The organism is Gordoniibacillus kamchatkensis, from assembly GCF_000829455.1.
Taxonomy (GTDB): domain Bacteria; phylum Bacillota; class Bacilli; order Paenibacillales; family NBRC-103111; genus Gordoniibacillus; species Gordoniibacillus kamchatkensis.
Window position 1 is genome coordinate 1 of the sequence record NZ_JXAK01000019.1, and the last position, 57,671, is coordinate 57,671.

The 57,671-nt window shown below is 56.0% G+C and carries 56 protein-coding genes and 3 pseudogenes (1 of these 59 running past the window's edge); 51 read left to right on the forward strand and 8 right to left on the reverse strand.

Annotated elements, in window-relative coordinates; all coding sequences use genetic code 11:
• The first annotated feature begins 303 nt into the window (after positions 1–303).
• From SD70_RS12305 to SD70_RS12330, 6 genes are all read left to right on the forward strand, one after another.
• Positions 304–1,332: a phosphotransferase gene (locus tag SD70_RS12305; RefSeq protein WP_041047872.1), complete on the forward strand. Its 1,029-nt coding sequence runs from the start codon at positions 304–306 to the stop codon at positions 1,330–1,332.
• A gap of 5 nt (positions 1,333–1,337) precedes the next feature.
• A complete protein-coding gene (locus SD70_RS12310) occupies positions 1,338–2,492 on the forward strand; it encodes a glycosyltransferase family 4 protein (protein WP_041047873.1) in 1,155 nt (384 codons plus the stop codon).
• 16 nt (positions 2,493–2,508) lie between these two features.
• A complete protein-coding gene (locus tag SD70_RS12315; RefSeq protein ID WP_052487347.1) occupies positions 2,509–3,279 on the forward strand; it encodes a HipA family kinase in 771 nt (256 codons plus the stop codon).
• A gap of 160 nt (positions 3,280–3,439) precedes the next feature.
• The gene (locus tag SD70_RS12320; RefSeq protein ID WP_041047874.1) at positions 3,440–3,919 is read left to right on the forward strand and encodes a DUF6530 family protein; all 480 of its coding nucleotides are present in this window, start codon (positions 3,440–3,442) and stop codon (positions 3,917–3,919) included.
• Positions 3,920–3,967: 48 nt separating this feature from the next.
• Positions 3,968–4,333 (forward strand): GIY-YIG nuclease family protein, encoded by a 366-nt coding sequence (locus tag SD70_RS12325; protein ID WP_041047875.1) that lies wholly within the window; start codon positions 3,968–3,970, stop codon positions 4,331–4,333.
• A 200-nt stretch (positions 4,334–4,533) separates the two neighbouring features.
• A complete protein-coding gene (locus tag SD70_RS12330) occupies positions 4,534–5,418 on the forward strand; it encodes an AraC family transcriptional regulator (protein ID WP_041047876.1) in 885 nt (294 codons plus the stop codon).
• Between the two features lie 74 nt (positions 5,419–5,492).
• Here the strand turns inward: SD70_RS12330 and SD70_RS12335 are convergent, their stop codons facing one another.
• Together SD70_RS12335 and SD70_RS12340 are read right to left on the reverse strand one after the other, a co-directional pair.
• Entirely contained in the window at positions 5,493–6,422 is a 930-nt protein-coding gene (locus SD70_RS12335; RefSeq protein WP_041047877.1) for a formyltransferase family protein, read from the reverse strand.
• A gap of 16 nt (positions 6,423–6,438) precedes the next feature.
• Positions 6,439–7,152, reverse strand: coding sequence for a WbqC family protein (locus SD70_RS12340; RefSeq protein WP_197081017.1), 714 nt, complete (start codon positions 7,150–7,152; stop codon positions 6,439–6,441).
• 511 nt (positions 7,153–7,663) lie between these two features.
• On the opposite strand from SD70_RS12340, the gene SD70_RS33245 reads away from it, so the two are divergent.
• The 19 genes and pseudogenes from SD70_RS33245 to SD70_RS12435 all read left to right on the forward strand — a co-directional run bounded on the left by SD70_RS33245 (position 7,664) and on the right by SD70_RS12435 (position 25,807).
• On the forward strand, positions 7,664–9,637 hold the full coding sequence (locus SD70_RS33245; RefSeq protein ID WP_052487349.1) for an ABC transporter substrate-binding protein: 1,974 nt from the start codon (positions 7,664–7,666) through the stop codon (positions 9,635–9,637).
• Between the two features lie 106 nt (positions 9,638–9,743).
• Positions 9,744–10,742, forward strand: a complete 999-nt coding sequence (locus tag SD70_RS12355; RefSeq protein WP_041047879.1) for an ABC transporter permease — start codon at positions 9,744–9,746, stop codon at positions 10,740–10,742.
• Positions 10,739–10,939, forward strand: a complete 201-nt coding sequence (locus SD70_RS36895; protein ID WP_197081018.1) for a hypothetical protein — start codon at positions 10,739–10,741, stop codon at positions 10,937–10,939. Before SD70_RS12355 ends, SD70_RS36895 begins: the two co-directional genes overlap by 4 nt.
• An 8-nt stretch (positions 10,940–10,947) precedes the next feature.
• Entirely contained in the window at positions 10,948–11,898 is a 951-nt protein-coding gene (locus tag SD70_RS12360) for an ABC transporter permease (protein WP_197081019.1), read from the forward strand.
• An 80-nt stretch (positions 11,899–11,978) separates the two neighbouring features.
• Positions 11,979–13,016 carry an ABC transporter ATP-binding protein gene (locus tag SD70_RS12365; protein WP_041047880.1) on the forward strand — a complete coding sequence of 346 codons (1,038 nt, stop codon included), beginning with the start codon at positions 11,979–11,981 and terminating at the stop codon, positions 13,014–13,016.
• Positions 13,013–14,038, forward strand: coding sequence for an ABC transporter ATP-binding protein (locus SD70_RS12370; RefSeq protein ID WP_041047881.1), 1,026 nt, complete (start codon positions 13,013–13,015; stop codon positions 14,036–14,038). The genes SD70_RS12365 and SD70_RS12370 overlap by 4 nt, the downstream gene beginning before the upstream one ends.
• Positions 14,035–14,430, forward strand: a complete 396-nt coding sequence (locus SD70_RS12375) for a hypothetical protein (RefSeq protein WP_041047882.1) — start codon at positions 14,035–14,037, stop codon at positions 14,428–14,430. Before SD70_RS12370 ends, SD70_RS12375 begins: the two co-directional genes overlap by 4 nt.
• Positions 14,414–14,887, forward strand: a complete 474-nt coding sequence (locus tag SD70_RS12380) for a hypothetical protein (RefSeq protein ID WP_041047883.1) — start codon at positions 14,414–14,416, stop codon at positions 14,885–14,887. Before SD70_RS12375 ends, SD70_RS12380 begins: the two co-directional genes overlap by 17 nt.
• Positions 14,888–14,893: 6 nt before the next feature.
• Complete coding sequence (locus SD70_RS12385) at positions 14,894–15,721, forward strand: sugar phosphate isomerase/epimerase family protein (protein ID WP_041047884.1); 828 nt, start codon at positions 14,894–14,896, stop codon at positions 15,719–15,721.
• A gap of 6 nt (positions 15,722–15,727) precedes the next feature.
• Positions 15,728–16,494, forward strand: a pseudogene (locus SD70_RS12390) (DeoR/GlpR family DNA-binding transcription regulator).
• A 173-nt stretch (positions 16,495–16,667) separates the two neighbouring features.
• On the forward strand, positions 16,668–17,033 hold the full coding sequence (locus SD70_RS12395) for a sensory rhodopsin transducer (protein WP_041047885.1): 366 nt from the start codon (positions 16,668–16,670) through the stop codon (positions 17,031–17,033).
• 13 nt (positions 17,034–17,046) lie between these two features.
• Positions 17,047–17,985, forward strand: a complete 939-nt coding sequence (locus SD70_RS12400; RefSeq protein WP_041047886.1) for an AraC family transcriptional regulator — start codon at positions 17,047–17,049, stop codon at positions 17,983–17,985.
• A gap of 50 nt (positions 17,986–18,035) precedes the next feature.
• On the forward strand, positions 18,036–19,025 hold the full coding sequence (locus SD70_RS12405; RefSeq protein WP_041047887.1) for a Gfo/Idh/MocA family protein: 990 nt from the start codon (positions 18,036–18,038) through the stop codon (positions 19,023–19,025).
• Positions 19,026–19,047: 22 nt separating this feature from the next.
• The gene (locus tag SD70_RS12410; protein ID WP_041047888.1) at positions 19,048–19,848 is read left to right on the forward strand and encodes a sugar phosphate isomerase/epimerase family protein; all 801 of its coding nucleotides are present in this window, start codon (positions 19,048–19,050) and stop codon (positions 19,846–19,848) included.
• Positions 19,849–19,874: 26 nt separating this feature from the next.
• A complete protein-coding gene (locus SD70_RS12415) occupies positions 19,875–21,290 on the forward strand; it encodes a sulfatase (protein ID WP_041047889.1) in 1,416 nt (471 codons plus the stop codon).
• A gap of 109 nt (positions 21,291–21,399) precedes the next feature.
• Positions 21,400–22,395, forward strand: coding sequence for a Gfo/Idh/MocA family protein (locus SD70_RS37955; RefSeq protein WP_041047890.1), 996 nt, complete (start codon positions 21,400–21,402; stop codon positions 22,393–22,395).
• Between the two features lie 50 nt (positions 22,396–22,445).
• Positions 22,446–22,991, forward strand: a complete 546-nt coding sequence (gene cysC, locus SD70_RS37960) for an adenylyl-sulfate kinase (RefSeq protein WP_041047891.1) — start codon at positions 22,446–22,448, stop codon at positions 22,989–22,991.
• Positions 22,988–24,382, forward strand: coding sequence for a sulfatase family protein (locus tag SD70_RS12430; protein WP_052487350.1), 1,395 nt, complete (start codon positions 22,988–22,990; stop codon positions 24,380–24,382). Before cysC ends, SD70_RS12430 begins: the two co-directional genes overlap by 4 nt.
• 15 nt (positions 24,383–24,397) lie before the next feature.
• Complete coding sequence (locus SD70_RS12435; RefSeq protein ID WP_041047892.1) at positions 24,398–25,807, forward strand: sulfatase-like hydrolase/transferase; 1,410 nt, start codon at positions 24,398–24,400, stop codon at positions 25,805–25,807.
• Positions 25,808–26,018: 211 nt separating this feature from the next.
• Here SD70_RS12435 and SD70_RS12440 read toward each other — a convergent pair whose 3' ends face one another.
• From SD70_RS12440 to SD70_RS40325, 4 genes and pseudogenes are all read right to left on the reverse strand, one after another.
• Entirely contained in the window at positions 26,019–26,558 is a 540-nt protein-coding gene (locus tag SD70_RS12440; RefSeq protein ID WP_082053318.1) for a hypothetical protein, read from the reverse strand.
• A complete protein-coding gene (locus tag SD70_RS12445; protein WP_041047894.1) occupies positions 26,462–26,953 on the reverse strand; it encodes a hypothetical protein in 492 nt (163 codons plus the stop codon). The genes SD70_RS12440 and SD70_RS12445 overlap by 97 nt, the downstream gene beginning before the upstream one ends.
• A 124-nt stretch (positions 26,954–27,077) precedes the next feature.
• Positions 27,078–27,521: a helix-turn-helix domain-containing protein gene (locus SD70_RS12450; RefSeq protein ID WP_231571187.1), complete on the reverse strand. Its 444-nt coding sequence runs from the start codon at positions 27,519–27,521 to the stop codon at positions 27,078–27,080.
• A 182-nt stretch (positions 27,522–27,703) separates the two neighbouring features.
• Positions 27,704–28,024, reverse strand: a pseudogene (locus SD70_RS40325) (cupin domain-containing protein); the annotation flags it as partial.
• Between the two features lie 112 nt (positions 28,025–28,136).
• On the opposite strand from SD70_RS40325, the gene SD70_RS12460 reads away from it, so the two are divergent.
• The 16 genes and pseudogenes from SD70_RS12460 to SD70_RS12535 all read left to right on the forward strand — a co-directional run bounded on the left by SD70_RS12460 (position 28,137) and on the right by SD70_RS12535 (position 44,045).
• Positions 28,137–28,949, forward strand: a complete 813-nt coding sequence (locus SD70_RS12460) for a phytanoyl-CoA dioxygenase family protein (protein WP_041047896.1) — start codon at positions 28,137–28,139, stop codon at positions 28,947–28,949.
• Between the two features lie 91 nt (positions 28,950–29,040).
• On the forward strand, positions 29,041–29,967 hold the full coding sequence (locus SD70_RS12465) for a phosphotransferase family protein (RefSeq protein WP_041047897.1): 927 nt from the start codon (positions 29,041–29,043) through the stop codon (positions 29,965–29,967).
• 35 nt (positions 29,968–30,002) lie between these two features.
• Positions 30,003–30,824, forward strand: a complete 822-nt coding sequence (locus tag SD70_RS12470; RefSeq protein WP_041047898.1) for an aminoglycoside adenylyltransferase domain-containing protein — start codon at positions 30,003–30,005, stop codon at positions 30,822–30,824.
• Positions 30,821–32,194 (forward strand): ABC transporter substrate-binding protein, encoded by a 1,374-nt coding sequence (locus SD70_RS12475; protein ID WP_041047899.1) that lies wholly within the window; start codon positions 30,821–30,823, stop codon positions 32,192–32,194. The genes SD70_RS12470 and SD70_RS12475 overlap by 4 nt, the downstream gene beginning before the upstream one ends.
• Entirely contained in the window at positions 32,155–32,754 is a 600-nt protein-coding gene (locus SD70_RS39225; RefSeq protein ID WP_197081022.1) for an ABC transporter substrate-binding protein, read from the forward strand. The genes SD70_RS12475 and SD70_RS39225 overlap by 40 nt, the downstream gene beginning before the upstream one ends.
• Before the next feature lie 250 nt (positions 32,755–33,004).
• On the forward strand, positions 33,005–33,640 hold the full coding sequence (locus SD70_RS12485) for an HAD family hydrolase (protein ID WP_231571188.1): 636 nt from the start codon (positions 33,005–33,007) through the stop codon (positions 33,638–33,640).
• An 83-nt stretch (positions 33,641–33,723) separates the two neighbouring features.
• The gene (locus SD70_RS12490; protein WP_041047901.1) at positions 33,724–34,170 is read left to right on the forward strand and encodes a carboxymuconolactone decarboxylase family protein; all 447 of its coding nucleotides are present in this window, start codon (positions 33,724–33,726) and stop codon (positions 34,168–34,170) included.
• A 25-nt stretch (positions 34,171–34,195) separates the two neighbouring features.
• A complete protein-coding gene (locus SD70_RS12495; protein WP_052487352.1) occupies positions 34,196–35,095 on the forward strand; it encodes an RNA polymerase sigma-70 factor in 900 nt (299 codons plus the stop codon).
• A gap of 323 nt (positions 35,096–35,418) precedes the next feature.
• Positions 35,419–36,285 carry a carbohydrate ABC transporter permease gene (locus tag SD70_RS12500; RefSeq protein ID WP_331436772.1) on the forward strand — a complete coding sequence of 289 codons (867 nt, stop codon included), beginning with the start codon at positions 35,419–35,421 and terminating at the stop codon, positions 36,283–36,285.
• Positions 36,286–36,298: 13 nt separating this feature from the next.
• Positions 36,299–37,165, forward strand: a complete 867-nt coding sequence (locus tag SD70_RS12505; protein ID WP_041047902.1) for a carbohydrate ABC transporter permease — start codon at positions 36,299–36,301, stop codon at positions 37,163–37,165.
• Between the two features lie 126 nt (positions 37,166–37,291).
• The gene (locus tag SD70_RS12510; RefSeq protein ID WP_041047903.1) at positions 37,292–38,671 is read left to right on the forward strand and encodes an ABC transporter substrate-binding protein; all 1,380 of its coding nucleotides are present in this window, start codon (positions 37,292–37,294) and stop codon (positions 38,669–38,671) included.
• Positions 38,672–38,872: 201 nt separating this feature from the next.
• Positions 38,873–40,090, forward strand: coding sequence for an ROK family transcriptional regulator (locus SD70_RS12515; protein WP_231571179.1), 1,218 nt, complete (start codon positions 38,873–38,875; stop codon positions 40,088–40,090).
• A 120-nt stretch (positions 40,091–40,210) separates the two neighbouring features.
• Positions 40,211–41,199, forward strand: a pseudogene (locus tag SD70_RS12520) (Gfo/Idh/MocA family protein).
• 39 nt (positions 41,200–41,238) lie between these two features.
• Positions 41,239–42,219 carry a Gfo/Idh/MocA family protein gene (locus SD70_RS12525; RefSeq protein WP_041047904.1) on the forward strand — a complete coding sequence of 327 codons (981 nt, stop codon included), beginning with the start codon at positions 41,239–41,241 and terminating at the stop codon, positions 42,217–42,219.
• An 18-nt stretch (positions 42,220–42,237) separates the two neighbouring features.
• Positions 42,238–43,062 (forward strand): sugar phosphate isomerase/epimerase family protein, encoded by an 825-nt coding sequence (locus SD70_RS12530; RefSeq protein ID WP_041047905.1) that lies wholly within the window; start codon positions 42,238–42,240, stop codon positions 43,060–43,062.
• A gap of 23 nt (positions 43,063–43,085) precedes the next feature.
• A complete protein-coding gene (locus tag SD70_RS12535; RefSeq protein ID WP_041047906.1) occupies positions 43,086–44,045 on the forward strand; it encodes a Gfo/Idh/MocA family protein in 960 nt (319 codons plus the stop codon).
• Positions 44,046–44,137: 92 nt separating this feature from the next.
• On the opposite strand, the gene SD70_RS12540 is transcribed toward SD70_RS12535, so the two are convergent.
• Positions 44,138–46,510, reverse strand: coding sequence for an HAD family hydrolase (locus SD70_RS12540; protein WP_041047907.1), 2,373 nt, complete (start codon positions 46,508–46,510; stop codon positions 44,138–44,140).
• A 373-nt stretch (positions 46,511–46,883) separates the two neighbouring features.
• Between SD70_RS12540 and SD70_RS12545 the strand changes: the two genes are divergently transcribed.
• The 10 genes from SD70_RS12545 to SD70_RS12590 all read left to right on the forward strand — a co-directional run bounded on the left by SD70_RS12545 (position 46,884) and on the right by SD70_RS12590 (position 57,123).
• Positions 46,884–48,482 (forward strand): response regulator transcription factor, encoded by a 1,599-nt coding sequence (locus SD70_RS12545; RefSeq protein ID WP_041047908.1) that lies wholly within the window; start codon positions 46,884–46,886, stop codon positions 48,480–48,482.
• A 27-nt stretch (positions 48,483–48,509) separates the two neighbouring features.
• Positions 48,510–50,288 (forward strand): cache domain-containing sensor histidine kinase, encoded by a 1,779-nt coding sequence (locus tag SD70_RS12550; protein WP_041047909.1) that lies wholly within the window; start codon positions 48,510–48,512, stop codon positions 50,286–50,288.
• A 185-nt stretch (positions 50,289–50,473) separates the two neighbouring features.
• Positions 50,474–51,886 (forward strand): ABC transporter substrate-binding protein, encoded by a 1,413-nt coding sequence (locus tag SD70_RS12555; RefSeq protein ID WP_041047910.1) that lies wholly within the window; start codon positions 50,474–50,476, stop codon positions 51,884–51,886.
• A 96-nt stretch (positions 51,887–51,982) separates the two neighbouring features.
• A complete protein-coding gene (locus SD70_RS12560; protein WP_231571180.1) occupies positions 51,983–52,936 on the forward strand; it encodes a carbohydrate ABC transporter permease in 954 nt (317 codons plus the stop codon).
• Positions 52,937–52,952: 16 nt separating this feature from the next.
• The gene (locus tag SD70_RS12565) at positions 52,953–53,789 is read left to right on the forward strand and encodes a carbohydrate ABC transporter permease (protein ID WP_041047911.1); all 837 of its coding nucleotides are present in this window, start codon (positions 52,953–52,955) and stop codon (positions 53,787–53,789) included.
• A gap of 18 nt (positions 53,790–53,807) precedes the next feature.
• On the forward strand, positions 53,808–54,770 hold the full coding sequence (locus tag SD70_RS12570; protein WP_041047912.1) for a Gfo/Idh/MocA family protein: 963 nt from the start codon (positions 53,808–53,810) through the stop codon (positions 54,768–54,770).
• 28 nt (positions 54,771–54,798) lie between these two features.
• Positions 54,799–55,668, forward strand: coding sequence for a sugar phosphate isomerase/epimerase family protein (locus SD70_RS12575; protein WP_041047913.1), 870 nt, complete (start codon positions 54,799–54,801; stop codon positions 55,666–55,668).
• Positions 55,669–55,798: 130 nt separating this feature from the next.
• Complete coding sequence (locus SD70_RS12580; protein WP_041047914.1) at positions 55,799–56,383, forward strand: YdeI/OmpD-associated family protein; 585 nt, start codon at positions 55,799–55,801, stop codon at positions 56,381–56,383.
• A gap of 87 nt (positions 56,384–56,470) precedes the next feature.
• Entirely contained in the window at positions 56,471–56,773 is a 303-nt protein-coding gene (locus SD70_RS12585) for a putative quinol monooxygenase (RefSeq protein WP_041047915.1), read from the forward strand.
• 83 nt (positions 56,774–56,856) lie between these two features.
• Positions 56,857–57,123, forward strand: coding sequence for a GIY-YIG nuclease family protein (locus tag SD70_RS12590; RefSeq protein WP_041047916.1), 267 nt, complete (start codon positions 56,857–56,859; stop codon positions 57,121–57,123).
• Between the two features lie 24 nt (positions 57,124–57,147).
• Here the strand turns inward: SD70_RS12590 and SD70_RS33250 are convergent, their stop codons facing one another.
• Positions 57,148–57,671: the 3' portion of an AraC family transcriptional regulator gene (locus tag SD70_RS33250; RefSeq protein WP_052487353.1), read on the reverse strand. The gene runs 355 nt beyond the window's last position; only the last 524 of its 879 coding nucleotides appear in the window; the start codon falls outside the window, past its right edge; the stop codon is at positions 57,148–57,150.

The window sequence follows — 57,671 nt, forward strand, 5'->3', positions numbered from 1 at the left end:
AAGTAACTGCGTGAACTAAGGAACCGCCGTATACCGAACGGTACGTACGGTGGTGTGGGAGGTCGGCTACTCAACTAATGGGTAGCCTCCTACCCGATTTTTTGCGCGATTTTCGCGATTTTCGCGTTGGCGGCTGTTCCTTCGTCCCGATCCTCGCGAGCTTTTGCCCTTTATGTGCATGTACGTAATTTAGGCGGATTTCCATAGCAAAATGCCTCATTCTTTTTTTGCGGGTTAAGCATCTGATATTTTAAACGTGCAGTTTATGAAGAAAACGTAAATCCCCGGAAGAGAGGGCATGCAATGCGAGATAACCGCGAGCTGGTCGAACTTTTGCACAATTTCGGTATGAATCCCGCCGGTATCGAGACGGTCAAGAGGGGGGTATATCGGGTCACAGCCCCGGACGGAGAGCTGTATTGTTTAAAAAGAATGGGCATGCCGACAGCGCAGCTGGTTTGGATGGACAGCGTATTGCTGGCTATGCGCCAAACAGGGTTTCGTTCCGCAGCCTGGCGCGATCCTTCTTCCGCCTACGGCAAAACCCTATACGCGTGTCGATCGGGGCAGTCTGTGCCGTATATATTGACTCCGTGGCTGACCGGAACGGTCCCGTCCTCAAACTCGCTGCAACAATTGTACGCATGCGCGCAGACGCTGGCGAGGTTTCATCGCAGCGGGCAGGCGTTAAACATTGCGCGCAAGGGCAGCGTCGATTGGCTGGGCCAATGGCCGAAGCTGCTCAAAGCCCGGTTCGAATTGATGGAACGCAGCATTCGGAACGTTCAGCGGGGCAAACCGTCCAATCCGTTCGAATCGCTCTTGCAGGAGCATGGCACATGGCTGCTGGAACGGGGGCGGCAAGCGCTGCGTCTCGTCGACAACAAGCGCTATCGGCAGCTTTGCCGAGCCGCGAAACAGTCGAATGCGGTGTTATGCCATGCCGACAGCGGCCCGAACAACTTCGTGCTGACCGGCGACGGACCGGCCTTGATCGACTTCGAATCGATGAGGTACGATTTGCGGATTTTCGATTTGTACCGGCTCATTCGGCTCGCTTCAAAGAAGAACGGCTGGAGCCCGCTGGCCGCGCGCACGATCGTTGACGGGTACACATCGGCTTCGGGTTCCGGTTTGGCCGATGCCGAGCTCGATTTGCTCAAAGCATGGCTGCTTTTTCCGCAAAAAGCTTACCGGGCGATACGCAAGTATGACAGAGCCGACACTGCCTCTCGCCGGCGCCTCAGTAGCAAGCTGACGAAGGGTATCCATGGAGAACAGCCGATCGCCGAATTTCTGGAGCAATTCATCGAATCCCACGGCATGGAGTGATTCCAATGAAACTTTGGGTGATGACAGGCGAATATGCCCCGGTAATTATCGGGGGACTAGGGGTCGTTGCGACGAATCTAACCAAATATTTGGCCGAGTCGGTTTCGGATATTCTCGTCCTTGCCATCTGCCGAACGCCGCACATTGAAATAGAGCGCCAAGACAACGCCAAAATAATCCGTTTTCCCAGAGGCTCGCGATACTTCCTGGCTTCGAAGCAAAAATTTGCCTACAGTCCGATCGCCGGCTGGTTAAAAAAACACGGCTACGAGCGCCCCGATCTGATTCATATCCACAGCGTCGAATTTACCCCGCTCGCCGCATATTATAAAAAAACATATAACGTTCCAGTCGTGTACACGTGCCATTCCCTCGTCCGTCTGGAGAAAAAATCGCCGCTGCGCGAGCGTGTCGCCAAGCGGCAGGAGAGGCTGCTGGAGACGAGCGACCGTATTGTCGTACCGAGCGAGTGGGAGCGCGAGCAAATGGAGGACATTTACCCGTTTGCCCGGGGAAAGGTGGAAGTGATCCACAACGGCGTGCGTATTGCGGAAGCAGCGGAGGTCAGCAGCAGCAGCAGCAAAAGCGAGAAGCGGTTATTGTTCGTCGGAAGGCTCATTCCATCCAAAGGGATTGAAGAACTGCTGCATGCGGTAGCTTTGCTGCGCCGCAAACACCCGGCGATCAGCCTCGACATTGTCGGGACCGGTTCGGAGAGCTATATGGATTTCTTGAAAACGAAGGCGGCTAAGCTCGGAATTGCCCGCCAGGTCCGCTGGCTGGGCTATATGGACCCGGACAAAGTGCAGAAATTGTACAAATCTTACGGTGCGGTCGTCGTACCGAGCCGGCTGGAATCGTTCGGGTTGGTCGCGCTAGAGGCGATGGCTAACGGGGTGCCGCTTGTGTCCACTTGTTCCGGCGGCCTATCGGATTTTGTCAACAAAGATGTGGCGGAAATCATCCCGAAAGTGGAAACGGTCCGAATCGCCGCAGCTGTGAAACGGATGTGGAAAAAGAAAGATTTGACGAGACTGAGGGTGGAAGAAGGCTTGAAAACGGCCGCGAACTTCGAATGGGCGGAAATTTCCAAGCAGTACCAGCAGCTCTTTTCCCAAATTGTAGCGGTGAATGAGGTGGACGAAAGTGACAGGATCTAGGTGGAAGCTTGAGCGTATGTGGAAAGCGAAACCCCAAGGATCCGTCTGGGTTGTGAAAGATGCAGGCGGAAGCCGCGGATATTTCAAATTTGCGGTACCGGAACAGTGGCATTATTCCGGGACGATGGTTGCCAACGAAATCATTGCCGCCGAGTTGGCGCGAAAGGTCGGAATTCCTGTCGTCGTCCTGGAACACGCCGAGCTAGCAGGACCTGACGGCGTCGTACGCCGCGGCATCGTATCGAGGGAAGCCGCGGCGCGGGAAGTGATTACGTGGAAAGACGCAAGCGCCGAAGTGCGGAGCAGGCCCGGCAAATACGTGAAGAACTTGGGTAAGCTGCGGGGGCTCGTCGTATTCGACGCCTGGATTATGAATATGGACAGGGCGACGGGCAAAAATCTGATCCTGTATCGCAACAGTCCGAACGAGAAATATAACTGGTATTTGATCGATCACGGCTTGACGCTGTACGGATCTCCTTATAAATGGGAAAAATATCCGTACGGTTCGGAATATTGGAATCAATTGTGGCGCTATTACCACGTCCCCAAAGGACTGCTGCGGCTTCAATCGTCGGGGGTTAAGCTGGAGCCTATGCTGCGCAAAATCGAAGCTGTCAGCAAAGCGGATATCGTGAGCATCGTCGATGGCGTGCCGGGGCAGTTTTTGCCGGTGGCGCAGCGGGACTTTATCGTAACTATGCTGACGGACCGGCAAAAAGAGCTGCGCGGCATTATCCAGCGGTGGCTCGAGTATAAAGGGACAAAGGAATTCGGGCGCAAATAAGCAACCAACTCCCCATGATCGCATACTAAGCGGTCATGGGGAGTTCTTTTGTTGGCACGGATTGACTTATGGCACAATTTACGATAAGATGAATCAGGTATTTAGTAAATAAGTAATTAAGTAATTTAGTGATTTTATAAAAAAGAAAGAAGGAGCAGCAATGAAAATACCTACTTCCTTGAAGCATAAGCCTGTTGTCGTGTCGGAAAACTACGGGCAGGTTGACGGCCGCTTCGCCGGGAACACCGATGCGAAAGGTCTATCCCTGGGATTGGCCCAATGGAACGATAGAGGAAAAGTCGATATTTCCGCCAAAGTATGGAGATACACGGGGGAAAAATGGTCCAGACAGTCGGAGGAGCTGCCTCTTCATCGCGTGCTCGATTTGTCCATTTTGATTTGCCGGGCGGTGGCGCACTTCCGCGAAGCTTACAGATACGAGCATTTATACGATCCGCAGAAGCCTGTCATCGACCGGATTGGACTGCAAGGGGATGCGATGACCGTGGCGGTGTGCACGGACAACGACAAAATCAATGAAGATATCAAGCTGTTCAGCCAAGCGCTGAGCAATGACGACGAGATGATCTCCGAACGGCTGCGCACGTTGTCGAAAATTTTAAAAGAGATGGGGTACTGATGTATTTTCCGGTCGGCAGCTGAGACGATAGCGAAAGGAGTGGATGAAATGGACAAAAATAAGCGAAAAGAACTTTTGGAGGCATACAAGCAAATTAAAACCTACATGGGCGTAATCCAAATAACCAACAAAGCCAACGGCAAAATTTACGTAGACAGCTACCCCAATCTGAAAAACAAATGGTTGACGCTGCAGATTCAATTGGATATGGGAAAGTTCGCGAATGCCCGGCTGCAACAAGATTGGAAGGCGTTCGGGCGCGAAGCATTCGCCTATGAGGTGCTGGAGCAGAAAGAAACCGACGAAATAACCGACATGCGTTGGGAGCTTAAGCAAATGGAGAAGCCGTGGCTGGAAAAGCTGCAGCCCTACGGTGACAGAGGATATAACAAGCCGCCGAAACCCGTCAATTGATAGGATTGGCGGGTTTCTCGATTTGGAAAATGCAGCAGCGCGGTTTTACGGTGTGGCATATTTGGGGGCATCGCTTTTTTAAAATGTAACTTTGTTCTTATCACACGGTGCCGCCGATTATGTTATTGTAATATTGACAACGCTTCCAAACACGTGCCGGTTCGAGATTTCCACGACCAAAGAGATTGGAGTGTATCGGAATGAAGGTGTATGAAGCGGTCGATTTCATCAATCGTCATGAAAAAATCGCGCTAAGCAAACATGCGAATCATTTGCAGGAGCCGGAGCATACCCACACCTTTTTCGAGCTTGTGTACATTTGGTCCGGTTCGGGCACGCAGCAGGTCAATGCCCAATCTTACGACGTGCAGCGGGGAGATTTGCTGTTCATGAATGTCGGCGACCGCCATTCCTTTCAGGCAGGCCCTGATTTTACTTACATGAACGTGCTGTTTGAACCGGACTTTTTGAGCGAGCAGCTGACCGCAGCGGAGGCCGCGCACAATTTGCTGTCCTTGCAGCTGTTTCAGGAGTTTCATGCCAAGCTGAACAAGCCGATGCCGGTCGTGGCTTTTCGCGGCAAACGGATGGTGGAAATCGAAGAGCTGCTGGAGACGATGTACCGCGAATACGAGGAGAAGCGGAGCGGCTACCGCGCCATGCTGAAAGGCTACGCCACGCTGCTGCTGGCCATGGCGTTCAGGACGATGCAGGATCATTTGCACAGTTCCGGCCTGAACGGCGCCTACCACATGCTCCCGCAGCTGCTCACCTACATCGAGCAGCATTACGACGGCCGCATTACGCTGCAGGACTTGGCCAAGCAAAGCTACTACTCTCCGTATTACATCAGCAAAGTTTTTGTGGAGTGCCTCGGCTTTACGTTTACGGAATACGTGCAGCAAATTCGGCTGCGGGAAGCGAAGCGCAAGCTGCTGGAGACGGCCGACACCGTCGAAGCGATCGGGCGCAGCGTAGGCTACGCCGACAAGACGCAGTTTTTCCGGCTCTTCAAGCAGGCGTTTGGCATGACCCCGCAGCAGCTGCGAAAGATGGGGAGGTCGACGGACTTCCATAGTAAATGATGCCACACTGTCCATATGAACGTAGGCAGCCGCCATTCGAACTGGAAAACCTCAAGCCTTCCTCGATTTCCGGATCACCTATTTCGCGGATGTACATCTTTAGCTGTAGATAGCAAGCCTAAGCCTTCAATGTTTACGGCCGAATCCTGGAACAAGATGTCTCCTACATGCAAGTGCTGTATCTCACCTATTACCTTCTTTAATTTAACAAAGACATTGTCTTTCCTAATCACAATGGTATCGTCATAAATAAATGCAATTTGAAGGTTTTTGTAACCATCGATTTTCGAGAACAGGTAAGCGTTAGTAACGAGCTCTGCATCCAACACTGTAAATTTATGTCCATTATATCTGAAATAAGCTCCTTGTGACTTGAGACCGAACGCTTTAATCCGTCTTACTGTAACCTCGGCATCATCTTTAAAATCAATTATTTTATCTTCATCTTTTCTGGAGTAATAGCTCGTTGACTCGGCTTGATTCCGCTTTTGGGGCGTAAAATTGTTTGCCAACGCCAAATTAAACGCATCAGATTCAGCCATAAACGACAGTTGATAAAGCAACCCCAAATCTATATCCGGCGTCAGATCAATTTCGATTTGTTCAATCGTCTCGCCCGTGTCGATTCCATCATCCATAATATGACACGTGGCACCTGCCTTCTTATTGAATAAGAGGGCTCCGTTAATCGGACTATTCCCTCTTAACTCCGGTAATAGAGAAGGATGGATATTGATAAAAAGTTGACCGGCTTTTTTGATCTTTGAAACGGGCAATATATAGGGGCAACCATTGGAAATCAAAATATCAAAATCGAGCTTGGCCAAATCGTTGATAAATTCTTGTTTGTTGCGCAGAAGCTTGTAATCTATATTCCTTACGGATAACTCCTTGGCCAAAGACGAACTTTGAACACAATAGATTTGTTTGACGTCAAATTCCTTGGAATTCATAATTTCTTTCAAAACGTTGAAACGATTACCGACAAAAACGACTTCCTTCATGTTATCACCCGCTTGTTCAAGTCTCCGATTCCAATGTGTATTGTTCAAGCATATTTCTTATATCCTCTTTCGAATTAAACATTAATACATCCAGCATGGACAAACCGGGGATAAATTCATTTTTAAACTGAACATAGTGAGGAATGGACGGTTTTAAAAATGTCAACGCTAGATTTTCTTTTACAAAGGCTGCGGATTGGTGTTTTCCTCCGATCGGATTCATGTACATGTTCGCATTCAACTTTTTACAGATATCAATAACTTTGTATTGGCCTTTTGCCTCTTGATTATATGGCAAGCTTGACGAACGTATAAACTTTGTTTCAATACTCAAATATTCACTTACAAGTTTCAAACTATTCGAAATGAAATCGGCCAAATTCTTATTTTTGTAAAAGAGAATATCTTCGACTATCGGGAATATGTTTTCAAAAAAAGGAGCTTTTCCATATGAGTACTTAATAGTTTTAGCTAACTTGCTGCTGTTATCGCCAATTTCAATTTCGTTTATTTTCTTAAAACAGCTAGAAGCAACAAGATTAAGGGTAAATAAATGCTTCTTGCCTTGGATAAGTATATAGTTTCTGTTGATCCATCCTCTATTGATGTAATTAGCATCATCGTAAATAACGAAAATATCAGATGCATGGATTAATTGGTAGTAACCGATATAAGGAAAAAGATATGGCTGCATGATTGCAATTTTTATTTCAAATACCTCCCGTCTCACAATGCATCAAAATATTAGCTTATCGTATGAGAGGTGAAATTGATTTGTAACGGCAGATCATCCATTATATATGTGCAGTAGCTCTCCTTTGAATTCTATTCCGATCTTTGGACGTCCCGGCGTTAATCCGGGGCGCTCGAGTCATTCTCAGACTCATGTCCGCTGCCTCCTTCATTTTCAAATACATAATGAAGACGAATAAGGGCTTTATTTTGAGAAATAACCTCGTACAAGCCTCTTGTTGGTCTTTTTTTGTTTTCGTCTGTTTCAGTGTCCGACTTTTAACGATTCTTGATGGGCATTTTGCCGCCGTAATAGCGGATTCAGACATGTCGAAACCCAAGAATAGCAATCTTGTTGTCGATTTTGGGCGAAGAGTGGACGATTTCTCCTTCTTTCCGTTTTTCCGCGTAAAACCCGATTTGTGTATTGATTTTTGTTTGTTTCGGAATAAAAATGGGTGTGAGTCCACAAACTCAAACATTTTGCAAAATGAATCGGAGGGTTGCAAATGAAATCCAGGAGCAAGTTGGTTTCGCTGCTGCTCGCTTCCTCGCTCACGCTCGGCATCGCTTTGGCGGGCTGCGAAAACAGCGGCGGCACGACGCCCCCGGCGGCACAGGAAGCAAAGAAGGATCCGCCCAAAGAAGAGGCGAAGCCTGCCGGCGGAGGCGGGCAAGCAGCACCGGCAGCGACGACTCCCGCGCAAATTACCGAGTTCAAGCAATCTCCTTTCTTTAACGGCAAAAATGTTCCCACCGTGAAAGACCGCCTGCCCTCCGAATACAAAATTACGAACGAAATTCCGGCGAACCAGATGAAGTATGAGATCGGCACATACGGCGGCAATTTGAGAACGGTTACATCCGTCGTCGACTGGGATGCCGACGTTTTCGTCATGAACAATGAGCCGCTGCTCAACACCCCCGGCATTCTCGGCGACGAAATTACCGGCAACGTGCTGAAAGACTACGCGGTCAGCGACGATCAGAAAACGTTCACCTTCCATATGCGCAAAGGGCTCAAATGGTCCGACGGCCAGCCGGTAACGACGGAGGACGTCCGCTTCACCGTGGAAGACGTGCTGAACAACACCGAGCTGACGCCGATTTATCCGGTATGGCTGCGGGGCGGGGGTGTCGCCGAAGGGGCTCCGATGAAGCTGGAAGTGGTCGACGAGTACACGTTCAAGCTGTCGTTCGACCGGCCGTACGGAGGCATTCTGATCCGCTTCGCGATTCAGGGATGGCGCGGTTATACGGAGCTCATCAAGCCCGCGCACTACTTGAAGCAGTTCCATAAGAAGTACACGCCGCTGGAGAAGCTCGAGCCGCTCATCAAGGATGCCGGCTTCCAGCCGGGAGAATGGGTCAATTTGTTCAACGACAAAGACATTACGAACTGGGAGCTGACCACGAAGAAAGCGATCGGCTTCCCGGTGCTGTATCCGTGGATCATGACGAAAAGCACGGAAAACATGACAACGTACGAGCGCAATCCGTACTACTTCAAAGTCGACCCGGCCGGCAATCAGCTGCCTTACATCGATACGATCCAAAGCTCGCTCGTGCAGGACATCGAGATGGTGGGCCTGAAGACGATCGCCGGCGAAGTGGACTTCTCGCGCGAATCGGCGGCGCTCATCAAAATGCCGCTCTACAAAGAGAACGAGAAGAACGGCTATAAAGCGCTGCTGGCCAGCATGCACGTGACGCCGACGGACATTTTCCTGAACCAGACTTTCGACGATCCGAACTGGCAAAAGGTCGTGCAGGACGTGCGCTTCCGCAAGGCGCTCAGCCTGGCGCTCAACCGCAAAGAAATTATCGACACCGTCTATTACGGCTTCGCCAAGCCCGGCAACATCGAAGATCCGACGTTCGACCTGGCGCAAGCGAACCAACTGCTCGACGACATGGGGATGAAAAAGGGTCCGAACGGCAAGCGGCAAACGCCGGACGGCAAAAACTTCACGATCCCGTTCGAAGTCGGGGCGCAAGCGCCGGACATCGTGCCGCTCACGCAGCTTATCGTCGAAATGTGGAAGCAGCTCGGGCTCGACGTGACGATGAAGACGATCGACCAGAAGCTGTGGAACACGAAGCGCGCCGGCAACCAGCTGCAGGCAACGATGATCTGGACGCATACGCCGCTTTGGTATATGGGCGACTGGGGGCTCGACCTGTGGGGCAACGATTGGAATACGTGGAAAACGTCGGGCGGCAAAAACGGCAAGGAGCCGCCGGATAACGTCAAGAAGCTGTATAACCTGATCGACCAGGCGTCGGCGGCGAAGCCGGACGAGGCGAAGAAGCTGATCGAGCAGGTGAAGCAGGAAATGAAAGATAACGTCTACTACTTCATCCATATTTCCGATGTGAAGCAGCCGCTCATTGTGAACGCCAAACTGCACAACATTCCAAGCGACGCCGCTTTCGCGATTGCGGCCAACTTCAGCGGCGAGCAGTTCTTCTTCGGCAAATAATGCCAGCGCGAGCCTGGAGCGAGCCCGGCCGGATTACAACATCCGCCCGGGCTCCCGGGTTCACCTCGCATCCCCGCATTCGGCCACTTTGGAAGGAGGGAACCGCATGATCAATTACATTTCTTACCGGATTTTGCAGCTCATCCCGCTCCTGATCGCGATCAGCATTATCGTGTTCGTCATCATTCAGCTGCCGCCGGGCGATTTCCTGACCAACTATATCGCGCAGCTCAAAAACGCCGGAAACGACGTGTCGGAGAGCATGATCCTCAATTTGAAAATGCAGTACGGCCTCGATAAATCGATGTACATGCAATACATCATTTGGATTAAAAACATTTTGCTGCACGGCGATTTCGGGCGTTCGTTCCAGTACAACCAGCCGGTGGCCGACGTCATCGGGCCGAAGCTGACGCTGACGCTCGTCATCTCCGTTATTTCGCTCATTTTCGTCTGGGCGGTTGCGATTCCGATCGGCATTTACTCGGCCACGCATCAATATTCGCCGCTCGACTACGTGTTCACGTTCATCGGCTTTATCGGCCTGGCCATGCCGGGTTTCCTGATCGCGCTCATTCTTATTTATTTCGTCTTCACGCAGACGGGCGTGGCGATTACCGGGCTATTCTCGCCGGAATTCGCCGATGCGCCATGGAGTATGGCCAAAGTGATGAACATGCTGCCAAGGCTTGTCATCCCCGTCATCGTCATCGGCATGTCCGGCACGGCGTCGCTCATCCGGGTGACGCGCGGCATGCTGCTCGACGAGCTGTCGAAACAGTACGTCATTACCGCCCGCGCCAAAGGGGTAGCCGAAAACAAGCTGCTGTTCAAATATCCGGTCCGGATGGCCATCAACCCGCTCATCAGCACGATCGGCTGGACGCTGCCGGCGCTCATTTCCGGCGAAGCGATCGTGGCCATCGTCCTCAATCTGCAAACGACCGGGCCGATGCTGCTAAAGGCGCTCATGACCCAGGATATGTATTTGTGCGGCAGCTTCCTGCTCATTTTGAGCGTCATGACCGTGCTCGGCACGCTGCTGTCGGACATTTTGCTGGCGCTCGTCGATCCGAGAATTCGCTTCGGGGGGGTGGCGGAATGAGCGGCATCACGACGGCTGCGAAAGAGCTGCGGCGCGGCGCGGCGAAGCGCAGGAAGGCGGGCGGGGAGCTGGCCAGCTACGAAGTCGCTTCCCAGTGGAAGCTGATGTGGTGGAAATTCAAGAAGCATAAAGTGGCGGTTGCGTCGGCTATCGTGCTCGGCGTGTTTTACCTGATCGCGGTATTTGCGAATTTCTGAGCCCCAACTTGCCGGAGGCGCGCTTTACCGAATACAAAAATTCGCCGCCGCAAACGATTCGTTTCGTCGATCCGAAAACCGGCTTCCAGCTGCGGCCTTTCGTGTACGGCATGTCCGAAAAAGTCGACAAAGAGACGTTCCGCCGGACGTTCGCCGTCCGACCCGAAAAAAAATACGAGATCCGGTTCTTTGTGAAGGGCGAGCCGTATAAAATGTGGGGCATTATCCCGATGGACGTGCATTTGTTCGGCTTAAGCAATCCGAAAGACCCACTCATTCTGATGGGTACCGACAAGCTGGGGCACGATTTGTTTTCCCGCATTTTGTACGGCGCCCGCATATCGCTCTCGTTCGGCCTGCTCGGCATCGTGATCACGCTCATCCTCGGCCTGGTGCTCGGCGGCATCTCCGGGTACTTGGGCGGCATTTCCGATACGATCATTCAGCGTACGATCGATTTGCTCATCTGTATCCCGACGATTCCGCTCTGGATGGCGCTATCTGCGGCGCTGCCGCGAAACTGGTCGGCGGCGCAAACGTACTTCGGCCTCATCATCGTTTTCTCGATCATCGGCTGGACCGGGCTTGCCCGCGTCGTGCGCGGCAAAATTTTATCGCTGCGCGAGGAAGACTTCACGATGGCCGCCCGTCTCGCCGGGGCCAGCAACTTCCGCATCATCCGCAAGCATTTGCTGCCGTCGTTCGCCAGCTACATCATCGTCAACGTGACGCTGTCGATCCCGGGCACGATTCTCGGCGAGACGGCGCTCAGCTTCATCGGCATCGGCCTGCAGCCGCCGGTCGTCAGCTGGGGCGTGCTGCTGCAGGATGCGCAAAATCTGGAAACGCTGGCGCATCATCCGTGGCTCCTGTGGCCGGCCCTCTTCATCATTTTAACGGTGCTCATGTTCAATTTTCTCGGCGACGGGCTGCGCGATGCCGCAGACCCATACAAGTAGGCGTTTTGTTGGAGGAATGACGCCAGGCACAACGAGTAAACGTAACGCATCCAACTAACCGCTAAGGAGGTGGCATAGCGATGGGACGGCAGGAAGAAGTCATCCTGGAGATGAAGGACGTGAAGGTGCACTTTCATCTCGACGAAGGCGTGCTGAAGGCAGTGGACGGCGTCGATCTGCGGATCAAGCGGGGCAAGACGCTCGGCATCGTCGGCGAGAGCGGCTGCGGCAAAAGCGTCACGTCGCAGGCGCTGCTGCGCATCGTGCCGAAGCCCGGCGAAGTGCAGGGCAAAATACTGCTGTACCGGGGAGGCAAAGACGGCACGGACGAACCGGTCGACCTGGTCAAGCTGGACCCGCGCGGCAAGCAGATCCGCGACATTCGCGGCGGCGAAATCGCGATGATTTTTCAAGAGCCGATGAAGGCCTTCTCCCCGATTCATACGATCGGCAATCAAATCATAGAGGCGATCCTGCTGCACACGACCGATGACAAAGAGGAAGCGTACCGGCTCGGCGTAAACATTTTGCAAAAGGTCGGCATGTCGAACCCGGAGCAGCGGATGGGCGAATATCCGCACCAGCTGTCCGGCGGGATGCGGCAGCGGGCGATGATCGCGATGGCGCTTTCGTGCAACCCGTCGATACTGATCGCCGACGAGCCGACGACCGCGCTCGACGTGACGGTGCAGGCGCAAGTGCTGCAGTTAATTAACGACCTTAAAGAAAAAAGCGATACGGCGGTCATCTTCATTACGCACGACCTCGGCGTCATTGCGGAAATGTCCGACGACGTGGCCGTCATGTACCTCGGCAAAGTGGTGGAATATACGGACGTCGATACGCTGTTCCACGCCCCGAAGCATCCGTATACGAAAGCGCTGCTGAACTCGATTCCTTCCGTCAGCATGGAGAAGAAGCGGCTGGAGTCGATCGAAGGCACCGTGCCGTTCCCGATGAATTTGCCGCAAGGCTGCGGCTTTTACTCCCGCTGCAAGCATGCGGTCGACGGCGTGTGCAACGCGGCCGACGTGCCGCTTGTCGAGGTGGCCGCAGGCCATCACGTCCGCTGTCTCATGGTGGAATCCGAACGCACCGAACAGGAGGTGGAGGCATGACCGACATGTCCGCTCAGCTCGTCCTGGACGTTCAGGCGATGAAAAAATATTTTCCGATCAAGAAAGGGTTCCTGCAAAAAACGGTCGGCTACGTGAAAGCGGTCGACGACGTGCAGTTCCACATCCGCCCCGGCGAAACGTTCGGGCTAGTCGGCGAATCCGGCTGCGGCAAAACGACGCTCGGGCGGTGCATCCTGCGGGCGATCGAGCCTTCGTCCGGTTCGGTCCTGTTTCGCGACCGCGAGGGCCGCGTCCGCGACGTGATGCAGCTGGAGGCCGGCGATTTGCGGGCGATCCGGCGCGATATGCAGCTCATTTTCCAGGATCCGTATTCGTCGCTCAACCCGCGCATGACCGTGCTGAACATTATCGCCGAGCCCCTCGTCTGCAACGGGATGCTGCACGGCGCCGAACTGAAGGAAAGGGTCGCCCATCTGATGGAGCTCGTAGGGCTAAACAGCCGCCATCTGGAGCGGTATCCGCACGCGTTCAGCGGCGGGCAGCGGCAGCGCATCGGCATCGCCCGGGCGCTGGCGACCGAACCGAAGTTCATCGTATGCGATGAGGCGGTGTCCGCGCTCGACGTGTCGGTGCAGGCGCAAATCATCAACCTGCTCCAGGATTTGCAGGAAAAGCTGGGCCTCAGCTACTTGTTCATTTCGCACGACCTTGGCGTCATTCAGCACATCTCGAACCGGGTCGGCGTCATGTACGTCGGCAAAATGGTAGAGACAGCCACTACGCAGACGCTGTTCGCGTCGCCGCAGCATCCGTACACCGAAGCGCTGCTGTCGGCGAAGCCGGTGCCCGATCCGCGCCGCAAATCGAACCGGATCATCTTGTCCGGGGAGGTGGCGAATCCGGCGAATCCGCCGAGCGGCTGCTATTTCCATCCGCGCTGCCCGTACGCGAAGGACAAATGCAAAACGGAGGCGCCGGGCATGCGCCAGGTCGGCGACGGCCATTTTGCGGCTTGCCATTTCGCCGGGGAGCTGAAGCTGAAGGGAGCGTCGGGGCTATGACCTATATTGCGCTGCTGCTCTTCGGGTATTTAATCGCGTTAACTTTCATTATGCTCGCTTCGCTTTGGTATATCCGGTGGCTGATGGGCAAAATGGTGTTCTCCAAGCAGCGCGACATCGAGGCGATCGCTTCGAGCGGCACTCTGCCGGAAGCGTGGTCGCGCAAATTCGAGCGCAAAATGATCCGCTTGCGCGAAGCCGGCCGTCATAACAGCTTGAAGAAGGTGCAGAGCGCCGCGAGAAGAAGCTATTTGCGCAAGCTGTCGCGTCTGGCCGGCTATGTCCGCCGCTCGCGCTTGATCGAGAGCGAAGAAAGCCGCAAGTACGCGCTGCGGCAGCTGCAAATGCTCGACCGGGAATGGAGGTCGGCGCAGGATGAATCCGTTTCATGAAGAGCGCAGAAGGGTGGCGGCGGCGACGTTCATCGCAGTGCTGCTAACCGTTGCCTTCTCCTTGCTCGGCATCTACAACTGGATGGAGCTGCGCGGCTTCGTGCTCAGCATGCTCGCCGTCTTCAAGATCGACCCGCTGGCATGGCAGGGCGTCGACAATATGACGTTCCTTCTCTTTGGCGTAGCGTGGCTCGCTTACGTATTTTACAGCCATTATTACTTGCGCAAGCACGCATTGCACGGACGCGCGCTGGCGGCGGCGGTACGGCTGCTCGCGGTGCAAATGTGGCTGCTGCTGATGTGCCGCATCGTACCGGCCCTGTTCGGCGATACGGGCAAGGCAGCCGGTTACGCCTGGATGGCGGAAGCGGCCGCCGCACTGCTGCTGACCGCGTTCTGGCTGTCCGGCCGCCGCAGCCGGCGCAGCGTAAGCATCAATCACGGAGAAAGAGGGTGACCGTTCATGGACATCGGGGTCGTTTCCCGCAGCTTTCCGAAAATGACGAACGAGGAGGCCGCCGCTTTCATGGCAGAGCACGGCTTCCGCTGGACCGAGCTCTGTTTCTCGCAGACGGATTCCAACTATTGGCGGTATAACGGGCGAAGCGACGTGAGCGAACTGACCGACGAACGCTGCCGGGACATCGTGGCCACGTACCGGAGCCGCGGCGTGGAGGTCGCATCGCTCGGCGTATTCACGAACTTGCTGGAGCCGGACGAGGCGGAACTTGCCGCCAATTTGGCGTATTTCGAGCGTCATATGCAAATTGCGGCGAATAACGGCATCCCGGCCGTCGCGACGGAATGCGGCTTCATTCCCGGCAAACGCGGCATATCTGCCGATACATACGAGTCGGCGTTCCAGCGCTTTATCGACAACGTCCGCTGGCTTGCGGCGCGGGCCGAGAGGTACGGCGTCGCGATCGCGCTCGAGCCGTGCGTGCTGGACGTCGTCCCGAGCGCGAAGCGGACGGCCGATTTGCTCGATCAGGTCGGCTCGCCGGCGCTGAAAGTGCTGCTCGACCCGGCGAATTTGATCGCCAACAGCTCGGAGGAAGACATGTTCCGTTATTTGGCGCCGCATATCGCTTACTTCCACGGCAAAGACCGAAAGGTGAACGATACGTACGGTCGCATCGTCGGCGACGGCGACATCCGGTGGCCGCTATTCCTCGACTTGTACCACCGCTATACGGAACATGTTCCGTTCATCCTGGAATATGTGAATGCGGACAACGTGTGCGGCGTGCGCGACCGGGTACTTGCTTTCGACAGGGCGAATAAGGAGTGATGGAACTTGCTGGTCGCGGAAAGATATCAGCACATTCTCCGGCTGGTGAACGAGAGAGGGAGCATCCGGGTAGCCGAGCTCAGCCAGCTGTGCAAAGTTACCGAGGAAACGATCCGCCGCGACTTGGACCGGCTTGAGAGCGAAGGACGCCTCTTGCGCAGCTACGGCGGCGCAATGCGGATTTCTCCGGAGGCGGTGGAGACGTCCTACCAGCTTCGCGAGGCAAACCAAGTTTCGGAGAAGCAGCGCATCTCCCTGGAGGCGGTCAAGCATGTCGCGCCGAACGACCGGATCGTGCTCGACGCCAGCACAACGACCTGGCATCTGGCGGCGCTGCTGCCCGATATCCCGCTTACGGTACTCACCAATCGCTGAAAGTGACGACGGTGCTGAGCGAAAAGAAACATATTACAGTCATTTGCACCGGCGGCATTCTCGCAGCGAATTCGCTGTCGTTCGTAGGCCCGCTCGCCGAGCAGTCGCTGGAAGATTACCACGTCAACAAAGCGTTCATCTCGTGCAAAGGCGTTCACATGGAACGGGGCATCAGCGAATCGAACGAGCTGCAAGCCCGCATGAAGCGCAAAATGGTCGGCATGGCGGAAGAAGTATACTTGCTTGCCGATTACAGCAAATTCGACGTGCAGGCGTTCATGATGATCGGCGGCTGGAACCAGATCCATCATCTGATCACCGATTCGCAGACGCCGGCCGAATACGTGCAAATGCTGCAGCGCAAATTCATCAACGTCATCCAGCTGCCGGAGTCGTAAGCGGCATTTGCCCGTACGGCAGGCCGAATGGCGCAATCGGCATTGAAGTTGGCGAAAACGGCAATGAAGCGCAGCGCGGGACGGTATACAATATATGTAAGATGGCATGAACGGAGCGGCCGGCGCTCCGTTCATGCCGAGTACTGAAATCACGGTGAGAGCGAGGAATGCAGATGGTCGGCAAAACGACTTGGCTTATCCCCGACGGCTTTCTTCCGCCGAAAAGCACAGGGGAGCACGTCAGTCACGAAGCGGTATGCGTGCTCAACGTAGGGGATGCGGACGCGGAGCTGCGGCTGACGTTTTATTTTGAAGACCGGGAGCCGATGGACCGGTTCCGGGCGTCATGCGGCGCCAGACGAACTCACCACATCCGCCTTGACCGTCTCCGCGACGAGGACGGCCATCCCGTCCCGCTCGGCGTGCCGTATGCAATTCGGGTTGAGAGCAGCGCGCCGGTCATCGTGCAGCACAGCCGGCTCGATACGACGCAGGAAGCGCTCGCTTTGTTTACGACGATGGCGTATCCGGTGGACTAAGGGCGGGACTGAGATGAACCAGCTGCGAAGAAGCCAATTTATGCACGATGCGAACATTCCGTTCGCGATCGGCCGCTGCGTTCACGACGAGCATAACGTGCCGTCCGCGCACAGCCACGATTTTGTCGAGCTGGTGTATGTGGCCAGCGGCATGGCGGATCACGTCTTCGAAGGCGAAGCGTATCCGATCCGGGCCGGAGACGTGTTCATCATCAATCCGGGCGAAGTGCATACGTACAAGACGGAACAGGGCAATCGGATCGAAATCATCAACTGCCTGTTCACCCCGGAGCTCATTCACGAATCTTTGCTGAAGGAGCTCGGCATTTCGCAATCGATGGACTACTTCTACGTCCATCCGTTTCTCGACACGCGCGAACGGTTTCATCACCGCCTCAATTTGCACGGCACCGAGGCCGATCACGTGCTGCAATTGCTGGAAGGCATTATCCAGGAATGGGAACGGGCGCGGTCCGGCTATTACACCGTCATCAAGCTGCAAATGCTGCAGCTGCTCATCGTGCTGTCCCGCTGCTACATGGGGGCGCTCGAGAGCAAGGAACAACGCCGGCCGGCGCGCACGAGCCTGCATGCGATGCTTGTCCGCCGCCTCACGGGATTTTTGGAGCGGCATTTCGACAAGAAGCTGGCGATCCCGGAGCTGTGCGAGCTGTTCGGCATCAGCAGCCGGCAGCTAAACCGCGTATTCAAGCAGGAAACCGGGCAAACCGTCATGGACCGCATCCATCAAATCCGCATCGAACGCGCGAAGCAATATTTGGCGGACGGCGACGAGAAAGTGATTCATATCGCGCATCGCGTCGGCTATGAGGACCCGGCATTCTTTACGCAACTGTTTCGCCGCAAGGTCGGCTGCTCGCCGGGGCAATACCGGGACAAGTTGGAGGAGCTTGCAAGTCACAGCGGAAATCACAGCCTGCAGGCGAAATGACGAAACGGAAACGATAAACGGATGAAAACCATGTAACGGAGGGGAACGTTATGACACTGCAAGTCGCCGTAGTCGGCGTAGGCAACATCGGCTCGATTCACGCCGGCGTGTACAAGGAACATGCGAAAACGGAGCTTGTCGCCGTTTGCGACATCATCAAGGAAAAGGCCGACGCCGCCGCAGCGAAGTTCGGCTGCCGGGCGTTTTACAGCGTGCGCGAGATGCTGGACAGCGGCATCCGGCTTGATGCCTGCAGCGTGGCAACGAAGGGCGAGGAAAACGGCGGCGAGCATTTCGCCCCGACGATGGAGCTGCTCGCCGCGGGCGTTCCGGTGCTCGGCGAGAAGCCGATCTCCAACCGGATCGACGAAGGCGAGCAAATGGTAGCGCTTGCGAAGGAGAAGCGGGTGCCGTACGCCGTCAACTTGAACCACCGCTTCACGCCGGCGGCGCTCCGGGCGAGGGAATGGGTCGAGGCAGAGCGGCTCGGCAAGCTGCACATGATCAACATGAGAATGTGGATCAACAATCCGGTTGAGACGTCGCCGTGGTTTCATTTGCGCGCGCTGCACCCGCATTCGTTCGACGTCATCCGCTACTTCTGCGGCGATGTGAAACGGGTGGCCGCGTTCATGATGAAGGGCGAAGGGCGCGCGATCTGGTCGAACGCCCAAATCATTATGGAGTTCGAGAACGGCGCGATCGGCAACCTCGTCGGCAGCTACGACGCCGGCGCCAGCTACGGGCTGGAGCGGTGCGAGGTTGTCGGCAGCAAAGGCCGCTTCGTGCTCGACGATGCGTGCGAGCATTTGACGTTCTACCCGCGCCGAAGCATCGAGACGGAGACGTACAGCTACCTCGGCGGCATGCGGCACTTCAACGAGACGTTCAAGAGCCGCATCAGCGACTGGATCGAGCAGCTCGACGCCGGCACGCCTTGCGACCGGATCAACGGCTCGGGCGAAGATGCGCTGAAGGCGCAGAAGATTATCGAGGCGGCGATCCGTTCGTTCGAAACGGCGACGGTCGTCGAACTATAACGGCAGGAGGCGAAAGGTAACGATGATTCGACTCGGCATTAATTCGGTTTTGTTCAAGGAGTTCGATTTCGCCACGGCTGCGCAGCATATTAAACTTTGCGGCTACGACGGCGTCGAGCTGTCGGCGATCAAAGGGATGTGCGAGCATCTGGAGCTCGACCGCTGGCAGGAGCAGGCCCCGGACATTCGCCGCATCGCGGAGGAGAACGGGCTGCAGCTGCTGTCGATGGAGGTGGCGGCGCTAAGCGAGGAGCGGCTCGCTCTTGCTTTTGCCGCAGCCGAGGCGCTCGGCATACCGGTCGTCAACGTCGGTCCCGGCGGCAAATCGGATGTGGAAGAAGACCTTGCGGCGACGATCGACAAACTGGCGAGCATGGCGGAGCTGGCGGCTGGGCACGGGGTGACGCTGTGCGTCAAAGCGCACGTAGGCGGCTCCATCTACAACACGCCGACGACGCTGCGCGCCATCGATGCAATTGCGAACCCGGCGTTCGGCATCGACATGGACCCGAGCCACATTTACCGCGCGAACGAAAATCCGGAAGAGGCGCTGCCGCAAGTGATCGGCCGCGTGCGCCACATCCATATCCGCGACTGCAAAGGCCGCCAGGCCGGGCCGGGGCCGATCGAGCTGCAGGCTTGCGGCCGCGGTGACATCGATCTGATCGGCTACTGCAAAGTGCTCGCAGAAACCGGCTACGACGGTCCGGTGTGCCTCGAGGTGATCGGCGCCAAGGGCCATTCGCTGGCGCAGGTCACTGCCGTCGCTGCGGAAAGCTACGGATATTTGAATGCGGTGCTGCGCTCGCTTGGGGCGCGGTAACATTTTGACGATACGGAGTTGATTTCATGTCTGGCAAAAAGCCCAATCTGCTGCTGCTCGGCATCGACAGCCTGCGCCGCGACCATATGAGCTGTTACGGCTACGATCGCTTGACAACCCCACACATCGACCGTTTCAGCCAAGATGGCGTGCTGTTCGAGCAGCACTTCTCACCGAGCATTCCGACGACGCCCGGGTACGCCTCGATGCTGACCGGCATGGACTGCTTCGGCACCGATGTCGTCGCTCTCCGCCACGGCGGCCCGCTCGGCTCCCATGTGACGACGCTGGCGGAAGTGCTGGAGAAGGAAGGCTACAATACGACGTGCGTCGGCTTCACCGGCAACCCGTCGTCGCGCGGTTTCCAGAAATACATCGATTACGAAGGCTGGGGCCCCGATGCCAGCGGCCGCAGCCCGAAAGCCGAAAACTTGAACCGGGCCGCCATCCCCGAACTGAGAAGGCTGGCAGAGGACGACAAGCCGTTCTTCCTGTTTCTCCGCCATATGGATCCTCATTCGCCTTATTTGCCGCCGGCGCCGTTCGAGCGGATGTTTTACGGCGGCGACGAGAAGGACCCGGATAACCGCTCGCTGGACGATTTGTACCAATTCAAGCCGTTCGTCGACTATTTCCGTTCATGGTTCCCTGAAGGATGTACCGACAGCGCCTACATCGACGCCCAATACGACGGAGCGGTCGCTTATATGGATGCAGGAATCCAGACGATTTTCACGGCGCTGGCGGCGCTCGGCCTTGAAGAAGAGACGCTCGTCATCGTCACGGCCGACCACGGCGAAACGCTGAATGAGCACGATTGCTACTACGACCATCACGGCTTGTACGAGACGAACTTGCGCATACCGCTCATTCTGCGGTTCCCCGGCAAGCTGCCGGCCGGGAAGCGGGTGGCGAGCCCGACGCAAATCAAGGACGTAATGCCGACGATTCTCGAGCTGCTCGGCGTAGACAGCGGCATCGACTTCGACGGCCGCAGCCTGCTGCCGCTCGTGCGGGGCGAGGAGCGCGTGCCCGAAAGCGAAATGTACATTACCGAGTGTACGTGGATGCGCAAGCACGGCTGGCGGACGCCGGAGTGGAAGCTGATCGTGGCGCTCGAGCCCGATTTCCATTTCAAGCCGGCGGTAGAGCTGTACAATTTGATCCGCGATCCGGAAGAGCTGCATAACGTGGCGGATGACGAACCGGACGTCTTGGAGCTGCTCAAAGCGCGGATGGATGCGCATATCGCGCGCAGGGAACGGGCGACCGGGCGGGCGAATCCGATAACCGTCAATCTGAACTGGCACGGACTCGGCTGCGGGCCGTTCCAGTCGTCGCAGCAGGCGTTCGATTCGCTGCACATCGGTTCGCCGCGCACCGCGCGAAGCTTGCAGGCGAAGGAGAAGCCGGCCGAAGCGGAGAAACCGACGCCGGCGTGAAGCTTAGGGGCGGGAAGGATTCGGAGGGGAGCTGGGCCGCTCAGGAGCGTTCTTCTCCGGCTCGTTCTCTATTGATATCCCGGATTGATAGCAAGAGGAGGACTAAACGATGGTGAAAGTCGCCGTTGTCGGCGTAGGCCATATCGGCCGCATCCATTGCCGCACATACGCGGACCATCCGGATGCGGAGCTCGTCGCGGTATGCGATGTGAGCCGGGAGCTGGCCGATAAGGCTGCGGCCGAGTACCGCGTTGCCGCTTACTACGATGTTGAAACGATGCTCGAACGCGAAAATCCGGATGTCGTCAGCGTCGCAACCGGCGGCAAGGAGAACGGCTCGCATCATTTTCAGCCGGTCATGGCCGCAATCGGGGCAGGCAAAGACGTGCTGGTCGAGAAGCCGATCTCGAACGATATCGGCGAAGCGGAGGAGATGGTGCGTTTTGCCCGGGAGAAGGGCGTCCGCTTCGGCTGCAACTTGAACCACCGCTTTACGCCGGCCGCGCAAAGGGCGAAGCGCTGGATGGAAGCCGGCGACATCGGGACGCCGCTCTATATCAACATGAGGCTGACGATCGGCAATCCGAACGAATCGAGCCCGTGGATTCATTTGCGCGCGCTGCATCCGCATTCGTTCGATGTGATGCGCTATTTTGCCGGAGACGTGCGCCGGGTGCAGTCGTTTTTGACGAAAGCGCCGGGACGCGAGGTGTGGTCGACCGCCTCCATCAATCTTGAATTCGCGTCGGGCGCGGTCGGCCATCTGACGGGGAGCTACGACATTTTCGGCTGGCATTCGCTGGAGTCGTGCGAAGTGGCGGGCGATCGGGGGCGGTTCGTGCTCGACAACGTGTACGAATCGTTGACGTACTACCCGCACCGGGAAGAGGAGCTGCGCGTCTACCGCAATTCCATCATGACGGGGATGAAAGGCTTCAACGACACGTTCCGGCTGCGGCTGGACGCGTTCATCCGCGAAGTGAAGGAGCAGGTGCCGCCGGACCGCATCTCGGCTTCCGGCGCGGACGCGCTGGCGGTGCAGCGCATTATCGAGGCCGCGATCCGTTCCCACGAAGCGGGAGGAGCCGTCATGGACGTGCAGTAGTCCGGCATGCGGCAAACCTCGAGGCCGATCCGAAGGAGGAAGGCAAAGTGATGAGCGGCGCGAAGCCGGGTATGGTGCTATGGTTTACGGGATTATCGGGAGCAGGCAAAACGACGACGGCCCGCGCCCTGCTTGAGCCGCTGCGGCAGTCGGGCCTGCAAGTGGAGCTGCTCGACGGCGACGAGCTGCGCAGCGTCATCAGCAAGGGACTTGGTTTCAGCCGTGAAGACCGGCTCGAGAATATACGCCGCATCGTCTATATTAGCAAGCTGCTGGCGCGAAATGGCGTCACCGTACTGGTATCGGCCATTACGCCGTACCGCGAAATGCGCGAGCTGGCGCGCCGCGAGCTGCCTGGCTATGTGGAAATTTTCGTCGACTGTCCGCTTGAGGAATGCGAGCGCCGCGACACGAAAGGGCTGTACGCCAAGGCAAGAAGGGCGGAAATCACCCATTTTACAGGGATCGGAGACAGCTATGAGCCGCCGGAGCAGCCGGATATCGTCATCCGCACTCATGTCGATGAGCTCAGCAGCAACGTAGCGCTCATTATGGACTATATTTTGCTGAAAGCCGGAAGGAGGGACGCCGTATGAACATCGTGTTCGTGTCGCTCGATACGCTGCGCGCGTCCCGGCTGGGCTGCTACGGCTACGGGAAGCCGACGTCGCCGCACCTGGACCGGATCGCCGCGCAAGGAGCGTTGTTCGAGCGGGCATACGCGACCGACATCCCGACCGAAGTGGCGCATACCGGCATTTTTACCGGCAAAATGGGGCTGAGAACCGGCATCGTCGCGCACGGTTCGGCGCTGACGCAGCTGCCGAAAAAGGAGCCGTGGCTGCCGGCGCTGCTGCGCGGTCATGGCTTTACGACGGCGGCCGTCGATAACTTGTACCAGCTGAAGGAATGGTTCGCGCGAGGGTTCAGATACTACATCAACTCGTCCGGAACGGAGCGCAGCATTGACGGCCGCACAGTGAACGAGCTGGCGTTCCCGTGGATACGCGGGCATCAGCGCGAGCCGTTTTTCCTGTTTCTGCATTACTGGGACCCGCACACCCCGTATTTGCCGCCGCCGCATTATGCGGAGCTGTTCTATGAGCGGGGACGCGATCCGTTCGACCGCGCCAATACGAGCATGGAAGCCGCTTACAATCATGCGGCTTATCCTTTTTTCAAGCATCATCATTACGACAAGCTCGGACCGGTGACGGATGCAGCTTACGTAAGCGCGCTGTATGACGCGGAAATCCGCTATTTGGACGACCGGCTGCGCGAGCTCGACGAGCTGCTCGTGCAGGAAGGCCTGTATGACGACACGCTGCTCGTGCTGTTCGGCGATCACGGGGAAAGCTTGACGGAGCACGACATTTATTGGGATCATTGCGGGCTGTACGAAACGACGGTGCGCGTTCCGGTCATGATGCGTTGGCCGGGGCGCATCCCCGCCGGACTCCGGGTTGCCGGGCTTGTGCAGCAGCAAGATTTGATGCCGACGGTGCTGGAAGCGGCCGGCATCACGCCTCCGGCTTCACTGGACGGCCGCAGCTTGTGGCCTTGCTTGCAGGGCGAAGCCGAAGGTACGCGGGAAGCGGTATTTTTAAGCGAGTGCGCCTGGCAGGCGAGCCGGGGCGTCGTGACCCGCGACTATAAATTTATCCGCACTGTCGATGCCGGGCCGTTCCGCCGTCCGCCCCGGGAGCTGTACGATTTGCGCTCCGATCCGGAGGAAACGGACAATGCCGCCGAGCGGGCGGCCGACGTTGCCGATGAACTCGAACAGCGGCTGGACCGATGGGTGGAAGAAACGCTCGGCGGGCGGCCCGATCCGATGGCGGCGCAGCTGGAAGCCGGGTTGCCGTTCAAAAACCGGATCCACGACATTTTGCTGGAGTACGGCTTAACGTGGGATAGCTGGATCCGCGATCCGAGACGGGACATATTCGATGCGGCGGCGGCCGCGCGCCGGGCGAAAGCGACGTAAGGAGGAGGGCGCGGGATGCGTACGACCAGGCCGAACATTTTGCTCATTATGGCCGATCAGCTTCGCTACGACTGCGTCGGGTACAGCAAGACGGCTCCGGTATCGACGCCCTATATCGACGCGCTTGCCGCGGAGGGCGCATGGTTTACGAAAGCCTACAGCCATATTCCGGTTTGCGGCCCGGCCCGGCAGTCGCTCGTCTGCGGGCAGCGGCCGGAGACGTTCGGCGGCTTGTGGAACTATAACATTGCCTTGAAGGTCGGTTCGCTGGAGCCGGGAGCGTACTCGTGGGCCAGAGCGCTGCAGGAGGCGGGCTACCGAAACGGTTACGTCGGCAAGTGGGACGTACATCCGCGCTGCAATCCGACAATGTACGGCTACGACGAGTACGTCGACAGCGATGCGCTTTATCGCGAGTGGGTCAAGGAGCAGTACCCGAACTTGGCGTATACCGCAGCGTATTTCGGGGAAACCGACCCGTTGCCCCTGGAGCATACCCGGACGCACCGCACGTCCGAGCTGGCCGGAGCTGTGCTGCGGAAGCTGGCCGGCGACGGGCGGCCGTGGCATTTGCGGGTCAATTTTCAGGAGCCGCATTTGCCGTGCCGGCCCGCTGCCCCATTCGCCGACCGCTATCAGCCGGACGACGTACCGGTATGGGGCAGCTTCGCCGACACGTTCGAAGGCAAGCCGTACATTCAGCGGCAGCAGCTGCTGAACTGGAACGTGCAAGACTATACGTGGCGCGACTGGGCGCCAATCGTGGCCAGATACTACGCGATCATCAGCCAGTTGGACGATGCGGTTGGCGCGCTGCTTCGGCAGCTCGACGCTACGGGCCAGCGGGATGATACGCTTGTCATTTTCACTTCCGACCATGGCGATCTGTGCGGCGGACATCGCATGATGGATAAGCATTACGTCATGTACGAAGACGTCGTCAAGGTGCCGCTTGCCGTCAGATGGCCCGGCGTCGTGCCTGCCGGCAGCGGCAGCGACGAGTTCGTGTACAACTTGCTCGATTTGCCGCCGACGCTGCTGCAGGCCAGCGGAGCTGCCGTCCCTGATCCGGAGCGGCACCGGCTGCACGGCGAATCGCTTATGCCGCTGCTGCTCGGCCAGGAGCCGCCCGCGTGGCGGGACGAAATCGTCGCCACGTACAACGGCCAGCAGTTCGGCTTGTACACGCAGCGCATGATTCGGACCCGGAAGTGGAAGTACGTCTGGAACACGACCGACGTCGACGAGCTGTACGATATGCAATCGGATCCGCATGAGCTGCTTAACGTCATCGGTCACCCGGAGCATCGGCTTGCGGTGCGCGAGCTGCGCCGGAAGCTGTACGAGACGCTGCTGCAAGACGGCGACGGCTTGGTCCGGAACGAATGGATGAGAGCGCAGCTGCTTGAAGGGCGCAAGGTGTAGGTGGGAAGCGGCGGCGCTGTGGGTGCGAAGCGACGCCGATATGCATGGCAGGAAGGGCGGTTGGAGGGCCAACGGTCACCGGCACTGTGGGTGCGAAGCAGCGCCGTTATGATCTGCCGAACGGCCGGGCCGCCAGTTCAGTCGAGCTCCCGCCCGCAACGAAAACGCCGCCTGAACGGAACGGTGCCCGGTTCGGCGGCGTTTTGAATCGTTATTGTCTGACCAGCTTCGTAATACGGCCGTCCGAAATCCATTCGGCGACGTACACGTTGCCTTGGGAGTCGACGCAGACGCCGTGCGGAGAGCTGAATTTGTCGGGGCGGAAGTAAGATTTCGGCAAATTCGGCCAGCCTTGCTGCTTATACGCCTGCTGATCTTCGCCAAGATGCGTGATGAGCCGGTCCCGGCCGTCCAAAATCGTGACCCGGCTGTTCAAATCGGGAATGTACACTTCATCGCCGAAAAAGTAAAAGCTGCACGGCAGATCGAGGTTATGCTCGACAAACCGTTTATGCTCGCCTTCCAGCGTAAACACTTGAATGCGGTGGTTGCGGCGGTCGGCGACGTACAGCTCCGGCTCTTCGCCGCGCAAATTGACCGAAATGCCGTGCGGCTCGATGAATTGCGCCCCGGCTCCTGAACCGGCGGCCGCCCCTAGCTGCGCACGTACGCTCCATCGGCGGTATAGTGGTGCACGTAATACTGGCCGTACCCGTCGGATACGTAAATGTCGCCGTTCGGGGCTACGCACACGTCAGTCGGAACGTAGCGGCGTTCGGCGTCGTACAAATCCGGGCGATCCGGCGCACCGAGGCGAAGCAGCACCTCGCCGGACAGCGTCGTCTTCACGACCATGGCCCGCTTCGTATCGGCGAAATACAAATACTCCCGGCCGTCATAGTCCCTATGTAAATAAAACCCGTGCGCGCCGCCTTCGAACTCGTCGCCCCAAGCCGTCAGGAAGCGGCCGTCCCGGTCAAACACGACGACGGACTGCTTGCCGGTATGATGGACATACACGTTATCTTCGGCATCGACGCAAATGCCGTGCGTGTAGCCGTAAGCCAGCCCTTCCGGCAGCTGCCCCCAACCCGGCTGCACTTCGTAGGAATGCGTGGCGCTGCCGATAATAAGACGATCGGACATAATCGAACCTCCTTGAAAATGGGATGCCTCAAGCGCTCGTCTTTCCCATTGTAATATGGCAGCTCCGCGGAAAGTGTCGAACCGTCTGCAAGAGGAAGCGGAACATACGCAGGCCCACAAGCCGCTAGAACCCCCAGTTGCGCCGCCTGAACTCGGTTGGCGTCTGGCCGGTGACCGCTTTGAAATTGCGGCAAAAGTAATGAACGCTCGAGTAGCCGAGCTTGACGGCGACAGCTTCGACCGACGCTTCCCGGAGGAGCAGCTGCTGCGCCTGCTTGACCCGCTCCAGCACGAGATAGTGCTTCGGCGCATAGCCGGTCGCTTCGCGAAACAGCTCGGCGAAGTACGTCGGGTGATACCCGGCGAGCGCGGCGAGTTCGGGGATCGTCCAGGCATGCGCAGGCCGGCTGCGGATCGCCTCTACGGCGGCGGCGATTTTGCTGCGCTCGCGCTCGGCGCGAAACCGCTTGTCGCGCTGAAACCGGATGAGCGTTCCGACCAGCTGCAGCAAATAGCCGCGCATGACGAGCTCGAAACCGGCTTCCTGATGCAAAAATTCGCTCGCCATGCGCACAAATGGCCCTCCAGCCCTTGCACGTCGTAGAACGGCCACAGCTCGACGTCGCCGGCGCCTTCCGCATGCACCGTATACGCAGGCGTCGGCTTCAGCAACTCTTGCTGCGAGCATTCGCGTATGTGAGATACCGGCGAGACGGGCGCGGCAGACTCGGCGTCCCAGCTAAAATGAACGCTCGAGAGCGTGAGCGGACCGCGCGGTGAGGCAGCAAGCCGATGCGGTGTATGCGGTCCGTAAAAAATGCAATGTCCCGGACGAAGCTCAAGCGTCTGTCCGGCAAATTCGAACGAAGCTTCGCCCTCCACAATATAGACAAACTGATAGTCCGGGATCGCTCTAGGTCCCCATACGTAACCCGCCGGAGCCGTAAAATAATTGGCAAAATTCACCGTCGGCCGAAGCGTGCCGAGCTCGCCGATATGAACATTCCGCTTGTCAGAGCTTATGCACATCGCTGCGTCAACCTCCGCGCCGTTGTTCACTGCTGCTTTCATTGTTTCATATATTCTGGGAAAAGTGCAACCATTACTTGGAAAACTGTAACGACTTCCGGAAGGAGGGCTTGCTACAATAACATCGTACTCATCATTTCAAGGAGGAATGAACATGCTGACGGCGGAGCAGATTGCGGAGTTTGACGAGAACGGTTTTCTGAAAGGCGGCGTCGTGCTGTCGGACGAAGAAGTCGAGAGGCTGCGCGAAGAACTGGACATGGTCATGGAAGGCAAGAGCGTGAAAAAGCCGGTGCTGAACCGGAACATGCTCGACAACTCCCATTACGGGATGACGATTACGAAGAAAGAGACCGTCGTTCAGATCGTCAACATTTGGATGGCGAGCGATGCTTACTTCGAGCATGCGAAAAATCGCACGATTTGCGAGGAGGTGGCGCAGCTGTGCCGCACCGATACGCTGCGCATCTGGCACGACCAAATCCAGTATAAGCCTCCGGTGACCGGCGGTCCTACGCATTGGCACCAGGATCACCCGCTGTGGCCCGTCATCCAGCCGGCCGATCTCGTCAGTGCCTGGGTGGCGCTCGACGACGCAACGATCGAGAACGGCTGCATGTGGATGGTGCCCGGCAGCCATAAATGGGGCAATCATCAGCGGTACTTGACCGCCACCGAGGACTTTATGCCGGTGCATAAGCAGCCGCAGCTGCTGCCGCCAGGGGCCAAAGTGGAAGCCGTTCCGTTCGAAATTAAAAAAGGGCAAGTCGGCTATCACCATTCGCTGACGTGGCACGGCAGCCCGAACAACCGTTCGGAGCGCAAGCGGCGCGCCATCGCGGTGCACTACATGCCGGGGCATACGTACTACGCGCCGACCGGCAACCATCCGATGGAGCCGCACATTCACGTCAAGCCCGGGGAAATTATGTCCGGCGAAAGCTTCCCGGTCGTTTACGAGAAATAATGGCCAATTTGGTATAATGAAATCGCGCTGCTGCCCCTGCATACGCCGTATGCGGGGACTTTTCTCTTTGCCGCGCAGGGGAGGACAGATTATGAGCCAATTGAAGCCGAATATGGACGCCGGCACGGCGGAAACGTTTCTGCGCGAATATTGGAACGGCGATATTAGCGGACTGCAGGCGGTGGAGGAAGGGGAGCTCAGCAGAGCATACTTTTTTCGAGCAGGCGGAAAAGACTATGTTGTTCGGTTCAATCATAGCGGGGAAGGTTTTGCCAGAGAACTCCGATTGTATGAATCTTATCATCGGCAAGGCTTGCCGATGCCCCGCATCGTCGCAATCGGCACAACGGAAGGCTTCCATTACTGCATCTCCAAACGCGCACCGGGCACGACACTGATCCGGCTTCCGCTCGAGCAAATTAGGGAGTTCGTCCCCCGCCTGACGGATACGTTCGCGCAGCTGCAGCGGCTGCAGCTGGGGAAAACGGCCGGGTACGGCTGGGTCAATGCCGAAGGAAACGGCGATTTCGACAGTTGGCCGGCGTTTTTGGCATCGTTTTTCGCTGAAGAGCAGGACGGCTTCTGGCACGGCTGGTACCGGCTGTTTGAAGCGGGTATTCTTGAGCGGGACGTGTTCTGGCCCTTGTACGGCCGGATGATGGAAGATGCGCGGCGAGCGCCGCCGGAACGGCATTTGGTTCACGGCGATTTTCACCTTGGCAACATGATCGGCGACGGCAGTGCCATTACGGCCATCGTCGATTGGGAGATGGCAGCGTACGGCGATTATATGTTCGATTTGGCGACGATGCAGCTGTGGACGCCGCAGCTGCAGTTTCCCGAGAAATTTAGGCAGCGCATGGCCGAACAAGGCGTGCACATTCCTTATTTCGAAGAACGGCTGCGCTGCGGGCTGCTGTTCAAAGGTCTTGACGGGCTGCGCTTTTTCGCCAAGAAAGAGGATCCCGGCGCGTACCGGCACGTCAAGTCCGAGCTGCTGCGGCTGTTGCAGGGATGAACTGAACTAAAGCGGAAAGAAGCGGGGGATGCAATATGTATGAACGTACGGCACAAGCGATACACGATCCGGACGTGAGGCAGGTATTGAACGTGATCTTGCACGGAGCGCAGACGATGTTGGGCAACCTGTTCGTCGGGATGTACGTACACGGCTCGCTGGCGATCGGCGACTTCGATGCCGGGCGCAGCGATATCGATTTTCTTGTCGCCACAGCGGCGGACGACTTGCCTGACCGCACTTATGCGGCCATTCGCTCATTTCACGAACGCATCGCCGCCAGCGGCCTGAAATGGGCGACGAATATCGAAGGCTCGTACATTCCGCTGTCCGCGCTGCGGCGCCACGATCCGAGCCGTTCGTTGCATCCCGCCTTGCGCTGCGACGGCAGCTTTGGCATGGACCGTCACGGCGCCGAGTGGATCGTGCAGCGCCACATCGTTCGCGAATATGGCATCGTGCTGGCCGGACCCGAGCCGCATACGATCATTGAGCCTGTTGAGCCGGACACGCTTCGGACTGCCGTCGTTCAGCTTCTCCGCGATTGGTGGCAGCCGCAGCTTAAGGACAGTTTTCGATTGGCTGGCAGCGAGTATCAGGCTTATGCGGTTTTGACAATGTGCCGCGCGCTTTACACGTTACGGCACGGCACCGTCGCATCGAAGCCGGCGGCCGGACGATGGGCGATGGATAAGCTAGACGAGCGCTGGGTTCCCCTCATCGAGCAAGCGCTGAACTGGCGGCACGGTATAGAGCTGCAGCTGATGAACGATACGCTCGCCTTCATCCGCTTCACGCTGGAGCAGGCGGAACGGGAGACGGAGCGATATTCCGCCGAAGGAGGAGAATGCGTATGAAACGCAGCAAAGCACGGACCGCGATCGTAAGTTCAATGCTCGCCATATCGCTGCTGGCGGCGTGCCGATCTACGCCGACAGCCGATGACGAAGCTGCGGGCAATAAAGAAAATGCGCCGGCTTCTGCATCCGTCCAAAAGGAAGCGTCGGCCGCACCGGCATCGCTGAAGCAGTCCCCGTACTTGGACGGCAAAGGCTTGCCGCCTGTCGAGCAGCGGCTGCCCAAAGAGCCCAAGCTGACCAACGAGCTGCCGAAAGACGCGTTAACTTTCGAAATCGGCCGCTACGGCGGGACTTTGCGTACGGTAAGAACGGATGCGATTTCCGATTCCGACATTTTCATTATCGAGAACGAGCCGCTCGTCAACAGCCCGGGCTTGCTCGGAGAGGAAATAACGCCGAACGTCGTGAAGCAGTATCAGGTGAGCCCGGATCAGAAGCAATTTACGTTTACGCTGCGCGAAGGGATGAAATGGTCCGACGGACAGCCGGTCACGATGGACGACGTCAAATTCGCCGTGGAGGACGTGCTGTTCAACAAAGACTTGACTCCGGTGTTTCCGCTGTGGCTGAAATCGGCGGCGGATGCGAACGGCAAGCCGGTCACGTTTTCCGTTATTGACAGCAACACGTTTCAAATGAGCTTCGATCGCCCGTACGGCGGGTTTTTGATGCAGCTGGCCGTGCAAGGCTGGAGAGGCTATACGGACCTGATCAAGCCGAAGCATTTTTTGCAGCGCTATCATGCTAAATATACGCCGCTGGATCAGCTGGAGCCGCTCATTAAAGAAGCGGGCTTCTTGCCCGGGGAATGGACGAAGCTGTTTTCCGCGAAAGATGTGCTGAACAACGAAATTACGCAGCCGAAAGCGGTCGGCTTCCCGGTTTTGAGCCCCTATATCCAGGTGAAAGCGGGCAACGTTATCGAGTTTGAACGCAACCCGTATTATTTCAAAATCGATGCCAAGGGCAACCAGCTCCCGTACATCGACAAGCTGGAAAGCACGCTGCTGCAAAACGTCGAATCCGCCATTTTGAAAGTGATGGCCGGCGAAGTGGATCATTCGTACGAATACGTCACGATTCCGAAGGTGGCGATGCTGAAGGAAAACGAGAAAAAAGGCCATTATAAAGTTTACATTACGAAGCTGCACCGGACCGCGAACGATATCGAGCTCAATTTGACATTCGACGATCCGGTATGGAGGCAAGTCGTCAGGGATATTCGTTTCCGCAAGGCGCTCAATTTGGCGCTCGACAAGAAGGAAATCGTGAACACCGTTTTTCTGGCTTCGCCAAGCCGTCGCCGATCGAGGGCGCGGAGCGGAACATGGCAGAAGCGAACCGCCTTTTGGATGAAATGGGCATGAAGAAAGGTGCGGACGGACTGCGCCTCGGACCGGACGGCAAACCGTTCGTGATTCCGATTGAGGTATCGTCCTACTACGACGACTTTATTCAGCTTGGCGAGCTGGTCGTTGAGCAGTGGAAGGAGCTCGGCCTCAATGTCACCGTGAAGAAAATCGACAATGCGCTTTGGACGACAAAAAATCAGGCGAACCAGCTGCAGGCGACGATCTATTTCACCCCCGGTCCGGTCCAATGGGCGAGACAGGAATGGGGCCAAAACATGTGGGCGCCGCTTTGGGACAGGTGGTGGAACACCGGAGGCAAGCAGGGGGAGGAGCCGCCGGCCGAAGCGAAGGCGCTGTTCCAGGCTATTTTCACGCTGCGGGAGCTGCCGCTGCAGGAAGCGCTCGTCAAACGGAGCGACATTCGGAAAAATATCGGCGACTACTATTGGTATTACATTCATAGCGAAGACATTGCCGCACCTGTCGCCGTTAACGAGAAGCTCGGCAATTTTAGCGACAAAGGCTGGGGCATCGCCCAAAACTTTGCCGGCGAGCAATGGTTTTTCCGGCAATGAGGCAGCAGCATCGTTGGGGAAGAAGTTTCGAACGTACGTATTCGGTCAACAGGGCATATGGTTCGAGTGCGATTCATCTTTCAACAACCGCTTTACACCAAAGCACCCTGAATCGCGATTTGTCGGCGATACAAACCGCATCCTTTTTATGATACGATGTCATTATCGTGCGCCGCGCTGAACCGGGACTGAATATGTCCGGTCAGCGCGCGCCGGACGGGAGAGGAGGCTATAAAGCAGCTTGAGCAAAGTGAAAGGAATCATGTTTGATATGGACAATACGCTGCTGCAGTCGAGGATCGATTTTGCGGCAATGAAGAACGAGATTTACCGCTATTTGGTCGAATTGAACGTTCTCCCCGCTGCATTCCCGGTACAAGAACATACTTCCTCAACTTTGATCGCGCATGCAAGGCGGCTCGGAATCTCCGGCAGCATAGACGAAACGATGATGGCCACTATCGCCCGGCACGAGATGCTGGGGATGGAGGGAGCGGGGCTTGAGCCGGGAGTAGAACCGCTGCTGTCGTCCTTATACAGGCGATACACGCTTATTGTCGTAACGAACAATTCTCATGCCGCCGCGCGCAAAGCGCTTGAGCTGACAAATATATCCCGGTATTTCGATCTCGTTGTTGGCAGGGAACAAATGGCCGTTATGAAGCCGTCGCCGGCCGGGTTTGACTATGCCAAGCGGCAGTACGGCTCGATTGCGCCAGATGAATGGATCTCGGTCGGGGATGCGTGGATTGACGGCAAAGCGTCCATGGATGCGGGCATCCCTTTCGTCAGCTACCGCACGAGTATGGAAGCGATGATCGCGAAAGGCGTGCAGCCGATCGGCCGAATCGATCGTATCGGGGATATTATGGAATTCATCAACTAAACCTAATTTTCGATTCACAAAACGGAACCCTTCATTGTCTTATTTGATGAAAGCAAATTCAAACGCAATGGAGGAACCGGAAAATGAATCCCAGATTGAATTATACCCAGTCGTCCCCGGAAACGCTGGACACGATGATGCAGCTGGAACACTATGCGCGGAGCCGCGGCATCGACAAGTCGCTGTACGATCTGATCAAAATACGTGCCTCGCAAATTAACGGCTGCGCATTCTGCATCGACATGCACGCCAAAGATTTGCAAGCGATGGGGGAAAGTATCGATCGGATTTTGCTCTTGTCCGTCTGGAGGGAAGTGCCGATTTATACCGATAAGGAAAAAGCGGTGCTGGAGCTAACGGAATACGTCACGCGCATATCCGAATCCGGCTTGCCGGATGATGTGTATGAGCGGGTGAGGGCGCATGTGGACGAGAAGGAATTCATGGACCTTATCATGACGATCAACACGATCAATTGCTGGAACCGGATCGCAATTTCGACGCGAATGTACCCCGGCTGTTTCTTGTAAGTCGCAGGCAGAAGGAGGGATCGGCTTGGCAGGTAAGCTGTCTGCCAGCAGCACAGAGCTGAGCATGGAACAGTTATACGCGGCATACAAGCCGCTGCTGTTCTCGATCGCATATCGAATGATGGGCACAATTCTGGACGCCGAAGATATCGTGCAAGAGGCGTTCATGGCTGTGCAATCGCTGCAAACGGACGAAATCAAAAACATGAAAGCGTATTTGTGCAAATTGACGATGAATCGCTGTCTCAACGAGCTCAAGTCGGCGAGAAAGCGAAGGGAGACGTATTTCGGCGAGTGGCTGCCGGAACCGCTCATCGCGCACGGCGACCAGCCTTTCGACGCGGCCGAAGCGAACGAAACGTTGTCCTACGCTTTTCTCGTCATGCTCGACCGCCTTTCTCCGATGGAGCGGGCGGTTTTTGTGTTGCGTACGGCGTTCGGCTTCGACTACGGTGAAATTGCCCGCATCGTCGACAAAAACGAGGCGAATTGCCGCAAGCTGTTCAGCAACGCCAACAAGCGGCTGGAGACAAGCGACGTACGGCAAGCAGTGCGGCACGACGGACTGCGGGTGAAGCAGCTCGAACGGTTCGTTACCGCCTTCAAGCAAAGAAACGTGGAGCAGCTGCTCGAATTGTTGACTGAGGATGCGGTGCTGGTCACCGACGGCGGAGGCCGGGTAAGAGCGGCCGTCAAACCGATCTTTACGCGCGAGAGAATCGCTACGCTTTTGGACGTCATATCGGCCCACGGGCTGCTGGGCGTCGAAGGCATCATCATGCCGGTCAACGGACAAGAGGAAGTCGTCTTTATCAAGGATAACGCGGTTATCGCCGTACTCTGCATCAGATTCGCGAGCGCGGACGCATCCCAAATCGACCGCATTTACATCGTAATGAATCCGGACAAGTTGAAGCAACGCTAACGTCACGCAAGCGAGACAAAGGGTGCCCGTATAAACGGGCACCTTTTTTCATGTCCTTATTGTGGCATTTAATCCATCCATTGGACATAGTTTTACTAGGGAGCAGCTGTCGGCGAAGGCCTAATATGAGGAGCGATTCGTGTAAGGGAAGGGGCCCGGATGACAGTGTTCCATAGTAAGCCGTATCGGCACGGCGCATATGAACCGGCGGCCGATGCGATCGAAGGGAGGTGCGGCTGATGGCCGCTTCCGCACAGCCGGCACCGGTTCGGGCGACCGAGCCGGTGCGCAGAACGAAAAAAGCGAGAGAAAAAAGCAACAAGATGGGCTATGTGTTCGTAGCGCCGCTTGTGATCGGCGTGTTGGCTTTCGCCATTTATCCGATGTTCGCCGCCTTGTATTTAAGCTTTAACCAGACGTCCGGCGCGGCGTTGAACGGCAAATGGGTCGGATGGTCCAACTACCGGTACGCATTGCACGATCCGATTTTCTGGAAGTCGCTGTATAACACGATCTATATGGGCATTTTTTCCGTCGCTCTCGGCATCGTCGTCTCGTTCGTTCTGGCCAGCATGATCAACAGCGTCAAATGGGTGAAAGGAAAAAATATGTTCAAAGGCATTTTCTTCTTGCCGAACGTCATATCCGCCGTAGCGACGACGCTGCTGTTCAGCTTTTTGTTTTTCCCGACCAAGCAAGGGGTCATCAATTTCGTGCTTGGAACCGTTCACATCGATCCGGTCGGCTGGTTTACGGATCCTCGCTTTTCGCGAATCAGCATCGTCCTGATGAGCTTGTGGGGCGCTCTCGGCTACAACACGATCATTTTTATCGCCGGACTGCAAAGCGTTCCCCGCGATTTGTACGAAGCTGCCGAAGTCGACGGGGCGGCCGGTTTGAAAAAATGGTGGTACATTACCATTCCGTACATGCGCCCGATTTTCGTCTTCATGATCGTAATGGGAACGATCGGCAGCATGAAACGGTTTACCGACGTATGGCTTATCGGCGGGACGGCCGGCAATCCGAGCGGAACGCTGCTCACTTCGGTGCTCTACATTTATCGAAACGCCTTTTTGGCCGGCCAGATGGGGCTCGCGACGGCGGCATCCTACTTGCTCTTCATCGTCATTCTCATCTTGACCGTGCTCCTGCTGCGGCTGAACAGGAAAAAGGACAGTTTCGATTAAGGAGGGATGAAGCATGCCGGCAATCGCAATCAAAACAAGCTCCAAGCGGCGCCAAGAGGCCGCCGTGCAGTGGACGTTGATCACCTTGTTGGCGGTCGGCTCGCTGGTCATGATCGTCCCGCTCATCTGGATGATCAGCACCAGCTTCGACTGGGCGGCGCGGCTGGAGCTCGGCTTCCCGCCGAGATTTTGGCCGCTCGATCCGTCCTTGAAAAACTACCGGGCAGCCTTTACGAACGTGCCGATGCTGAAATATATCGGCAATTCGCTGTTGGTCGCCGCCGGTGTTATCGTCGTCAGCATTTTCTCCGCCCTGCTGTCCGGCTACGCCCTGTCCAAAATCCGGTTCCGGGGCTCGAATCTGGTGCTGATGCTCGCGCTCAGCACGATGATGATTCCGTTCGAAATGACGATGATTCCGCAATATTTGCTGTTCAGCAAGCTGAATCTCATCGATACGTACTGGGTATTTTATTTGCCGGCGCTAAACTACGCGTTCGGCACGTTTCTGGCGAAAGCCTTCATCGACCAGCTGCCGTCCAGCTTGCGGGAGGCGGCGGTCATCGACGGCGCCGGCGAATTTACCGCATTCGGGAAAATATATTTGCCTCTGTGCGCGCCGATCGTCGCCACGATGGTCATTCTGCTGTTCATCGGCGTCTGGAACGAGCTGCTCTGGCCGCTGCTGGCGCTGAAGTCGTCGGCCAAATACACGATCCAGCTCGGCCTGGCGATGTTTACGTACAACAGCGGCATCAACAAGCTCCCGTCGATCATTATGGCGGCAACGACGGTAAGTCTCTTGCCCGTAGTTATCGTTTACTTGTTCTTACAAAGATACATTATCGAAAGTATTGCTTTGACCGGCATCAAGCAGTAAGCGCGGTGTTGCGGCAAAGCGGGGGGTGACCGGCCAAATAAGGAAGGCTTTGTAAGCGAGACATGAATGGAGTAAGCAAACGTTCGACCGAATGCAAGGAAGTCAATCCGAAGGGAGCTCGTATGAATGAAAAAAACGCTTCTCGTCTCGATTTCACTCATCATGACGTTGACTATCGCCGCTTGTTCGTCGTCCACATCCGTGGAAGGAGAGCCGACCAAACCGATTGCCAAAAAATCCGATATGACCGGCACGGTCAGGGTCGCCTTGGCCGGCTGGCAGCTCGACAACGGCATCGATGCCCAGACGGGCGCCGAAAGCATCGGCCTGAACCAGTTTCTGAAAGAAACGTTCAATAAGATGTACCCGAACATCAAGCTGGAAATTTACCAGATACCTTGGGAGAACGCGAGAGCGAAGCAATATGCGATGCTGCTGTCCAAAGACGTAGATATTTTGTACACGGGCGGAGCGTTTGCATCCCAATGGTATCAGGAAGGATTGCTGCGCAACATCGACGACTTGATCAAGGCCGATTCCAGCTTCGACCCGGGCATTTATTTGGATGGCATTTGGAACAACTCCTACAGCACGAAGTCGCTCGACAAAACGCATCAATACGGCCTTCCGGCCATACTCGGCAGGCGGATGACGATTTACGACAAGAAGCTGTTTGACGATTGGGGAGTTCCGCCCCTCAGCAGCAAAGCGACGCCGGAAGAAATTATGAATGCGGCGATGAAAATGACGGGCAAAAATCCGAAAACCGGAGAGCAAAACTACGGCATTTATTGGAGCGGCAACTCGCTGAACGGCTCGACCATCGTCGGCCTTGCGCTTGCTTTCGGCGCCAAAGGCGCGGAAGGGAGCCTAAGCGACATGAAAAACATCAAATGGCAGCTGAACAGTCCGGAAATGGTGAAAGTGCTGGAATGGCTGAAAAAAATGGCTCCTTACGCGCCTCCGGGATTCGTAAACGGACAAGGGGCGGAAAGCTTCGGCGTCGCCAAAAACGTGATTGCGATCGGACTCGATCAATCCGGCGGGGCAACGATGAGCGATTTCCGGGTCAACAAAGATAAAGCGAACTTGGATCGTTTCGTCCCGGCTATGAATGTGGGGCCGAAGGGCGAAACCTGGGTAGCCGTCGACCCGTTCGTCATGGCGAAAGACGTGAAGGACCAAAAGGCGGCGTGGGAAGTCATGAAGTTTTTGGCCGGGCCGGAAACCCAGAAGCACAACTACAAATATTTCGCTTCCACGCCGACGCTCAAAAATCCGGATTTCATTACCGCCGAAGACAAGTTTGTGAAGGAAGCGCTGAAAATCGCCGACGTCGCGCACTCCGAGCTGCTGGACGAAGCGAATCCGTTCTATATGAGCGACATCGTGCCGGCCATCAACGGCTTCGTCAGCCAAGCGGCCAAAGGCAACGCGCCGGATGCGAAGGCGTTCCTCGACGACCTGCAAAAGCGGGCCGAAGCATGGTCGAAAAACTTGAAATAGGCTCGCCGTCAAGCGGGGCGTGACGAATGGTCGCGCCCCCTGCCTTGATCGCGCTGAGTAGGGGGCGCGCCGTCGAATTGTGTACGAATAGCGCGAAAACTTTTCGTTGTATATGAAAGGGCTACCATTTATAATGAACGCAACGCAACACTTCATTCATCCATTGGAGAAACGAAGTTCGACATCAGGGGGTGACTGCCGTTGCAGCATAAGCGCACCGGCGATTTGAAGCTGATGCAGGAGCTCAACCGTTCGATCATTCTGAATATGATCCGCGAATACGGGCCGATTTCACGCAGCGATATTGCCAAAAGAAAGCAAATCAGCCCGACGACTGTCGCCTCGGCCGTTAAAGAGCTGATCCAGGCGGGGCTCGTGTGCGAGGACGGGGCAGGCGCCTCGAACGGAGGCCGAAAGCCGATCATGCTGCGAATTTCGCCCGAAAACCGGTTCCTGATCGGCGTCTCCGTTACGAATTACACGATTACGGTAGCCGAAATCAATCTGGAAGCGAACATCCGGAAAACACATACCGTGGACGTTGCCGCCGATCCGGCGCATGGCGAACAGATCGTGCAGCTGCTGCTCGATTCCATTGCCGCCTTCATTGCCCAAATACCGTACATGGACCGGTGCATCGGCATTTCCATCAGCGTGCCGGGCATCGTGGACAACTACCGGGGCATCGTCTACTACAATTCCAAGCTCAATTGGCACAACGTCGCGCTCAAAGATATTATCGAAAACTCCTTCCAACTAAAGACGTGGATCGAGAACGACATGAACGCGATGGTGCTGGCCGAAAAAAAATTCGGACAGTACAGCAAGTTCCGCAATTTGCTTTATGTGCACGCGGGCGGCGGCATCGGCGCCGGAATTGTAGTCAATGACGAGATTTTGCGCGGAGCCAGGGGAGGCGCGGGGGAATTCGGCCATACAAGCGTCGATCGAAACGGAATCCGCTGCGAATGCGGCAACGTCGGATGCCTGGAAACCTGTGTCAATTGGGACGCGGTGCGCGCCAAGCTGCAAGCGGCAGCGGCTTCCGACCGGTCGAGCGCGCTGTGGTCGCTTACGAACGGAAAGCTTGCCGACATTCGTCCGTCCGATTTTAGCGCCGCGCTGAACGTGGGCGATCCGGCGGCGATGACGGTTATGAACGAGACGCTGGAATATTTGGGCGCAGGCATTGTCAATATGGTCAACTTGTTCAACCCGGACGTCGTCATCCTTGGCGGCAAGTTGCTGTACGGCAATGACGTCATGATTGACAGCATCAAATCGTATGTGCGCGAACGAGCGCTGCAATTTTCCATACAATCTATGGAAGTGCACCCCAGCTCGCTCGGAGACAATGCCGAGCTGATCGGGGCGGCGTCGATTTTGCTGCAGGACGTATTCCGGTTTTCGCTCACATAGCCGGACCAATATTCGTAGCGGGAGGTGGGATATGGGCGAATTACCGCTTTTACATCGAAGGCACGGCGCTTAACGGAAGAATGGCTTATCATTACCGACTTGAGCAAAGGGGAGACTGGCATGTTTCACGTTTTGGTCCTTGGGGCCGGAAGTATGGGAAGCACGCACGCCGCCGCTTATGCGGACATGGACAACGTGCGTTTGGCAGGTATTGTGGACGTTCCGACGGAAAAGAATGCCGCCCTGCCCGGCGGCTCGGCACGACCTTGTTCGCCACGTATGACGAAGCAATGCAAAGTCTGGAGCAAGTCGATATTGTGGACATATGCCTGCCTACATACTTGCATAAAACGTATGTGATGAAGGCGGCCGACGACGGCAAGCATGTCATTTGCGAGAAACCGATCGCCCGCCATTTGGACGACGCCAAGGAAATGATCGAATATTGCAAAGCCAGAAACGTCAGGCTGTTCATCGGGCAGGTGCTGCGTTTTTTCCCCGAATACCGGGAAGCCAAGCGCCAGCTCGACCAAGGCGCAATCGGCACCCCTGCAATCGTGCGCACGACTCGCGCCAGCGCCTTTCCGCAAGCTTCGAACCATTGGTATGCCGATTTCGAGAAAAGCGGCGGCGTTATCCTCGATATGATTGTCCACGACTTCGATTTTTTGCGCTGGTGCTTCGGCGAAGTGGAAAGAGTGTACGCCAAAGGAATGCTCGGCCGGGGCTTTTACGCGCTCGATTATGCGCTGGTCACGCTGCGCTTCGCGAGCGGGGTCATTGCCCATGTGGAAGGAAGCTGGGCGCACGATTCGTTCCGGATGAAATTCGAAATCGCCGGCAAGACGGGCATTCTCGATTACGACAGCGCCCGAGACCAACCGCTCGTCGCCGTCAGCCGCGGGCCGAAGAGCGAATTCGGCGGCGTGGCCGTTCCGGAAAGCCCGCTGAAGCGCAATCCGTATTTCGTGGAGCTGCAACATTTCCTTTCGTGTATTGAACAGAACGCCGAGCCGCTCGTTACCGCGGGCGATGCTTACGAAGCGCTCAGGATCGCACTTGCGGCCATCGACAGCATCCGGACCGGGCAGCCGGTCACGCTGCGTTAAGTCAGCTCCAGCTAAGCGAGAAGAAGGAGGACCAATCGTATGAAAGTCGGAATCATCAGTTTCGCTCATATGCATGCCTATTCGTATGCTCACGCGCTCAAACGTATCGCTGGAGTCGAGCTGGCCGGCATTGCTGACGACAACGAGGAACGCGGACGCAAATATGCGGACGTGTTCGGGACCGTATACGTCGGAAATTATGAGGAGCTTCTCAAGCTGGACATCGACGCCGTTGTCGTTACTTCCGAGAACGCCAAACATCGCGAGCATGTCGTGGCCGCCGCCAAAGCCGGGAAGCACGTGCTGTGCGAGAAGCCGCTCGCGACGACCGTGAAGGACGGGCAAGAGATGATCGACGCTTGCCGCGAAAACGGCGTGCTGCTGCAAACGGCGTTTCCCGTCCGTTTCCATCCGGCCGTCATACGCGCCAAACAGCTCATCGGCGAAGGCAAAATCGGCCGCGTCCTGGCGATCAAAGGGACGAATCACGGGCAAAATCCGGGCGGCTGGTTCGTCGATCCCGCTCTTTCCGGAGGCGGCGCCGTATTCGACCATACGGTCCATGTCGTCGACCTGATGCGCTGGTTCATGTCGTCCGAAGTCAAGGAAGTGTATGCCGAAGCCGACAATCTCATTTCGGATACGCCTATCGACGATTGCGGCATCTTGTCGCTGGAGTTCGAGAACGGCGTCTTTGCGACGCTCGACTGCAGCTGGTCCCGCAACAAAACGTTCCCGACTTGGGGCGACGTGACGATGGAAATCGTCGGCACCGCCGGCACCATTTCGCTCGACGCGTTCAATCAAAAAATCAATCTCTACAGCGACGAGAAGGGGCATAAATATCAATATTGGGGCGACGACATGGACGAGGGTCTCGTTGCGGATTTTATCGGCAGCGTCCGCAGCGGGAAGAAAGAGGCGTTCATTACCGGCGAAGACGGGCTTAGGGCAGTGGAAGTCGCACTGGCCGCGTACCAGGCAGCCGAGCAGCATGCCCCGGTTATGATCCGATCCTAATGGAGGGAGAAAGCGGTTATGTTAAAAGCGATCAATCAATGGGGTTTTCCCGAGTCGACGTCGCTGGAGCAAGTGTTCGAGCATTGTCAGGCAGCCGGCTACGACGCCGTCGAGCTTAACTTGAACCCGGACGGAGGCGTCGGGCTGACGCTGAACACAACGGCGGCGGAAGCCGAACAGATCGCCCGCCTTGCCGGGAAGTACGGCATCCGGCTGCGCAGCTTGTCGACAGGGCTGCTCTGGGGGGCGCCGCTGTCGTCGCAGGACGAAGCGAAGCGGGAGCAAGGCCGTCGTATCGTAGCGAAGCAATTGGAGCTGGCCAGCATTATGGGAATGGATACTGTTCTTGTCGTCCCGGGCGTTGTCAATGCGGAGACGACGTATGAAGACTGCTACCGGAGAAGCCAGGAAGAGATCGGTAAGCTGGTGCCTCAAGCGGAGCAGCTGCAAGTGGCGATCGGCATCGAGAACGTTTGGAACAAATTTCTGCTGTCGCCGCTGGAGATGGCGCGCTATATCGACGAGTTCGGCTCAGCGTACGTTGGCGCTTATTTCGATATCGGCAACGTGCTGCAATTCGGCTATCCGGAGCACTGGATCCGTACGCTGGGCGGGCGTATCAAGAAGGTACACGTCAAAGATTTCAATACGAAGGTCGGAAACATTAACGGCTTCGTGCCGCTGTTGTCCGGGGAAGTCAACTGGCCGGCAGTCGTCGCCGCTTTGCGCGACATCGGCTACAGCGATACCGTAACGGCCGAGCTGAGCCCTTATGCGAAGGCTCCGTTGCAAATGGTGTACGATACGGCCCGCCATCTTCAGGTCATTACCGAGCTAGGCTAAACAAAAACGGGAGGCTGCATAGCATGACGATAAGAATCGGATTCGTGGGAGTTGGCGGTATCGCCTCCGTCCATTTGAAAAACTTGAGCCAGAACGAGAACGTGAAGCTGGCGGCTCTATGCGATATCGCGGAGGAAACCGTCCGCCGCAAGGCCGGCGAATATGGCGCCAACGCCTATACTAACGCCGACGAAATGCTGGAGCGAGAACAGCTGGATGCGCTGTTTCTCTGCGTGCCTCCGTTCGCGCACGGCGACCTGGAAGAGAAAGCCGCCGACAGGGGGCTGCATCTGTTCGTGGAAAAGCCGCTCGGGCTCGACATGGACACCGTGCGCCGCAAAGCGGAAGCGATTCGCAAGGCTGGCATAGTGAACGGCAGCGGCTACTGCTTGCGCTATTTGGATACGGTCGCGAAGGCGAAGCAGTATTTGCAGGACAAAGAAATCGCCATGGTGCGCGCGCACTACATTACTTCCTTCGTCCAGACGCCTTGGTGGAGGGACGCCGCTAAATCCGGCGGACAGCTGGTCGAGCAATCGACACATACCGTCGACTTGGTCCGCTATTTGGCGGGGGACGTCACGAAGCTGTATGCCGGCATGGAGCTGCGGGTGATGCAGGATATTCCCGGCGTGAACATTCCCGATGTCGGCACCGTCAGCCTCACGTTTGCGTCGGGGGCGATCGGGCATGTCGACACGTCCTTCACGCAGCACGATCACCGGTCGGGCGTGGAAATATTGGGCCGCGATTTTCGCGTCGTCATCGACGGCACGCAATTATCGATCGTAGAGCGGGATAAAACCGTTACCTACACAAGCAAGGTGGATTTTTACCGCGAACAGGACAACGCCTTCGTCGAAGCGCTTAAGAGCGGCCGCCCCGAGCTTATTTTGTCGCCGTACGAAGACGCGATGAAAACGCTGGAAGTTACTCTTGCCGCTAACGATTCCGCCCGGACGGGGCTGCCTGTCACGCTGTAGGCAAGCTTTGCGCAAAACGTGAAAAAGGACTATCCCGGAAAGCCATATGGCCGGGATAGTCCTTTTTTGGCGAAAAGCAGGGAAGAGGCGCGTCAATCTTGAAATGACAGGACAACCGGCTTCACTTCGCTCCGCAGCTGCCGGTACGCGTGCTCGATCGCAGAGCGGTACGAATCGAATTCGTTCAACGTGGCCGTAACATATACGTGGATATCGCCGTTTGCGGCTTCCCGCAAGGACTCCGGGTCGGATGCCGGCTCCGCGTGCAGCCCGTGCAGGAGGGCGGCGCGGCGTACTTGTTCCGCGAGCTCCCCGGCGCCGTAAACAATGAAGCGCTGCGCCCCGGCGGCCTTCAGTCTGCACATCATATCGAAGATGAGCGCGGCTCTGCCGTACTGGTCCTGCTCCCGCAACCGCATTCTGTACAACGAGTACGGCTCTTTTTGCGTCAGCAAGCCTTGCGGCCAGAAAGCGTTGAACAGGGACGGCCCGTAATTGCAGACGTCCAGAAAATGCGCCGCTCCCCGGCTAAACCACTTGTCGTCCACCGGTTCGCAAATGCGCGCGATCTGGGTGCCGCAAAAGTTGTCCTGATGCGTGAGCGAGCCGAGCATTTCCGCCTCGGCCGGAGTCGGCATATCGATCGCGCGATGAAGCGGAAGCGACCATTCACGGCGATGCGCAGCGGGATCCGGGATGCAATCCGGCTTCACCTGCGCAATAAAAGCGTAAAGCGATTGGAACGTCAGCATCCCAAGCTGGCACGCTTCTTTAGCCTTGAAATCCTCTTCGTTAAGATGCAGGCCTGCGCAAACAGGCGTGACGGTACGATCGTCGCCGCGCACGTATTTCATTGCCGATCCGTCGCGCCCCATCATCAGTTCCTCTACAAACCCCGGACTTCTTGCCATTCGCTTGGCAATATCCCCAGTCGGTCCGGGGCTGCCGATATAACACCGTATGTCCATGCCTTGCAGGCGAAGATCGGCCAGCCGTTCGGTGCCCGCCGCCAGCAGGTGCACCATCCGCACGGGAAGCCCCGCCAGCTTCGCGGCCTTTTGCAGCGAATGCTGAATCGTGCCGTTGAAGCCGATGTCAAGCGTCACGATGGTTGCGTCGGCCCCGCACGAATGCTGCAAATATTCGGCTAACAGCGCGCGCTGGGCTTCGATCGCTGACATGATTTTGCCCGTCACCGGTTCGCTCAATAAGTATTGCCGGAGCTTGTCGGCGACCGCAACGCCCCGCTCATCCAGTTGCGCCTTGCAGTCCCGGATGCTTTGCCCGGCAACGTCATGAAACGGTCCGATTTCGTCCTCAATTTGCAGGATTTCGAATATATCTTTCACTTTCACCCACAGCTGCGACAGTAAATAATCAAGCTCAGCTGCGCCAAATTGCTGCAGGGAAGGGAGGTAGGCCGCCTGACGGGAGATCGAGATCGGATACACCCGGATATCCAGCCCGCGCCTGGCAATGACACGGCGAAGCAGCGGGGCCAGGATGTGCGCCTCTCTCATCAGCGGGTGAACGGCCGAATAGCCTTCCTCCACACACGTATCGACCGCCCACTCGCATAGCGCATTCAAGAAAGGACCGACAATTTCCGCACCGAACCGGTAAAAGGCCGCAGCTCTTTCATCGAGCGCGCCGGCCGGCAGCGTGCAGGATGCAAGCTTGCGCAGCGATTTCATTTCCGGCAAAACGACACCGTGGCGCACCGCTTCCCAATGATAGGGAGAGTCGAACGTCTCGGGAATCGCACCGTAATGAACCGCATATATGCCGCGCCGGGCCGCCCCCGCGACGTCCGCGTCCCAGTTATCCCCGATATGTACGATTTGATGCGGCTGAATGCCGGGAAATGCTTGCAGCAGCTTGTCAAACAGCCCGCCGTCAACTTTGCTGCAGCCGTGTTCGGAAGAAACGAGCAGCAGATCGGTCCACTCGGGTTCCAGCCCGGCGGCGGCCAGCAGCCCGGTCATTTGCGCAGACGACAAGTACATATCGGAGACGAGGGCAATTTGTTGCCCGGCCGCCCTGCAATGACGCAGCAGCGATAAAATGTTCGGATTCAAATAAACGGTTTCATTTTCCGCCTCAAGTTCGAGCAGACGCACCTTTTCCCGATCCAGCAGCGAGGCCGGCAGCTCCTCGTAAATGTCCCGCAGCGTAACTTCCTTATGGCCGCTTGCCGCTTCTGCTTTCCTTCTCGCGGATCGTTCGGCAGCGATGCGCAAGGAGCGAAACTCTGTTTCGCTAAGCGGCTTATACAGCGCATGAAGCTTCCGCGCTTTGGCGGCGGTTTTTTCGAAAATGTCGGCAGGCTCGCCGCAAGCCCGCAGCAGAACGGTGTCAAAAATATCGAACGACACGACGCGATACGAATCCAATACTGGCTGCAGCGGACTTAAAAAACGGTCATATTTCCAGAGTTCCGTCTGATCGTACAAAATATTAGTCATTGGATACGCCTCCACATGCAACGTCACGCATACCATTAGTATAGCACAAGCGGGCACCGTGTCTTTATTGACGACGAGTTCTCAGGCTGCCCGAGAAAGTGGGGCTTGCCTGAAGCTCCCAAGTTGCGGCCCGCGAAAATCGACACCATGCAGCCGCGAAAATAGCGATAATAGCTCGCGAATGGACGAAACATACGATTTGCATCGGGAAATGTTTCATTTTGCCGTTTATTCTAATGATGACACAGAGACTTTAGATTCATTTCAAACGGAAATTTCTAATGCTATCGTAAAAATGAGGTAAATGAGGCGTACGCATCATGTATCGCCGTCACCATTCTTCTTACGTCATACAACGAGAGGGAGAACTGTTATGTATTCTTTATTGATCGTAGACGATGAGAAATGGGTGCGCCAGGGCTTACGTTCGACCATCGATTGGGAGGCGGAGCAAATTGAAGTGCTGGGCGAAGCGCAAGACGGTGAAGAAGCTTTGGAATTAATCCGGGAGCGCCCGCCCGACATTATCATCACCGATATCAAAATGCCTCACATGGATGGGCTGGCTTTGATCGAAGAGGTGAAAAACAGCAATTTGCCGTCAAAAATCATTATTGTCAGCGGCTACAGCGATTTCAGTTCGGCCCAGAAAGCGATAAGGTACGGAGCAGCCGATTATGTGCTGAAGCCGATCGAGGAAACGCAAGTGTTGAGCGTCGTGCGCCGCTGCGTCGAACAGATCAATCGCGAACAGCAACACCGCCGCGATCTTGTCCGCTTGTCGGAATGCATCCGCGAAAGCTTGCCCTTGGCCCGGCAGCGTTACGTCGAGATGCTGCTTACATACGACTCCGCGTCGTTTCCGAATTGGCGCAGCATGTGGAACAGGCTCGATATTCGTTTGGATCCGGAGCGGCTGCGGGTCATGGGCGTGAAAGTGCTGGATTGGGGAACGAGCGCTGACGACGCGAAGGGACAGCTGCTGTTGCGCTATGCGCTTGGCAATATGGCCGAGGAGTTCGGAGCGGCAATAGGGAAGACGATGACTTGCCCTTTGGACCGTCAGGAAGACGCCGATCTTGCCATTTTGCAGTCGCCGTTTGCTGATGACGACGGAGAGACCAAGCGCTCCATGGAAGCTTTGATCGAAGCAAGCCGCCGCTATTTGGGCATTCGCATCAATATCGGCATCAGCCGCATCAGGGACGCCACGAAGCTGCACGCCTCGTTTCAAGAGGCTGTCTATGCCGGCGCCTATGCGTTCTATGACGGTTACGGACAAGCATACGAGGCTGCGCGGCTCGTGAAGGCGCCTCTCGCTTCGACGCAGCCATATAAAGGACCGAACAACGGATGGGACAGCCGTTTCGCCCATGCCGTCAAATTAGGCAAAGAAGACGCGATCGCCGAGTTGATTCAAGAGCTTGCCCGCCATCTGCAAGCGAGCCGCCAAAGCTGCGCCCCTTACGAGCTGCGCAAAGGTTTGCAAGCGTTGCTTCAGAACGTTGCCGGCAAGTTGGAAGCGAACCAGGCCGAATCTTCCAACAGAAAAAAGCTCTCCTTTCCTTATTGCACGCTGTCCGAACTGGAAGACGTATTGTGGACAGCTGTCCGCCAATTCCAGCAAACGGGCGGCATTCCAGGCAACCGCAAAAGGTTTATCGAGCAGGCGCTGTCGTATTTGGCAGAGCATTACGCGGAGGATATTTCCATGAACCTCGTAGCGAAGCAGCAGTATTTGAACCCGTCCTACTTCAGCAAAATATTCCACGAGGAGACCGGCGAAACGTTCAGCAAATACGTCATCCGGCTGCGAATGGAGAAGGCGAAACAGCTGCTTAAAGATTCCTCGCTCAAAATTTACGAAGTAGCGCAGCAGGTCGGCTACCACGATTTCCGGCATTTTATTAAGCTGTTTAAAGACTATGAGGGGCTAACTCCGGCCCAGTACCGGGATTCCGGCCTCATGTAACCGCCTGGCCAGGGAGGGGGAGGATGCTTGAATCTTCATGCGCATTTGAAATGGCGTTCCGTTGGCTACAAATTATTTGTGCTTTATTTTGTCAGCATCTCCATTTCCATTATGATCATGGGGTACCTCTCATATAATAAAGCGAACGACATTATCCGCTCCAAAGTATCGCAGGTCGCGTTGCAAACCGTGCAGCAAGCCGACCGCAGGCTCGACCTTCTGATGAACGAGTACGCCAACCGCTCCTTGCTCGTATTCGGCTACAAGGAAATCCAGAAAGGCATTCTCGGCGAATACCGGGAGAGCTACGAACAAACTTACAATAACCAGCAAATTTCCAAATTTTTATCGAATCTGGTCAACGTGAAGAACGATACGCTCAATATTTACATTTTCGGCGAAGGCTCATCCTCGTACCGGTACAACTCCAACGGCTTTGCCGAGCTGCCGCCGGCAAGCAAAGACGATCAGGAGCAGGAATGGTATAAACAAATAATAGCAGCGAACGGTCAGGTTGTGTGGTACGGCATACGGCCGCCTTTCCCTACGAAATTCAATACGACCGGCGACAAACCGGTATTTTGCCTCGGCCGGGCGATCAAAAACCTGGACAGCAAAAATGAAATTATCGGCGTACTGCTCATGGAGTTTGATCCCGAACCGATCCAAACGTTTTTGTCCGAAGTCAATATCCATACGAACAGCTCTACGCTTATCGTCGACCGCAACAACACGGTCGTCGCCGACGCCGCAGGTTCGGGGCTTATGCAGCCGTCGGGGCTTAAGCTTCCCGCCGAAGCGCACGGCGTCATTACCAGCATGTTGAACGGCAAAGAAACGATGGCCGTCTATGCCAGTACGGAAATGACCGACTGGAAGCTGGTTGGCATGGCGCCGATTAAAGACCTGATCCGCGACTCTAGCGAAATCGAGTACTACACCCTCTATCTCGTTATCGGCTTTACCGTAGTCGCTATCGTGTTTGCGCTGATCGTCGCCAAGCAAATGCACAGGCCGGTCAGCACGTTGCTGCGCTCGATGCGCAGGGCGCGGGATGGCGACTTTGACGTCCAGATTGCGGAAGCGCGCAGCGACGAATTCGGCATGCTGTACCACAGCTTCAATATGATGGTCACGCGAATCAAAAGCTTGATCGACGAAGTGTACATTCAAAAGCTGTTAAAAAAAGAAACGCAGCTCAAAATGATGGCGTCGCAAATCAATGCCCATTTTTTGTACAATACGCTCGATTCGATTCATTGGATATCGCGCATTTACAAAGTGGACGAGATCAGCACCATGATTTTCGGCTTGTCCAAATATCTTCGCATCAGCTTAAGCGAGGGGAAAGATTTTGTAACGGTTGCAGAATGCGTGGAGCTCCTTGAGAGCTATTTATCCATACAAAAGGTGCGATATCAAGATAAATTCACGGTCAACATGACGGTCGAACCGGAGATTTTGCATTTCCAGGTGCTCAAATTCGTATTCCAGCCGCTGGTCGAAAATGCGATTTACCACGGCTTGGAAAACAAAAGAGGGGAGGGCCGGCTCGATATCCGCTTTCGAAGCGACGGGCACATTTTGCATTTTGAAGTGGAAGACGATGGCGTCGGGATCGAACCCGGCAAACTGGCCGAGCTTGTGGAAGTGCTTGGAAGCGATGAAGCGGCTGGAGAACATCATTTTGCCCTGAAAAATATTCAGACCCAAATCAAATTGGCGTACGGAAAAGAGTATGGCCTTCGCATCGACAGCAAGCCCGAAGCAGGTACGAAGGTAACGCTGACTATCCCGTTGAGATAACCGGAGACCGAGAACGCTCCCGTTCCCGGTCGTCCAAACACCCACCGAAGCGCGGGTGGTTTCTTCCTCCGCAAAACAACCAAAATAACACACAAAAAACAAAAGTTCCCTCGTTACGAGAACGGTTTGTAAGCGCCTACAATAAAAGCAAGCTCGTAAACGAGTACTCAGGAGGAGGTTAAACAATGAATGAACAAAAAAGACAAACACGTTCGCGAAGCAAAAAACTGGTTACGCTGCCTTTAACCGCAACGCTCGCCATGGCGTTTACGCTGGCCGGCTGCGGCGGTTCGCAGGGCACCACGGCTCCCGCCGCCGGCGGCGACAGCAAAGGAACGACTCCCGCGCCTGCGGATACGGCCAAAGCCGGTGCTTCCAGCGGAAGCGCACCGGTGACGATCGATTTCTGGTTCCCTTGGGGCGGCGATTATCAGAAAGATTTCAAAGCTACCGTCGTCGATCCGTTCGAGAAAAAGTTCCCCAATATCAAAGTGAAAATGACATTCGTCGAGACCACCGGCCAAACGCAGGCTTCCGATAAATTGCTGACCGCGATCGCAGGCGGCAACCCGCCGGACGTCGCTTTGTTCGACCGGTTTCTGATCGGATCCTGGGCGGCGAAAGGTTCCCTCACGGACCTGACTCCTTACGTACAGGCCAGCGGCATCAAACCGGATGATTATTATAAAGGACTATGGGCCGAAGCGGTTTATAAAGATAAAGTGTACTGCCTGCCTTGGGGTACGGACAACCGGGCGATGTATTACAATAAAACGCTCATGAAGGAAGCGGGGCTCGATCCGGACAAACCGCCGAAGACGCTGCAAGAATTGGACCAAATGGCGGAGAAAATATACAAGAAGGGCGGCAACGGCAAATATTCGCAAGTCGGTTTCATCCCGTGGATGAACCAAGGCTTCCTCTATACGCAAGCTTGGAACTGGGGCGGCAAATGGGAGGACGGCAACGGCAAATTGACGCCGAACGACCCGCAAAACGTCAAAGCGCTCGCCTGGATGGCCGACTATGCCAAAAAATACGACATTTCGAATTTGACGAGCTTCTCCGACGCCATGGGCCAAACCGGCATGAACCCGTTCTGGACGGGCAAAGTCGGCTTCGTGTTCGACGGCAACTGGATCCTGAACGATTTGGCGAAATATAAGCCGAACTTTGATTGGGGCGTCGCTCCGATGCCCGCTGCCGAAGGCTACAAGTCGGTCACCTGGGCCGGCGGCTGGTCGTACGTCATCCCGAAAGGCGCCAAGCATGAGAAGGAAGCTTGGGAGTTCGTTAAATTCGTAGCTCATAAAGAAGGCACGCTGCTGTGGGCGAAACGTCCGAATGCGGGCAACGATATTACAGCGATGCCGGCGGTTAACGACGAGCTGAAGCTGTCGAACAATCCGAACTTGAAAGTGTTCCTCGATCTGATGCCGACGGCTTTCACAAGACCGGTTACGCCGGTAGGCAGCTTGCTCTGGAACGAAACGATGCGGGTGCAAGATTTGGCTATTCATGGCAAAGGAGACGCTCAGGCGCTCCTTGACGAAGTGAAAAAGAATGTGGATGCGGAGCTGGCGAAAATCGGCAACTGATCCCGAGGCACACACCGATTCGGAAAAGCGAGGGTAGGGCGGATCGCTGCGCTACCCTCCTTTCCGATAGAGATGTATAATAAGGAGGTAATGGGATTGCCTGCCATCGAAACTTCCGCCGTGCAACGCACCGCTCCCGTCTCCGGGATTAAACGGACAAAGAGCGGCTTCGAACGAAAAATTACGTTGTTCGGCGTTCTTTTCGCCTTGCCATGGATCGTCGGGCTGCTGCTTTTTCACGCATTTCCGTTAATCATGTCGGCTTATTACAGCATGACTTCTTACAGCATCCTCGAGCCCGGGGAATGGGTAGGATTCGCCAATTATAAAACTCTTTTCCAAGACGAAGTATTTTGGATCAGTATTTATAATACGTTGTACTATACGGTCATCTTTGTCCCGCTCAGCATCGTGGTGGGCATCATTCTTGCGTTGCTGCTGAATTTGAAAATCCGCGGCCAAGGCATATACCGGACGCTGTTTTTTATTCCCAGCCTCGTTCCGCCCATTGCGACGACGATCATATGGCTATGGCTGCTTAACCCTCAATTCGGGCTCGTCAATTACTGGCTCGATAAAATTGGCATCGCCGGGCCGCCGTGGATCGGCAGCGAATTTTGGTCAAAGCCTTCCTTGATCCTGATGAGCTTATGGGGGACAGGTCAGGCGGTCGTCATCTATTTGGCAGGATTGCAAGACATACCCCAAGATTATTACGATGCTGCCCACGTAGACGGCGCCGGGCCTTGGCAGCGCACCAGGACGATCACCTTGCCGCTGCTGACGCCGGTCATCTTTTTCAATTTGATTATGGGCACGATCGGCGCTTTGCAAAATTTCGTTCTGCCTTACGCGCTTACGAACGGGCAGGGCACGCCGGCTAATTCCATGATGTTTTACGTCATGTATTTGTACCGGAACGGCTTCGGATACTTAAAGATGGGATACGCGTCCGCCATGGCCTGGATTCTATTCTTGATCGTGGTTCTTTTAACGGCGATAATTTTCAGTTCGCAAAAACGCTGGGTCCACTATCAAGGAAAAGAATGAGGAGGGAGGTATCGCGATGGCAACCAGAAAAGGGCTTGGAGCCGTGCAAACCGTATTGATTCACGCTTTTTTGATCGTGGTCGGCCTCTTTTTTCTGTCGCCTTTCTTATGGATGGTGTCCACTTCGATCAAGCCGAATAGCGAATTGTTTCTTTGGCCGCCCAAGTGGATTCCCGACGTGATGGAATGGAGCAACTACCCGAAAGCGATCGATTATATTCCATTTTTTAAATATTTAGCGAATACGGTTACAATCGCCGGCTTGGCAACGGTGGGGGTACTGCTTTCGTGCCCGCTTGTCGCCTACAGCTTGGCCAGAATTCCATGGAAGGGGGCCAAACCGCTTTTTGCCGTCACGTTAATGGTTATGATGCTGCCGTACCAGGCGACGATGATTCCCATTTTTATCGCATTTAAGAATCTCGGTTTGGTAGGAACCAAAATGCCGCTCTGGTTTCCGGCCTTCTTCGGCGCACCGTTCTATATCTTTTTGCTCCGCCAGTTTTTCATGGGGCTGCCGAAGGAGCTTGAAGACGCGGCCCGCATCGACGGCGCTTCCGAGATGCGCATTTACGGGCAAATCATGCTGCCGTTATGCCGTCCCGCTTTGCTCACGATCGCCTTATTTCAGTTAATGGGAAGCTGGAACGATTACCAAGGTCCGCTCATTTACTTGTCGGACGAAAGCCAATATACGCTCATGCTGGGCGTTCAAGGGTTCAAAACGCAGCATAGCGCGGAATGGCAAATGATGATGGCCACGCTGGTCATGATTACGTTTCCGATCATTTTGCTATATTTCTTTGTGCAAAAAGCGTTCATTCGCGGCATAACATTTTCAGGGATAAAATAATCGAGGAGGCTTAAGTTCATGAGCAAAATTCGCGTAGGCATGATCGGCACGGGCGGCATTTCCCAATGGCATGCCCGGCAGCTGCTGGAGCTGGAAGAGGCGGAAATTACGGCGATTACGGATACGAGCGAGGACAATCGCGCAAAGTTCGCCGCCAAATTCGATCTTGCCGACGTTCCGCAATTTTCAGACTACAGGGATATGTTGGAACAGGCCGAGCTCGATGCGGTCGTCATCTGTTCGCCGCATACGCTTCATTTCCAGCAGGCGACCGATGCGCTGAACAAAGGGCTGCACGTGCTCATCGAGAAGCCGATGACCTGCTCGTCGGAAGAGGCGGAGCAACTGATCGCCACCGCGGACAAAGCGGGAAAAGTGATGCAGGTGTCGTATCAGCGCCATTTTCAGCCGGAGTTTCTGTTCATCAAGGACTATATCGCCAGCGGTCAGATCGGCAAGCTGACGTCGATTACCGCCTCGCTGTATCAGGAATGGAAACAGGGCACGACCGGCTTGTGGCGGCAGGTGCCGGAGCTGTCGGGCGGCGGCATGCTGATGGATTCCGGCAGCCACATTATCGACGTGCTGCTCTGGACGACAGGCCTGACGCCGATTGAAGTGAAGCCGCAAATTCACCAGCAAGGAGCACCAGTGGAGATCGACTCGTTCACTTCGATCCGGTTTGCCGAAGGCGCCGTGGCCGGACTGAACATCGTCGGGTACGCCCCGTGCTGGCACGAAACGTACGTGTTCTGCGGCGAAAACGGTGGCATCTTTTACGACAACGGCAAAATCACGATCCGCCGCCTGCGGCAGGAGCCGATCGTGCCGGAGCTGCCGAAGCAGACGACGAACCAGGACAAAAGCTTTATCGACGCTATCCTCGGCCGCCACGAAGTGAAAGTGCCCGGCACCTTCGCGCTCAAAGTCGTGAAGTTCACGGAGATGGTGTACCAGGCGGGCGGCTATAAGCCTTATTAAGGCAACGGACGAAAAAGGAGAGAGCACGATGAACGTGAAACTCGGCATGCGCATTCCGCCGAAAATCGGCGGGGAAGGTTTGGAGCAAGTTGCCGCATGGGCTAAAGAGGCAGGCCTCGACGTGCTTGACGTACCGAGGCTGGATCCGGAAGTGAAGCAAATATGCGATGCGGCGAGTATCGGGATCGGTTCCGTCGATGCGTCACAAACCGGCGCGCTGCTTAGCAGAGACGATGCCCGCCGGGAAGCGGCGGCGGAAAGCGTGAAGCGGCAAATGAGCGATATGGCGGCGCTTGGCGCAAAGGTCATGTTCATGTGCCTCGTGCCCGAGGACCATATCGCTCCGCGCCGGGAGAGCTTCGCTATATGGAAAGATGCGTTCCCGGAGCTCGTTCGGCATGCCGAGAGCGTTGGCGTTTACATCGCTATCGAAGGCTGGCCGGGACCGGCGCCGCATTACCCGACGATCGGCTGTACGCCGGAAATGTGGCGGGCGATGTTCGAAGCGATCCCTTCCAAGCATTTCGGCCTCAATTACGATCCGTCCCACCTGGTGCGGCTCGGTATCGACTATTTGCGGGCGCTGACGGAATTCGGCGAACGGATCAACCATTGCCACGGCAAAGATACGGAAATTTTGCACGACGAACTGTATGAATGCGGCGTTTTGCCGGCAACGTTCGGCGCGAAATACGGGTTTTCCGAAGGCTCGTGGCGCTACACGATTCCGGGGCATGGCGCGGTGGAATGGAGCAAAGTCGCCGTCAGGCTCGACCGTCTCGGTTATGAAGGCGCCGTCAGCATCGAGCTTGAGGATCACCGCTTCTGGGGAACGGCGGACAAAGAGCGGGAAGGCATTTTAAAAGCGGCACAGCATTTGTCGTTATATTTCAAATAAGGAATATAGGTGAAAAACCGGCATGCCCGCGATTGCTAGGGCTGCCGGTTTTTTCGCGTACATGGCGCGAATGACTGACTGTATATGTCAGCAATTGCCATGTATACTGTATAACAGGAGGTGCAAAACAATGGCCAAGAAGCCTAACGAATTGCCGATCATGCTGTTTCAAGACCAGCAAGCTCTTGAGGGCTGGCTGGAGCTCCATCACGATACTTCGCCTGGTATACGGCTGCAAATCGCGAAAAAAGGGTCCGGCGTCGTGTCCGTTTCCTATGATGAAGCGCTGGAGAGCGCGCTATGTTACGGGTGGGTCGACAGCCAAAAAGAAGCGTTTGACGAGAAGCTGTGGATTCAGCGCTTTACCCCGCGGGGGCCGAAGAGCATCTGGTCGAAAATCAACAAAGAAAAAGCGGAGCGCCTGATCGCGGAGGGACGCATGAAGCCTCCCGGCATGCAAGCGATTGATGCCGCCAAACGAAACGGACAATGGGATAAAGCTTACGAATCGCAAAGCACGGCCTCTATGCCCGAGGATTTCGCGGCCGAACTGGAACGCAACGTCAAGGCCAAGGCATTCTATGATACACTGAATAGACAGAACCAATATGCGATTCTATTCCGAATTCACAATGCGAAAAAGCAGGAGACGCGGGTAAAACGAATCGCGCAGTTTATCGAGATGCTTGAAAAAGGCGAGAAGCTGTACCCATGACCGTGAGTAACGCGTTATACATAGGCATCGTCGCACATTACGAAGCGATGAGAGCGGCCAACATCTAAAAGATAAGAGGGATCGGACTTGAACAAATTCGCCATGTATGGAAAATTAACAGCTCATCCGGGCCAGAGGGACGCTCTCGTGCAATTGATGCTGGAAGCGGCCGACCAGCTGGATGCTATGGAAGGCTGCGAATTGTACATCATCAACGTGTCGGAAGAAGACCCGAACGTCGTTTGGGTGACGGAGCTATGGAGAGATGCCGAAGCGCATGCCGCATCGCTCAAAAACGAGTACGTATTGGCGTTGATTCAGAGCTGCAGACCGTTGATTGCCGGCGTGGAACCGGTCAAGCTGCGGCCGGTTGGAGGCAAGGGGCTCTGAAGCGAGCGACATGACATATGGCCGAACAGGGAGCAATATATATGTGATTTTGCTATATTTCCCCATCATTGGAGGGGAAAGATATGCCATCCGTTACGCTCACCTGGTACGCCAACAACGTATTTGAGCCTCACTCTGAACAGTACGGAGTGAACGACTGGATTTATCAGCTCGTTTGGCGCAATTCGAACAACACGATGCTGCCGACGTCGGCGGGGCTTTACGTCATCGAACACCCGGCAGGCTCGCCAATTTATTCAGGTAGCTCCACCGATATTCGAAATCGATTTAACCTGAGGCCCGCGTATTTAAACACAGCTAATCAATACGCGGCGAACGCTCAGGTCTAGGCAAAGTCGTTTCTGTGTGAGCCATTAGGCTTGATACATGTGGGAAAGGGAGGCGCGATATTCATTCGGCGTCATCCCTTTCCTCTTTTTAAAGAAGTGGGCGAAATACGTCGGGCTGAAGCCGCCGACTTCCAGCGCGATTTCGCGCACCGGCTTGGACGTCGTCGCCAGCAGCGAGCAGGCTTCGCGGATGCGCCGCGCCGCGATGTAGTCGGACAAGCTGACGCCGGTATGCTCCTTGAAGATGTGCGAGATGTGATAAGGCGACAAATGGAGCGCATCGGCCAGCTGGTTCAGCTGGCAGTCATCGCGGAAATGACGTTCGATCCAGTCCATTACGGACTCGATGTGGCGGGTTATTTTATCGGACCGGTTTTTGCCGGTATCGCTTTCCAGCATTCCTTTGCAGCTCAAATGGTTAAGCAGGGCGACGAGGCTGGCTCCGAGCCGTTCTTCACGCTCCTCCGGCTTGTCCTTGCAGGCAGCGGACAAATCGTGCATAATCGCCGGCACCACCGGATCGCCCGCCAATTCGAAACGCTGTTTTG

Coding starts and splice junctions, on each gene's coding strand:
- SD70_RS12570 (WP_041047912.1), top strand. CDS start 53,808: ATGAGCAAAATTCGCGTAGGCATGATCGGCACGGGCGGCATTTCCCAA.
- SD70_RS12540 (WP_041047907.1), bottom strand. CDS start 46,510: ATGACTAATATTTTGTACGATCAGACGGAACTCTGGAAATATGACCGT.
- SD70_RS12500 (WP_331436772.1), top strand. CDS start 35,419: ATGGGCTATGTGTTCGTAGCGCCGCTTGTGATCGGCGTGTTGGCTTTC.
- SD70_RS12590 (WP_041047916.1), top strand. CDS start 56,857: ATGCCATCCGTTACGCTCACCTGGTACGCCAACAACGTATTTGAGCCT.
- SD70_RS12320 (WP_041047874.1), top strand. CDS start 3,440: ATGAAAATACCTACTTCCTTGAAGCATAAGCCTGTTGTCGTGTCGGAA.
- SD70_RS12535 (WP_041047906.1), top strand. CDS start 43,086: ATGACGATAAGAATCGGATTCGTGGGAGTTGGCGGTATCGCCTCCGTC.
- SD70_RS12435 (WP_041047892.1), top strand. CDS start 24,398: ATGCGTACGACCAGGCCGAACATTTTGCTCATTATGGCCGATCAGCTT.
- cysC (WP_041047891.1), top strand. CDS start 22,446: ATGAGCGGCGCGAAGCCGGGTATGGTGCTATGGTTTACGGGATTATCG.
- SD70_RS12400 (WP_041047886.1), top strand. CDS start 17,047: ATGAACCAGCTGCGAAGAAGCCAATTTATGCACGATGCGAACATTCCG.
- SD70_RS12370 (WP_041047881.1), top strand. CDS start 13,013: ATGACCGACATGTCCGCTCAGCTCGTCCTGGACGTTCAGGCGATGAAA.
- SD70_RS12565 (WP_041047911.1), top strand. CDS start 52,953: ATGGCAACCAGAAAAGGGCTTGGAGCCGTGCAAACCGTATTGATTCAC.
- SD70_RS12465 (WP_041047897.1), top strand. CDS start 29,041: ATGAGCCAATTGAAGCCGAATATGGACGCCGGCACGGCGGAAACGTTT.
- SD70_RS36895 (WP_197081018.1), top strand. CDS start 10,739: ATGAGCGGCATCACGACGGCTGCGAAAGAGCTGCGGCGCGGCGCGGCG.
- SD70_RS12545 (WP_041047908.1), top strand. CDS start 46,884: ATGTATTCTTTATTGATCGTAGACGATGAGAAATGGGTGCGCCAGGGC.
- SD70_RS12430 (WP_052487350.1), top strand. CDS start 22,988: ATGAACATCGTGTTCGTGTCGCTCGATACGCTGCGCGCGTCCCGGCTG.
- SD70_RS12530 (WP_041047905.1), top strand. CDS start 42,238: ATGTTAAAAGCGATCAATCAATGGGGTTTTCCCGAGTCGACGTCGCTG.
- SD70_RS12510 (WP_041047903.1), top strand. CDS start 37,292: ATGAAAAAAACGCTTCTCGTCTCGATTTCACTCATCATGACGTTGACT.
- SD70_RS39225 (WP_197081022.1), top strand. CDS start 32,155: ATGGCAGAAGCGAACCGCCTTTTGGATGAAATGGGCATGAAGAAAGGT.
- SD70_RS12580 (WP_041047914.1), top strand. CDS start 55,799: ATGGCCAAGAAGCCTAACGAATTGCCGATCATGCTGTTTCAAGACCAG.
- SD70_RS12460 (WP_041047896.1), top strand. CDS start 28,137: ATGCTGACGGCGGAGCAGATTGCGGAGTTTGACGAGAACGGTTTTCTG.
- SD70_RS12475 (WP_041047899.1), top strand. CDS start 30,821: ATGAAACGCAGCAAAGCACGGACCGCGATCGTAAGTTCAATGCTCGCC.
- SD70_RS12505 (WP_041047902.1), top strand. CDS start 36,299: ATGCCGGCAATCGCAATCAAAACAAGCTCCAAGCGGCGCCAAGAGGCC.
- SD70_RS12470 (WP_041047898.1), top strand. CDS start 30,003: ATGTATGAACGTACGGCACAAGCGATACACGATCCGGACGTGAGGCAG.
- SD70_RS12315 (WP_052487347.1), top strand. CDS start 2,509: ATGTGGAAAGCGAAACCCCAAGGATCCGTCTGGGTTGTGAAAGATGCA.
- SD70_RS12575 (WP_041047913.1), top strand. CDS start 54,799: ATGAACGTGAAACTCGGCATGCGCATTCCGCCGAAAATCGGCGGGGAA.
- SD70_RS12335 (WP_041047877.1), bottom strand. CDS start 6,422: ATGAAGGAAGTCGTTTTTGTCGGTAATCGTTTCAACGTTTTGAAAGAA.
- SD70_RS33245 (WP_052487349.1), top strand. CDS start 7,664: ATGAAATCCAGGAGCAAGTTGGTTTCGCTGCTGCTCGCTTCCTCGCTC.
- SD70_RS12385 (WP_041047884.1), top strand. CDS start 14,894: ATGGACATCGGGGTCGTTTCCCGCAGCTTTCCGAAAATGACGAACGAG.
- SD70_RS12305 (WP_041047872.1), top strand. CDS start 304: ATGCGAGATAACCGCGAGCTGGTCGAACTTTTGCACAATTTCGGTATG.
- SD70_RS12375 (WP_041047882.1), top strand. CDS start 14,035: ATGACCTATATTGCGCTGCTGCTCTTCGGGTATTTAATCGCGTTAACT.
- SD70_RS12490 (WP_041047901.1), top strand. CDS start 33,724: ATGAATCCCAGATTGAATTATACCCAGTCGTCCCCGGAAACGCTGGAC.
- SD70_RS12380 (WP_041047883.1), top strand. CDS start 14,414: ATGAATCCGTTTCATGAAGAGCGCAGAAGGGTGGCGGCGGCGACGTTC.
- SD70_RS12310 (WP_041047873.1), top strand. CDS start 1,338: ATGAAACTTTGGGTGATGACAGGCGAATATGCCCCGGTAATTATCGGG.
- SD70_RS12450 (WP_231571187.1), bottom strand. CDS start 27,521: ATGGCGAGCGAATTTTTGCATCAGGAAGCCGGTTTCGAGCTCGTCATG.
- SD70_RS12325 (WP_041047875.1), top strand. CDS start 3,968: ATGGACAAAAATAAGCGAAAAGAACTTTTGGAGGCATACAAGCAAATT.
- SD70_RS12330 (WP_041047876.1), top strand. CDS start 4,534: ATGAAGGTGTATGAAGCGGTCGATTTCATCAATCGTCATGAAAAAATC.
- SD70_RS12355 (WP_041047879.1), top strand. CDS start 9,744: ATGATCAATTACATTTCTTACCGGATTTTGCAGCTCATCCCGCTCCTG.
- SD70_RS12525 (WP_041047904.1), top strand. CDS start 41,239: ATGAAAGTCGGAATCATCAGTTTCGCTCATATGCATGCCTATTCGTAT.
- SD70_RS12405 (WP_041047887.1), top strand. CDS start 18,036: ATGACACTGCAAGTCGCCGTAGTCGGCGTAGGCAACATCGGCTCGATT.
- SD70_RS12365 (WP_041047880.1), top strand. CDS start 11,979: ATGGGACGGCAGGAAGAAGTCATCCTGGAGATGAAGGACGTGAAGGTG.
- SD70_RS37955 (WP_041047890.1), top strand. CDS start 21,400: ATGGTGAAAGTCGCCGTTGTCGGCGTAGGCCATATCGGCCGCATCCAT.
- SD70_RS12415 (WP_041047889.1), top strand. CDS start 19,875: ATGTCTGGCAAAAAGCCCAATCTGCTGCTGCTCGGCATCGACAGCCTG.
- SD70_RS12395 (WP_041047885.1), top strand. CDS start 16,668: ATGGTCGGCAAAACGACTTGGCTTATCCCCGACGGCTTTCTTCCGCCG.
- SD70_RS12410 (WP_041047888.1), top strand. CDS start 19,048: ATGATTCGACTCGGCATTAATTCGGTTTTGTTCAAGGAGTTCGATTTC.
- SD70_RS12555 (WP_041047910.1), top strand. CDS start 50,474: ATGAATGAACAAAAAAGACAAACACGTTCGCGAAGCAAAAAACTGGTT.
- SD70_RS12445 (WP_041047894.1), bottom strand. CDS start 26,953: ATGTCCGATCGTCTTATTATCGGCAGCGCCACGCATTCCTACGAAGTG.